This is a genomic window from Nodosilinea sp. FACHB-131, assembly GCF_014695395.1.
Lineage (GTDB): Bacteria > Cyanobacteriota > Cyanobacteriia > Phormidesmidales > Phormidesmidaceae > Nodosilinea.
Window position 1 is genome coordinate 57,672 of sequence record NZ_JACJOF010000024.1, and the last position, 55,745, is coordinate 113,416.

The window sequence follows — 55,745 nt, forward strand, 5'->3', positions numbered from 1 at the left end:
CCTGGCCGAGGTCGTTGCCCTGATCAAGGGCTGGATTGTCGACGAACTGCTGGCCAGCCGCTAGGACCAGCCCCCACCCACTCCCCAGGAGGAACCATGGAACTGATCACCATTATTCTCTCGGCCCTGCTGGGGGTGGCGGGTAGCGGCGGCGTGGTGGTCGACACCCTGGCCGAGGCCGCCCTGCGCAACCAGCTTGCCGAGGCCGAGACGTTGCAGGTGCGCATCGACAATGTGCCTAACTATCAGCTGGCCAGCGGCCGCATTGAGCACACTTGGATTGCCGCCCGGGGAGTCGAAACCCGTCAGCTACCTGGCCTCCGCATCGACTCTATAGATATCGAAACCGATGCTGTAGATGTGGATCTTGGCCGTTTGCAGCAGGGGACGCTGGTGCTCGATGAACCCGCCCAGACCGCCCTGCGCCTGCGGCTCAACGACGACGATCTCAATGCGTTTTTGCAGTCGCCCCTGGTGCAGGGCTGGCTCGACACCCTAGAATTTACCCTGCCTGGGGCAGCAGGCCAGCGGGAGAGAAATCGCTACGGCCTGGCCAACCCGTCGCTGGAGTTTCTAGAGGGCGATCGCTTTCGCGTTGTGGTCGACCTGCAAGACCGGGTGACCCAGGAGAATATTGCGATCGTGGTCGAGCTCGGACTGGCCATCCTCAACGGCCATCGGTTTGCCCTGGTTGACCCCACCATTACTGTTGACGGTGAAGACACCCCACCCCAGCTGCTCGAATCGTTTGTGCAGGGCGCTCAGGAGCGCCTTACCCTGCGGCGACTGGAGGCACTGGGCGTAGTAGCCCGCGTCATTGACTTTAAAGTCCGAGACAATGAGCTAGACGTTGCCATCTTTGCCAAAATAGAGCCCACCTCCCCGCTCTTAATTCGGCAGCCAGCTCAAGAAGCTGTCCTCCCCCCACCCTAGAGAAAGTTGGACTACCCTAGGCTAAGGTTGTGACCCCATTTGGACCCCCACCATGGATCTCAAAAGCAAGCTAAGGCGTATTCCCCTCGGCGTTTTGGCCGGATTAACTACTCTGGTAGTGGCCTCGGGTGGGTCTGTGGCGTGGTTTACCTGGCGTGCCATCAACCCCACGCCTCCGGTGGCAGAGTTTCCCAGCCTCGACATTGACCCCGACCCGATCATGACCGTGCCGGAGGTCACCACCCCTGCCGCACCGCCCAAGGTCGAGGACACCCCCTCCAAAGACCCAGTTAGCCAGCCTGCCCCGGCGGCAGAAGTTACTGGCCAGGTCTACTGGCTAAAGGACGAGGGTACAGGCTTTGCGCTGGTACCCCAGCCGATTACCATCGCGGCTGATGCCTCCCCCTCGGAGAAAGTCACCGCCGCATTCAGCGACCTACTCTCTAAGTCGGGCGACCCGAGCCAGCAGGCGTTTACCACAATTCCCGAAGAGACTCAGCTGATCGAGGCTTCAGTGGAGGCAGACGGGGTCCATGTTGACCTGTCGAGCAACTTTGAGGCTGGCGGCGGCAGCGCAGCAATGGTGGGTCGCCTAGGCCAGGTGATCTACACCGCCACCGCCTTTGACCCCGCCGCCCCGGTGTGGATATCGGTGGATGGCAAGCCCTTGACCGTGCTGGGGGGCGAGGGCTTGGAGGTCAGCCAGCCCATGACCCGCAGTGATTTTGATGAGGGGTTTGGGCTATAGAAGAGTTCTAGAGCTTTTGCCTCGGCCTAGCTGCTGGAATCGTGGCGCTGGCAGAGCGTAACTAAAGCCAAAGTGCTCACCTATGGCGGAACGGTCTACAATAAGTACCCATGTTCCACCCTAGAGCGCTCTATGGATCTGTTCTCTACGGCCCTGCCCCCCTGCCGTCTCGGCAAAGTGGTGAAGTCTAACTCCCACTGCGACTATGTAGTGCAGGTTGATGACGCCCAGGATGTCTGTTCGCCACCAACGCCGGAAGACTGCGGCTTTGGTCAGTTTGTCAGCTTTGACAACGACAGCCGCCATTGGGCAGTGGGGCTGGTATACAACTCGCAGTTGTTCAACCCGCTATTTTTTAACAGCGGGCCACGGCTTTCTAGTGAGCCTGATCCTTTATTTACCCCCGATCTGGTGCAAGAGACTCGCACCCTGCTTGGGGTGGTGCTGGTAGGCACCTTAGAGGGCGAGGGCAATCAGCGCTATGGGAAACATGGTATTCCTCGTGTGGTGGTGCCTGCCAATACGCCGGTCTATGGCCTGACGCCAGAGCAGGTGCACTGCTTTCACTGCAACGAAGATGGGCAGACGCAGTTTAGCTACTACAGCCATTTGCTCAGGTCGGGGGGCATGTTTGCCGCTCAACTTGCCCAGCAGGTGCTGGCCGAATTAGTAGAGAGTGGCTTGTTTACCGGAGCTGATCAAAAAGCGCTGATGGTGCTGGGTAAAGAGCTGAGCTGGAAAAACACTCTAGGGGCAATTCGATAATCAGGGCATTTGGAGTCTCCTGTAGGGGCAAACGGTCGTTTGCCCTGCTCAAATTCATGCTTCGATTCAGCAAACTCCGATAATTATGGGGCCGAAGTCAGTCGCTCTAACAATCTCCTAAGTTGGCAGGGGAGGCTCTACGCCAGGGTGGCTAGGCATAGCAGCAGGGTTTCGGTCCATTCCACCGTAGCTCCGTAGGTGTCGCCTGTGTGGCCCCCCAGACGACGATTTAGCCAGGCTCCTATGAGAAGGGAGAAGATCAGTCCCCCCGCCAGGCTGATACCGATGAGCAAAATTTGATCGGGCTGCTTCCAGAACCAGAAACCGTGTATCCCTAGGGCTAGCGCTAGCCCTAGCAGCCAGTCTTGGGGCGATCGCAAATGCTCCCGATGCAGTGCCCCTTTGCCCTCGGCACGCAGGTAGGGGTAGCGGGCGATCGCCACTACCTGACCCCAGCGACCCCACACCATCGCTGCCACCAGCACCCAGCCGCGCCCGGTAGCTAACTCAGCCAAGGCCAGGGTTTTGAGGCCGAGAATGGCGATCGCTGCCATCACCCCAAAGGCGCCGCTGTGGCTGTCGGCCATCACCGCTAGACGCCGTTCAGGAGCCATCACTGCCAGACCGTCGGCGGTATCCATCGCGCCATCGAGGTGCAGGCCGCCAGTTAGCCACACCCCCAGCCCAATCACCAGCGCGCTGCGGGTTAGCGTCGGCATGCCTATCTGCGCCAGGGCCAAATCTATCGCCAATAAACCCAGGCCGAGGCCCAGACCCACTACTGGAGCCAGCGGGGCAATGCCCTCAAAGCGCGGCTCCCAGCCCGGCGGCAAAGGCAGCTTTGTGTAGAACAAGATGGATCCGCCCAGCCTGGCGAACCAGCCGGGGCGGGGGTAGGTTTCACCGGGTCGCGCGGGGGGCAATGGGGTCACGGATCCACCTCTGCGCTGTAGAAAAACATTTCGGCAAAATTACGGAGACTTCAGCATTCTGGCGGAATGCTTAGCAGTTGGACCTTTGGCAGAATTGTCTCAGGGTTTTCCACAGAGCTAAGCGATCGCTGGGCAGATCATTCCCAGCGATATCGAGTATCGTGGATATAGACCCACAGGAGCGATCGCCACGGGCCTTGCTCCACCCGCCAACGTAGCGTGGTTAAAAACCCATGAATCACGAGCGTGCTAGTAATTTAAGCATCCCCGCTCCTTGTTTAATCGATAGCGGGGTCGTTGTCAACAAAAACGACATGCTCAGGCTACTGCAAGACCTGGGACAGGTGCAGTACCGCCACTTTCAAGACGGCATCACGCTCTCCGAGGGCCAAGGACTGGTCATGGAGGTGTTCGCCGATGGGCAGCAGGCTACGCTCGTGGCCAATCATACACTCTATATCAACGTTTACAGCTTCGATTGCTTAGAAATTGGCAAAACCGACGCCGACGGCAACCATTTTGACCTGGTGCAAGACAACCGACGACTGCGCCTGATCCCGCTGTCAGACCCGATGCACGAGCACATTACGCGATCGGTTAACACCGCCGCCTTCGAGGCCATGGTCGCCGACGCTCTCTCCGCCAGCTGGGACGCCTGCCTCGACGACGATCGCAACTTCCTTGAGTAGAGTTAGCCTAGCTTTACTCAATCAACTAAGCTGCTTGTAGGATTTGAGGCTGGGGCAAGGCCCTATCTTCAGCCTGATAACTTTCGATCAATAGCTCTAATACTTCTTGAGCATTGCGAAGGGCTTCTTCGTAGGTATCTCCGTGGGTGAAGTAGCGCTGCGCTTCTGTAGCAAATTCTGGCAGCTCGACTAAGTAGGCATCGTCTTCCTCAGACCAGAGGATATTAACTCGATATTTGAGTGATGTCATTGGCCTTCTCCCTTTTCCTTTAGCTTACGCAAAGCTGCTTGAACCAATCTTTCCTGATAGACCTTGGCATCTCTGCTGTCTTTACCCGCAAGGGTAATAGGCAACTCTGGTAGCGTCGGATGTACCCAACGCTCATGACTTCCTTTAGTACGTTTACGCTCGAAGCCAGCTTGGCGCAGTAATGATTTTAATTCTCCAACTTTCTTAGGCATTCCTCAACCAACAACCAGCTACTTTCGTGGGATTACAGAGTACCCCAACCTGAATTTAAGGGGAATCTACGCTCTCACAGATCCCCCTTAAGGCTGTTAGGCTACAGCAGCGTTGGCATCGTGTCGTCGTGGGCGGAGTTGGGCTTGTTGGTAATCCACACCGACTGATAGGGAGCCAGTTCGTAGACTGCCCGATCATCAGTGAAACGGTGGCCGCTGATCAGGTCGTACCAGTCGTCGGTGCTGACTAGGTTGAGATCACTCAGCTGTAGGTCTTGGGGCTGGTCGCTTAAATTGTGCACCGAGAAGATGCTCTGGTCACGGGTCAGGCTTTGCCGCCAGAAGGCAAACAGTGCCGAATTCATCGGGTGCAGTGTGTACTGGGTGGCGTTGGGGTGAAACGAGGTCTGCTGGCGACGAATCTTGATTAGTCGCTTGAGCTCCGCCAGCACCTTAGCGTGGGAGGTGGTGGGGTCGGCTAGGGCGGTTTCCAGCGTCTTGAGATCCCACTTGTAGCGGTTGATGGTGCGGTTGTGCCCGGTCTCTTCAACGCCTTCGGTGTAGTTGTGGGTGCCTAGCAGGCTGTGAATGTAGAACGCAGGAATGCCCTCTAGCGCCATCATGATCGTCTGGGAGCAGAGAAACCGCTCTACCTGCCACTGGTCTTCGCCCTTGACGGTGCCTTTGAGGGCGTCAAATAACGAGATGTTGATCTCGTAGGGCGACTCGGTGCCATCGGGGCGAGAGCGCATGCTAATTTTGCCGCCGAAGTTGCGCATGGCCGAGATCAGCTGCTCGTACTCGTCACCGGTTAGCAGCCCTTCGGCGGGGCGCATGCCAATGCCGTCGTGGGAGGCGGTGAAGTTGAAGTAAGCGCAGCCGATGGGAGCCGGCGGCATGCTCATCATCCAAGTTTTGAGGTGGTCGGCGCGGCCCTGCATGAGCGCGTTCAGCAGCAGCGGCGGCAGGCTGAAGTTATAGATCATGTGGGCTTCGTTGCGGTTGCCGAAGTAGCTGAGGTTCTCGCGGTTGGGTACGTTGGTCTCGGTAATCAGCGAGATGCCGGGGTCAACCAGCTGCAAGATCTCGCGGAATAGGCGCACGATGGCGTGGGTCTCGGACAGGTGCATGCAGTTGGTGCTGTGCTTTTTCCACAAGAAGCCCACCGCATCGAGGCGAATGTAGCGCGCCCCGGCCTCGACGTAGGCCAGGATAATTTTGACGTACTCAATCAGCACGTCGGGGTTCTCGAAATTGACGTCGACCTGGTCAGCACTGAAGGTCGTCCAGACGTGCTTCTCACCTGCGGCGGTTTCTACGGGAGTCAGCAGTGGCGAACTGCGGGGCCGCACCACTTGAGATAGGTCTTCGCTGGGGTCGGCGGTGATGAAATAGTTGCGGCCGGGCAGTTCGTTTTGCTTAAACTGCTCAAACCACTGGTGCTGGCTGGAGATGTGGTTAATTACCAGGTCGGCCATCAGGTTGAAATTGGTGGCGATCCGCTTGATATCGTCCCAGCTCCCCAACTCGGGGTTGACCTTGAGGTAATCGATGACGGCAAAGCCATCGTCGGAGCTGTAGGGGAAGAAGGGCAGAATGTGGACGCCGGTAACGGTGTCGTAGAGATGAGTTTCGAGAAACTCGGCCAGCACCGATAGCGGCGGGCGATCGCCATCACAAATGGTGTCGCCATAGGTAATCAGCAGAACATTGTTGTGGTTCCACTTTTTAAGATCTTCGCGGCCTGAGGGGCACAGGGTGTCTTTAATCAGAGCAAAGATTTCGGTGGTCAACCGCTCGGCTGTTTCCGAGGGATAAACCTTCTCTAGCAAGGGTTTAATGTTATTGGTCACGCGACAATAGGGTGGGCTATCTACAGGAATATCTAGCTTGTTTATAGAGTGATTTTGAGGGGCAGTCTGGGCCGCAACGTTTTGGTAGGAGGCGGGCACAGATTGCTTAGTACGATTTTTAGCGACAGTCATATTTAACCTACAGTTTCCAGTAGTGGTTTACGGTAGTCTTAGTATCAAAAAGCAGTTACCGCCGGGGGGAATATTTCCTCCGAACGCGCCTGCCGGTAAGCATTGATGGCCTACCCATTAGAGCTAACGAGCTAGTCTATTGGGCGGGCCACTTAGAGCCCAAAGCATGACGGGTAAACAGCCGCACCATCCCTTCGCCCCGTCGTATCGGCCTGGGAAAATGAATGGTACAAGCGTTTGCGTTGTTGCTAGAGCTACTGTGGTTTAATGCCACACAATTACCATCGATAAGTTCCGAGAATTCCCACCGCTGGGGTCGAAGAAAACACGGGGTAGCGATAGTAATGGCTAAATAACAGAGTTTTAGTGACGAATTTCAGATAGATGTTGTTTCGATCGCTGCGTAATGGCAAGTGGCGACCGTCACACTTTTCTCCCTGGGATAGTTCTGATGGTGGCATAGGTCACTTCAAAACGTTGGCGCTAGGCCACGAAATTCATAGCTTTTTAGGTATAACTTCGGAGTCTTTACAAAGCCTTGAGCACAGAGTCTTGAGGTGAACTGCGTACAACACACCGCTGGAGTGTTGGTGCTGTGAGTGCCCATGGCTATGGCTGAAATTTTGGAAGGTTATTGAAGGGGCGATCGCGCGATCCTCAAGCCAACTGGGTCTACGGCCAAAACTATCAAGGATCTGCGCGACGTCTACAAACCTGTGGATGCCATAGCTTGTTCTGGAGCGTGGTGCGGTGCTGAGTCCAAGGTGACATGCTGCGGTGACGGCGATCATGGAGCTGATGTGACAATTTGAGCTATCGAAGTCTGCCGTTGAAGAAAAGTTATCACCTCTGCTTTAGTCAAGGCTTTAACGATTACTTTACCCGCGAACAGCAAGAGCTAGAGGAGGGGGAAGCGGTGAAGGTTCCAGGTATAGGGTTTAGGGTCTAAGGCCTAACCGCGAACCTTGCACCTAAACCCTTTACCCCTCACTCATCCACCCCCTACCCATCTACCCCTATCGCCCAGTCACAACGCCCCACATGTAGTCTTCAAAGGAGCCTTCGCCTAGGTCTACGGAGAAAATCCTCCCCCAGCTGTAGCACTTAAAGCGAATGTGGCCGCTGTCATGCTTATACCAAACGCCGTTGTCAATGCTGAGGTCGCCTTGGTAGACAACCCAGTGATTAGGGTAAGCCACGGTGGGCGCACTGCCGCCGAGCATAGCGGCGTCGATCATGACAAAGGCCACACCCCCTTGGCGGCGGGCGGCGTCTGCGCTTTTCATGGCGTCAAACTCGCCGTAGACAAAGGTAGATTCAAAATCGACCTGGCTGTAGCCCAAAACTTCAGAAATCCAGCCCTTCATTTCCCAGGGGGTGGTGATGCCAGCGACGTTGTTTTCGAGGCTGCCGGAGTCTCCAGTGACCGGAAAGATCAGGTTCTCGGCATCGCGCAGGGTGGCAATCAGCATCCAGTCGGCGGCAGACATGCCGGAGCGGATTTTGCTCTGCCGGAGACCGTCGGAGGGGCGCACGGTTTTGGTGCGGCCGCGAAACTGGCCGGTTTCGTAGAGAGAGCGGCAGAACTCGACGTAGCGAGCGGGCTGTTTAGACACCAGCTCAAACACAATGGCGGTGGGGCCGCAGAAGGGGGTGTAGTTTTGGTTAATGTTGAGTGGGTTGGCCACCGTAGCGCGAATATCTTGAATCAGTTCAGCTTTATTAATTTGGGGCCACACTCCCGGTTCAGGGGATTGCTCAAAAGCGGCGATCGCAGCGGCGACCGGGTCAACATCGGGTATATCGATGACCTGATAGCGCAATTGGTAGTTGGCCCCATCGCGGGTAAACGCGGCGGTAGCGCCCGAGGTTAGCCCCGCGGTGATGTGAACAGATCCCAAGAAATCATCAGCATCGGGGGAGTCTTCATCCCAGAGCTTGATTTCCACACTGTTGTTAAAGGTGTAGGTCTGATTTAAAGACCAGGTATTGCCATTGTTGAGGCTGCGCTTGAGGTGGGGCTGCAATGCACCATCGACAAAAACTTCGAGACGGCACTCGTCTGCGCCCCAGTCTTCGGTTTTGTTGCACTTCAGCTGGCCCAAAATCAATTGACGCATGGGAGAAATTCCTTAGGGTGAATGAGTTGACTCTAAAAACTTCACCCCCGCCCCGTAAATTTACTGATTCAACCCACCATTTGAGACCAGAGAAAAATTTGGCATAGCGCTCTCTGGACAGTCGGTCCCAAACGGGCTAGACGGCTTTACACAAGACGCACTCAGCCTTTGAGAGGGCCATCATATCGATGCTCCTTGAGCCCCTCGATGCGTTTAAGTGAACACCACGAAGCCCTCGACTTGTCCACGCTGCTGCTCCGACTGTGTTGCCTGGGTTGAAGTGATGGACAGGCTCAAATTTGGCACAAAATCGCCATAGCCTCAGACAGACCAGCCAACCGCTTGAGCTTTATTTGTTGGTCACTGTATAAAAATAAAAAGATCTAGGGCTGGCTCGCTCCACCTCTGCCAGAGGCTTCAGTTGGTTCCAGCGAAGTAGGACAGCGGGCCTTAAGGCCATGTCGTTCTCGGAGTTTCCCTTAGGGAATTAAAGTCTGCTGAGAAGCCACTTAAGGCTCAGGCATTGCTCGACTAGCTGAATATTTAGGCGGATAGGCCCCTACGTTAAACCGTTGACCATCCACAACCCTATCTCGCCGGTATCATCCGCAACCAGCGAGTGTGGATGTTTAACCTCGCTCTACAAGACCGCACTCACTGGGCCAGCAACCCAGTTGAAGTCCGTATTTTTGAACGCAACCGATTGGTCACGGACCGCCACGGGCAGCCGAACAATTAGAATAGAGCCGAGCGCCTTTTGGGTCGCACTCAAGACACTCAGCTCCAGTAGGCTTTAAGCTATTTGGTCCCAGCACTGGCGGCGGCCAAAATTTGAGGCAGACCGATTTCGCTACACACTTCGTAGAACGAGGTTACAGGTGGTGTCTCAAATAGATGGGCAATTTTGCCCAGGGTCTTTTGATAGACCTCGCTTTGGTTGTCGTCCATATCCTCAATGCTGTCCCAGAGAATAATAGCGATGCCGCGATCGCTGCCTGGTTCCTGCAGCAGGTAAGCTCCCTGGAAGCCTTTCGTGTAGGTTGATACCGCCTTTTCGTAGAGCTGGCGGGCTTCGCTAAAACAGCCGGGTTTAAACTCCCCAATGGCTACGTAGGCGTACTTGTGGCGCAAAAAATCGTCGAAGTCAGTCATAAATGGAATCAATCCTAGGTCTCATCGTAGATCCAGTGTCGATCAGATGTTGACACCCAACTCTTTTTCTTACCTAGGCTTTAGATTCTGTTACCGATCTTCTAACAGCCGCTGCCCCCAAGCTTTGAGCGCCAACCCTAGCTCTACCCGAGCCCGCTGCCAGCCCTGCATGAGCCGCTGCCCCCAACCCTTGGCCTTGGGCAACGTCACCACGATCGCTCCGCCTTGATAAGCCACCTGCACCTGGCGATCGAGCACGCGCTCGGGCAGCGGCACCGTCTGCTGAAAATAGTTGATCCCCAGGCTCTGGATCAGCGGGCTGCGATAGCCCGACTGCCGCTGGCCGGAAAAGGTGAGCGACTTGCTGGTAGCCCGCACTTGTACCGCCTGGGGCTCTACCCCCGGCAAAAAGGCGGTTACCACCAAAGCGTTGGCGGTGTCTTCGATCTCAATGGAGGGCAGCTGTACTCGGCCCGTAGGGGAAAGCCCTACAGGCATCAGGGCTGCGGCGATCGCCTGCATTTGGGCCTGGGCCGCACCCAAGCTCCACATAGACTGAGCATTCGGGGGTTGAGACGAGGATTGCCAAGTGACCATAGCCCTAACTCTTTGTTTTCTATACTTAAATCATCGCGGCAAGCCCGCTATTCCGCAGGGAGGAAAGCCCCCTGTCCGAAGGTGGTATAACCGCCATGCCTCGTCAGTCAATGACCGCGATCGCAACCGCCTCAATGCGCAAAATTATCCATGTTGATATGGACGCCTTCTACGCCTCCGTAGAGCAGCGAGACTTTCCCCAGTACCGGGGCAAGCCTCTGGTGGTAGGCGGTCGTCCTGACCAGCGGGGGGCGGTTGCAGCGGCCAGCTACGAGGCCCGCCAGTACGGCATTCACTCCGCTATGCCCGCCCGCATCGCCCAGCAGCGCTGCCCCAACCTGATCTTTGCTCGACCGCGCTTTGAAGTTTACAAAGCGGTTTCGCAGCAGATTCGAGCCATCTTTCACCGCTACACCGACCTGGTCGAGCCGCTGTCCCTCGATGAGGCCTACCTGGATGTCACCACTAACGCCTTGGAGGAGCCCTCGGCTCTGGTGCTGGCCCGTGCCATTAAGGCCGATATCCACAGCACCACCCAGCTCACGGCCTCGGCAGGAGTGTCGGTGAATAAGTTTCTCGCTAAAATGGCCAGCGGCCAAAACAAACCCGATGGCCTCACCCTGATTTTGCCTGAGCAGGCCGAGACCTTTGTCGCCGCGCTACCCATTGAAAGGTTTCACGGCATTGGCTACGTCACTGCCCGCAAAATGCGCGCCTTGGGTATTGCCACCGGGGCTGACTTGCGCCAGCGGACCGAAGCTGACCTGGTGCAGCACTTCGGCAAGGTGGGGCATTTCTACTACCGCGTCGCCCAAGGCCAGGACGATCGCCCCGTCAACCCCAACCGAATTCGCAAATCACTGGGGGCCGAGCGATCGTTCTCGCCCGACCTCACTAATCTGGCGGAGATGACCGTAGCGCTAGAGGGCGTCGCCGCTGAAGTGATCAGCCGCCTGCAAGAACAGCGCTGCCGAGGCTACACCCTCACCCTCAAGGTCAAGTACGCTGACTATCGGCAGATCACCCGCAGCCGCACCTTTGTCGCCGCTATCGGCGCTGAGTCGCCTATTTTGCCCTGGGCTGAAGAAATGCTCTTGACCCACCTCGACTGTAGCCAGCCCGTCCGCCTGCTCGGCCTCACCCTCTCAAACCTAGAACTGGTAGGTGAACCCATCTGCGTACAGCTGTCGTTGGAGATTTAGAAAAGTAGACAGTTGTGCTACCGCGCTTTCTCACTCAATGTCTATGCGTGAGCGTTTGTGCAGGAAGTTTTGAGCATGGCATGGGCTGCTCTCTAAAACCTTTCTAGTGATAGCTATACGTTGCTTCTTAAAGTTGACGGTCGGTGTAAAAAATTACTCTTTCGTTGTAATTGACATTAGCCAAGCGATCACAAAACTTTTTGCGCGCCATAGTTTTGCTAAAACTGGGCAGAGCATTTCGAAATTGCCCCCAGGCCTTTATATTGAAGGTAACTAAACGATCGGGATGGGGCATGGGCACCACTGTTAGGCCAGTTAGTCCAGCTTGACGAGCTATCTCATCGATTTCTTCAAGCACGACGTCGCGCTCAATCCAGCTCGGGTCATGGGCTTTTTGCTGCTTGAGAAAGGCAATGGTATCGGCTGATTTACTGTGTTTGGCACCCGGCTCTACAAAGATAGCGCGTCCCCCTGGCGCAAGGATGCGGAAAAATTCCTCAAAAACTTTGGGATAACTGTGCATGTGGTGTAGCGTGTCGTAACACAGCAGGTTGCTAAAGCTGCGATCGTCAAACGGCATCTGATGGCCATCACCATGCTCAAAACCGATCTGGTGACTAGCTAGGCGTTGGTCAGCGGCAATGCGCATTCGCAGGCAGGATTCTAAATCGCCATGAATATCAAAAGCGACAACTTGCTTACCCATGCGCCCCAAAAACTCTGTGATCCATCCTGAGCCAGCCCCAAAATCTAGCACGGGCAAGTCAGGATGATTGGGGGTTATGCAAGCGGTGAGAATGGCAAAGTCAAACAGCATTCGAGGCAGAGAGCGCGGTGCTCCAAAGGGCTCGATGACCGCAGGGTTAGCCATAGCACTGCGGTCTGCTTCGGTGGCAAACTGTCGTGGTTCAAGCCACTGAATCATAGGATGACCTAGTTCCTAGTTCACTCTGTTCAAATCGGTGTTTGCCTAAGCCCAACTCTCCAATTTTTTCTATTTCAACCTAAAGTGCTGAGGTTGGCAGGGCTAGAGAACGCTAGACACAGGTTTTTGATGCCATAAAATGGCCCTTTTACTCTCTTTTAAGCTATTCCTTAGAGTTGACGCTCGGTATAGAAAACTACCCTATCGTTATAGTTTAAATGCGCTAAGTGGTCGCAGAACTTTTCACGTGCCATAGTTTTTTCAGAACTGGGCATAACCCCCCGAAATTGGCTCCACGCTTCTACATTAAAGGTGACCAGATTGTCAGGATGAGGAATGGGCACCACCGTCAGGCCGGCCAGGCCAGCATGGCGGGCTATTTCGTCGATTTCTTCGAGCACGACGTCGCGTTCAATCCAAGTGGGGTCGTGGGCTTTTTGCTGTTCGAGAAAGGCAATGGTATCGGGGGATTGGCTATGTCTGGCGCCTGGTTCTACAAAGATAGCGCGACCTCCCGGAGCAAGAACGCGGAAAAATTCCTCAAAAACTTTAGGATAACTGTGCATGTGGTGCAGGGTGTCGTAGCACAGCAGGTTGCTAAAGCTGCAATCGGCAAACGGCATCTGGTGACCATCTCCCTGTTCAAAGCCGATGTGCTGACTAACCAAGCGTCGATCGGCGGAGATCCGATTGTGCAGACAAATTTCTAGGTCGTTATGAATATCAAAAGCGACAACTCGCTTACCCATACGCCCCAACAGTTCGGTAATCCATCCTGTTCCGGCACCAAAATCTAGCAAGGGTAATTCAGGATTATTGGAAGTTATGCAAGCGGTGAGAATAGCGAAATCAAACAGCATTCGAGGTAGAGAGCGGGGCGCTCCAAATGGTTCTATGACAGAAGGGTCCGCCATGGCCTTACTTTCTGCTTCGGTGGCAAATGTTCGTTCTTCAAACCACTGGATCATAGGATGACCTTTCCTAAGCTATCTATGTTCAAATCTGAGTTCGACTTATCCACTTGAGTCTCAAGACTAAGCGGTGAGCAAAATCAGATATAAGGTCTGAAATCACTGCTGCGGTAGATGGTACAGCACTGATGGTACCGTTTATAGCTGTGTTTTTCTATGGAATGTACTCGGTGAGCTAGCAGTATCAATATGAGTCTAGCGCGACTCATCAGCCTGCCTGGTAATGTTCTAGACGTGTGGAACAGGCAAAATAGGTGGGAACGTCCATCCTTAGTTCTTCCATGGTCCTAGAACCCATCTGTTGCCCCCGTTGTCACACCACCGATGTGGTCAAAAATGGCAAAAGTGCTGAAGGCAAACAGCGCTATCGCTGCCGTAACGCCGAGTGTACGCGCGCCTCCTTTATCCTGAACTACAGCTACCGAGGATACTTGCCCGAGGTGAAACAACAGATTGCGGATATGGCTGTCAACGGTAGCGGCATTCGAGATACCGCTCGGGTCTTGAAGGTCAGCCCCACAACCGTGATTGAGGAACTCAAAAAAACATCGCCAGCTTGAGAGTGTCAATCGTCCGCTGTTGGAGTCGATGGCGACTCCGCCTACCGTGGCCATGGTCGTTCGCGTGGAGGAGGCCGAAATGGATGAGATGTGGAGCTTTGTCCAGTCCAAACGGCAACAGCGGTGGCTTTGGCATGCAATCGACCATCAAAGCGGGAATGTGTTGGCCTACGTCTTAGCTCCCCATGAGGATCAAGCCCTCAAGGCGCTGATGGTTCTGTTAACGCCCTTTGGCATTCAGCAGTTTTACACCGATAGCTGGGGCGCATACTTGCGGCTCCTTGACGCCAAGCAACATACGGTGGGTAAAGCCAATACCCAGCGGATTGAACGCAAGCACTTGACCTTGCGGACACGGATCAAACGCTTAGCTCGTAAAACCATTTGCTTCTCCAAATCAGTTCTGATGCATGATACAGTGATTGGCTTATTTATCAACCGCCATGAGTTTGGGCGAGCTATATGACAGGGCTTCAACAGGTCTAGAACACTACCGCCACATCTAACGTCAAAGTTAGGGGTTCTTTTAAGCAAAGGAATTAAGCCTTGCTTGCTTGTAGTCTATGGCTTCTACGGTGCCGAGCCTAGCTGAGAGCTAAATAAAAGTAGCCCAAAATACTATTTGGTGCTGCCTGACAAAAAAATGAGTAGCTTTCACCAGCTAATCTTTTTGCCCTAATCCCTGCCAAAGCACCGCTTCACTAGGGATTACCAAGCCTTGGGCTGACGTTTCGGCCTGCTCGATCGCAACCAGTGTTGTGGCAGTACCGACAAAGGTGGCGGCGGCTAAGACAGCGGCCACAGTGGCAAGCATTTCTAAGCGGTGAAGGGCGATCGCAACTTGAGGATCTTGAAATCTCATCAGACGACCCGGAAAGAGAATTATCTTGTCTCATTCTACTGTTTCTGTAGCTAAAGATACAGAAAATTTTGGCAACCCCTCTACTTGTGTTGCCCTGCGCTGTTGCAACAAATGCATCGTGGCGGCGCAAAAAAGCCATCAGCACAAATGTTTTGTAAGCACTTACACAAAGCACCGATGAGTTCGCTATTACTCTTTGCCTATGAAAAAGATTTATTTGTCGGCAACCCTTTCCTCAGCGATTTCAGCTCGCTGATTTCAGGCTTGTCCGCGTCTAAGTTTTTCCTAATGCTGACGAAAGCTCCCAAGTTTTCTAACCCATTAGCGCCTTTGCGAATAGATATCGGCTTCTAAAGCTGAGTCTGCGATCGCGTTTGTCTGCCGCAAATTCAATGTGGCTGAATTGGGTTTCTAGGGCAATCATCTATCTGGAGTTGAGTAGTTATGGCTGGATTGTGGTCATTTAGCGGCAGGCACAAAATCCTGCACATGACGTGGTTTGCATTCTTTCTAACGTTTGTGGTTTGGTTTAACTTTGCCCCCTTGACCACGGCTATCAAGGCCGATTTGGGGTTAAGCGACCCACAAATGCGCACCATCGCCATCTGCAATGTGGCTCTGACGGTGCCCGCCCGCATCATCATCGGTATGGTGCTCGATCGCTTTGGGCCACGCATTACCTACTCCTGCCTGCTGATTTACTCGGCAATTCCCTGTATCGCCTTTGCCCTGGCTCAGAATTTTGAGCAGATGGTCTACTCCCGTCTAGCGCTGAGCATTGTCGGCTGCGGCTTTGTAATCGGCATTCGCATGGTGGCCGAGTGGTTTGAAGACAATGAAATTGGTCTGGCCGAAGGTATCTACGGCGGTTGGGGCAACTTTGGCTCCGCTGGGGCGGCCTTTATGCTGCCGTCGATTGCCGCTGCGCTGGGCTTTTTAACTGCTGGTCAGGTGAACTGGCGACTGGCGATCGCCCTCACCGGCATTGCCGCTGCCTGTTACGGCGTGGTCTACTACTTCAACGTGACCGATACGCCTTCAGGCAAGGTTTACCAGCGCCCCCCTAGCAGTGCCGGGATGGAAGTCACTAGCCAGCGCGACTTTTGGCTTCTGCTGGCGACGAATATTCCCTTAGTTGGGGTACTGGGGTTGATTGCCTGGCGATTGACTAAGGTTGACTTTATCAGTAGCGAAGTCCTGGTCGTGATTGGGGTGTTACTCGTTGGGCTATACCTGTTTCAGTCCTACAACATTTGGCAGGCTAATAAGCCCCTGATGACTGGCGCCAAGCGCTACCCTCCCGAGGACCGCTACAAATTCTCCCAGGTGTTTAACCTGGAAATGGCCTATGTGGCCTGCTTTGGCTCTGAGCTAGCGGTGGTGTCGATGCTGCCTACCTACTTTGAGCGCGGTTTTGGGCTCACCGCCGCCGTCGCTGGGGCCGTGGCCGGCATGTACGCCTTTATGAACCTGGTGGCGAGACCAGGCGGCGGTTTACTCTCCGACAAACTGGGCAGCCGCAAGCTGACTCTGGTCGTGACTATCGCGGGCACAGGTGTGGGGTACCTGCTGTTCAGCATGTTTGGCCAGGGCGTGCCGATCCTGTTTGTGGTGCTGATGACCATGGTGGCGTCGTTCTTTGTGATGGCTGCCGAGGGGGCCACCTTTGCCATTGTGCCCTTGGTAAAGCCCCGTATTACCGGGCAGGTTGCAGGCAACGTAGGGGCTTACGGCAACGTTGGCGCCGTGGTCTATTTGACGGTGTACAGCCTCCTGCCCCAGGGTGTGGCCGGTGACAAGCTGTTCTTTCAAATGCTAGGCTGTGTGGCGCTCATCGTCGCCTTTTTGAATGCCTTCACCCTGAAAGAGGTGGTCGGATCCCACGCTGAGCACAGGGTGCCGGTGCCCGCAGGCGTGCCGGTAGAGCAGGGCGATTCCCCGTTGGGAACGTTACGCGATTCCCTAAGAGGGACGCTGCGCGATCGCCGGTAGTTTTTGTCCTAGCAACCGTAGGGTGGGCTGTTCTTGCTAAATGGTTGGTGGGCAATGCCCACCCTACTGCTGAGTCAAACCATGCAACTCGGTAGGGGCGTAGCATGCTATGTCCCTACCCAGCCTACACATCTAGATTTTGAGGCGATCGCGTAGCGTTCCCAGAGGGGAATTGCGCAGCGTCCCCAGACCCGGAGAGGAATCGACCCCCATCCCATACTCGTGAGGCCAGGTCATGACGGCATCTATGGACTTTGAGGGCGTGGCGCATGAGGAGGTTGCCCTTCGCGAACTTGACTATGCCCAAACCATGCTGGCTGCCGCCGCCATCGGTGTTGTAGGTGGCATCGTGGCCACCACCTATTACCTGGTGCTGGAAGGATTTATGCACCTGGTGTGGCACACCATCCCTGAGCAAATGGAGCCCTTCTTTACCGATAGCTTTCCCGCCACCAACTATGTGTGGATCGCCGCTAGCGTGGGCGGGCTTTTGGTGGGGCTGACGTTGTATCTGATGGGCTTGCCCGGCGAGGTTTCGTTTGTAGTAGAGAAGGTGCACGACCCCGGTCGCATCGATATCAAGCAAACCCCGGCGATGGTAGTGGCTTCGCTATTTTCGATTGTGGCGGGGGGCAGTGCTGGGCCAGAGGCTCCGTTGGTGCAGGTCAACGGCAGCGTCGGCGGCTGGATGGCTCAAAAGCTGGGCCTCACCCTACGCACCACGCGGATCTTCACCTTTTGCGGCATGGCGGCGGCGCTGGGAGCTTTTTTTGGTGCGCCCTTGGGTGGGGCGCTGTTCGCGCTAGAGATTCCCCATCGGCGGGGGCTGGAGTATTATGAGGCGCTGATTCCAGCGACTCTGGCGGCGATTTTGAGCTTTGTGGTGTTTCGCCTGACCACGGGCCTTTCCATTGGCGGCATGTATCATTTCACCTCGATACCGCAGCTGACGCTGATGAATTTGGCGGAGGGAGCGGTACTGGGGGCGATCGGGGCGGCGGTGGCGGCGCTGTTTGTGCTGGTGTTTCGCACGGTGGGTTGGCTGACGCGACCTTTAGAACATCGCACGATTTTGCTGGCTATCCTGGGGGGCCTCGCCATTGGCCTGATTGCCCTGGTGTTTCCTCAAACCCTGTTCTTTGGCGAGCGTGAAATTGAGACGATTATCGAAACCGGCTCGACCTTTGGCATCACCATGCTGCTGCTGATTGGCCTGGCCAAAATGCTGGCGATTAGCTGCACGTTGCACTCGGGCTTTCGCGGTGGCTTTATCTTTCCACTGTTTTACATTGGGGCAGCGGTGGGGCTGGCGATCGCCCTCGGCTTTCCCCAGGTGCACCCCACGATTGGCATGGTCTGCATGATGGTGGCAGTGAATGTGGCAATTACCAAAACCCCGATCAGCACTACGGTGATTCTCAGCGTGCTGTCAGACACGGCGATGGTGCCGGTGATTGTGATCGCTAGCCTGACCAGCTTTTTGCTGACGATCAATTTGAACATGATTAAAACCCAGCGGGCTCGCCCTTTGCCTGGCGTGGGCGATCGCGACCCAGAGACTGCCGCACCGCAGCTCCAACCTCAGGGGTAACCCGCTATTGCTCTAGGGGCTAGTTCAAAGAAGCAGTAAATAAGCTCTCCCCGGTGAATAGACTTTCTCGATCTGGCAGTTGTTGCTCAACGACTGGATAAACAGCGACAAATAAGCTCAAACTCAGCACCAAGATCTCTCAACTGTCCGCTTCATCGACTGGTTAGCTAGCTGGTGCTACCAACTGCCCACTAATTCTTGAATTTTAGATTGTGCTTCGTCTAGCCCCCGTTTTTGTGCCTCGTCTCCCATATCTAGACCATTGGCATGAATGAACTGAATGTCAGTCACCCCCATGAACTGAAAAGCATACCGGAGCGCAGGTTCCTGACAATCCCATCCTTTGTAAGGAGAACCTGCTCCATACTCAACGCCTCGTGATGTGATGAACAACACTTTTTTACCGTCCGCAAGTCCTTTGACTTGACCTTCCTCCTCCGTGAATGTGCGACCTGCACGAACTACTTGATCAATGTAGGCTTTGAAATTGGACGGAATGCTGAAGTTGTACATTGGCACGCTGAAAACACACCGATCAGCCGCCAAAAACTCGTCCACCAACTCATCGGAAAACTTCAGCAGTTCAGCCATTTCTGGAGTCAATGCTTCTAGAGGAGTAAAATCAGCTGCAATCCAATCTTCGGTGATGTGAGGAACTGGCGTTTGTCTTAAATCACGATAGGTGATCACATCATCTGGATGTTGGTCTTGCCAGGCAGTGACAAACTCTTTTGCCAACTTGCGAGATTTAGAGCGATCGCCACGCGGACTTGAATCGATGTGCAGAATGTTTGTCATAGCCTCAACCAGAACTTTGACTTGTTGTGTAGACAGTAAGTCAACAAATTACTAAAGTAAAGTAGAAACGAAAAAGTAACTAGTAACCTAAAAGAAACTGCTGAATTAATATGACTGAGTTTAAGTGCTGTCCATTGGAAATCTTGTTAAGACATATCTCAGGACAATGGACACTTTACATCATCTGGATTCTTGACACGAATGGCGCACTTCGCTTTGGTGAGCTGAGACGAAAAGTGGACGGCATCTCTACCAAAGTTCTCACTGAGAGGTTGAGGCTTTTGGAGTCGATTGAACTTATTTACCGTCACCAAGAACCCACTATTCCACCGCAGGTCACTTACACGCTCACTGAACGCGGCAAGGAATTATCGGGAACACTCGATCACCTTTATGAATTGGCTGTGCGTTGGTATGACACTGACCCAAAAGCTATTGTCTGATTAGAAATTAGATGTCAATAGATGATTTCCCAATAACGCTACCATCCGTAACTGAAGCTAGTCCTTGATGAAGACCAGCACAAGATCGGTGAGCATAGGGTTAAAACATCGCCATCTATCCGATTCGCTGGAACTTCTGGCGGCTCAAACGCATCACTTCATCTGGCCAATCCAGAAATTAACTGTGATGCGTCGCTCTACGCTATTCCTCTCCCGATTTTTACTTGGTTTATGGATTGTATTGGCCGCAACATTTTTATGGTTGCTCATTCCCAATGCCCCCGATGTACCAGATAACGGCCCCTTTGCCGGGGTATCTATCCAGACCGAACAGGGTGTGCTGCTTCATTTGCCCAATCGGGGCTTTCGCTGCACCGAGACGGAGCAGGAGTTTCAATGCCAGATTGACCTTCAGGACCAGTTATTGACGCTCAACTTCACCAAAGGGCAGGGATATCCATACGATTTAAGCAATTGTCGAGCATCCTACGGTGGACAAGCCGTTGGTTGTCGAGAGGCGGGGCAAAATTATGCGCCTACCCTGGCAAAACTGTACGAAATTACGAATCTCAACTTGAGTCCACAACAAATTCAGTCAGTTCGCCAAACCTATTGGGGCATCAATACCCTGATGCGATTGGGTGAAAGTCCTGTGCTGATCTGGATCAGCACAGGACTTTCAATAGCCGCAGGGATAAGTGCAGCTATTTTTGCTTGGCTTCACTTTGGGGTTTGGAGCAAGGGATTTGTTAGCTTTGCTTGTGGATTTGGAGTGTATCAGTTAGTTGAAAGATTTCTCGGTCGGGTGCCCTTTGACGTAGTTACTCCCTATGGGCTAACGCCAGATAACTGGATTCAGGCTGTTCGGGGAGGCGCGATCGCCGCTGGTATTGCCGCAATGCTGCTTACAGCCCTCTTGCTATGGCGTCGAGTAAATCGCTTCAGCCGGGTTTTAATTAGCCTAATTATAGGCGCTGGAATCTTTAATCTCGCCTGGTGGGCATTCAGTTGGAATGTTGGCTATGTGCTGCCTCTGTTTAGCTGGGCGAATCCGTTGATACAGCAAGGGCATCTATTGGCGTTGTTTTTTACAGTTATTTCGGTACTTGTGGCGATCGCGGCTGCAATTCTGATCTGGACATACACAAACTCATCCATCCGAAAGTTTCTCTGTCTTGGCAGCGGTTTTGGTGCGATCGCCTTGTCATCTCATCTGTTTATGTATCTTCTTCTTGACCTGGGATATACGGACTAGAAGGGAATTGGCGATAAACCGCGATCGCATCTACGCTTTCAGCCACACCCGTCCTTCGTTCTTTTACTACGTGCCACTGCATGCTGCCAGTCGTTTTACTCAATTAGGTAGCGGACTGTTGCCATCATCCGAATGCTGCTCGTCGAGTTGATAGAAGGGGTGTGCAATACTCTCATGTCCATTAAGTACAGGTCACCCGCTTGACCAGACATCTCTACAATTGATAAGTTACTACTGTGCAATGCTTCCTCTACATCGCCTTTCTCCCGTAATATCTCGCGGACTCTACTTGACTCGTTGCGACTTCTTAGGAGGTGCGAGCCGGCTATTGCCAAGGTGGCACCACCGTGGGGTTTAACATCATCTATCAAGATGAAAGCTTGAATTCCTGGCATACGATGTGGATTTGAAGAAGAGACGTCGGTGTGCCAGTTCAATCCATTGAGTGTCCAGTTGCCCTGATTTGGAAGAGAAATTAGCAGCTGGCTTTGTGCTGGAACTACTTTCGCTTCAGCCAGTGAAGCTATGGTAGAAGATGCAGTCTGAATGATTAGTTTGGCGTGAAGATCATTTTGCTTTATCATCCCAGACAGCTTTGCTATCTGCTGGAATGCGGGCATATTTTTGATAGAGGCTGATAAGGTTTTTCCAGAAGACCATACTTTTAGCCTCTTTAATTCGTCCAAAATGTGCTCTTTAATTGGTCTAACTTGGCTCTTCGGGAAAGCTCCTTTTAGGAAGAGATATCCTCTTTCTCGAAAAAAAGACTTCTGTTCAGGCGTCATGGTCTTACTCGAATGCACAAGGGGGCATAACGACTCAAGCTCAGCAACGGAGGCTGCGAGGCGGCTTTGTTGCAACCACGGCAGCTCTTTGTCATTTGCTACATCCCATGGTTTGGTCATTGCTCATACGACAACCTCAAACATAAAACCTAAATCTCGCCTCTCCTGTATGAAGCGGTGAGCTTCTGACCAAGTATCCTCAGGTAAACCACCGACTGACAAATCGAGAATGTGCTCCATCATTGGCTGTGTGGCGGTTTCGCTGACAATAAACGAATCGATACCGAAAATTGGTTTCTGCTGCTGCCGCGCTGTTTCAATGAAAGCAAGTGCATCGTTAGCATTGAGCATGGTACGACAAAGATGAATCCCTCTAAACGCAATTTAATGGCTCGGGTCATCCATAGACCCAAACTAAGCTTATTGCCTCCGCAACTTGGCACACTGGGCAGCCCGTTTAACAACTTCAGGTCGCAGTGAAGCTTATTGACTCAGCAGTGAAGCATATTGGACCCGCAGTAAAGCTTACTGGCACAGCAGTAAAGCAAAGTGGCACAGCAGTAAAACATATTGGCATTGCAGTAAAGCGAAGTGGCACAGCAATTTAATGCAATTAGAGATCGAATTGCCAATTCCACGTAGCACTATCTCAAGTTGAGACTGCAGCATAACCCTGCTCCACTGCAACACAGTCCTGCATTGAACCTATTGGGTAGTTGCAGCGGGTCACTCCTACAGCTTTATACCATTTGATAGATGAGCGATCCGTTTGAGAGCCTTTAAAAGCACGGAGCCAATTTCCAAATGCCCTTTGCTAACCGGAATAAGGCTTTTGAAGCAATGTCCACTGCTTTCTCATGCTTGCGATACAGGACCGGGGACGGAATCTCTGCCTAGAATGGGGCGTATTTGCTTAGGAGGAGCAGGTGATTCTCGATCAACTTCCAGTATCCCGCGTGAACGCTCGTAGCACCGACGCCTTCGATATTCATAACGGTCGGTTTTGTGAGGGCAGCAATCCTTACCTGAATACAGCGGCGTTCGTTTTCGACTTTGCCCTCTCTGGCAACAGTGAGCCGTTGCCCTTGGAGGCCTATGTCGAGGCGGTGGGCGATCGCTACCCTCACCTCAAAGAGCAGACCTACGACTCCTTTGCCCATCTCTTTGCCCAAGTGGCCGCCGAGGTCAACCGGCTCGATATTGGGCTATACCTGCACCGCTGGAGCGTGACCCATCGGGGCGACCGCTGCTGCATTGCCATCGAAGCACTGCACGGCCGCACGACGCGATCGGTCGTTTACGCCGTGTGGGACTGGTTTGAGGCTATCACCCAAGACCATCAGTTTTATATCGAAGACCAGGTTGAAGTCTTCCAAAGACTGTTTCGGCAGTCGGTCTACGGTGGCCCCACTGTGTACGCGCTCCTGCGCACCGCCCACGACAAGGGAATTCCCGCTTTTTATCTGTGGGATGAGGGCCTGATGCAGTATGGCTATGGCAAAAAGCTGGTGCGCGGCGTAGCGACCACCTTTGATACCGACAGCCATCTAGACTCAGACTTTACGACCCGCAAAGACGACTGCAAAGCTTTTCTCAGCACTCTGGGATTTCCGGTGCCCAACGGAGAAATTGTTGCGACCCGCAAGGAAGCCCTAGCCGCCGCCGACCGAGTGGGCTATCCAATTGCGGTGAAGCCGGTAACCGGGCACAAGGGGGAAGGGGTAACCGCAGACGTGCGCGATGATGAAGAGCTAGAAGTCGCCTTCGATCGCTCCGTCGCCGCCATTCCTGAGGATCAGCCAGTAGAAGTCATTGTCGAGAAGAGTATCACGGGCTCCGATTTTCGAATTTTGTGCGTCAACGGTCGATTTGTGGCCGCCATGGAGCGCCGGCCCGCTTCCGTCACCGGCGATGGCGAATCCACCGTCAGCGAACTGATTCGCGAGGCTAACCGAGCCGCTAGCCGCAGCGACACCCCCCTGTCTCCCCTGGGCAAAATCAAAACCGACAGTGCTATGGAGATGTACCTGGCTGAGCAGGGCTTTAGCCTGGAGAGCATTTTAGAGAAAGACCAGACCGTTTATCTGCGCAAGGTGGCTAACCTGTCGGCCGGGGGCGTCAGCATTGACGCCACGCCCACTATTCACCCCGACAATGTGGTTTTGGCCCAGGATATTGCCCAGCACTTTCGCCTGACCTGTCTGGGCATTGATGTGATTACCCGTGACCTGTCGCGATCGTGGAAAAACGGGAATTTTGGCATTCTTGAAATCAATTCCGCGCCGGGGATTTCGATGCACCTCAACCCATCGGTGGGCGATCGCGTCGATGTCACGTCCCCCATTCTCGAAACCTTCTTTCCTGAAGACACCAAAATCCGCATTCCCATCATCACGTTTAATCGGGTTTCAATGCGCGATTTGCAAGAGCTGATTGACCATCTTTTGTTGCAGTATCCCAACTGGGTGATTGGTGCGGTGTGTCGAGAAGGCGTACTCATCAACCGTTCTGAAAAGGCCTTGAACCCCAACTACAACGTCAACGTCCGCAACCTGCTACGCAATCCCAGACTTGATATGTTGATTGCCGAATATCGAGGCGAGATTTTTGAGCAGGACGGTATGTTCTACTCGGGCAGCGATATGGTTGTCCTGGATAATCCCACCGAAACCGAGACCTTGCTGACTCGCGATGTCTTGCCCCATTCAACCGTTGTAGTGCGCGAGGGCAACAATGTCTCGATTCGCCGCGAGGGGCTGATTGAGCAATACCGTTTGGGCGGCTCAGAGCCCTTCAGCCGCGTTTATCTAAAGGAGACAGGGACAATCTTGACCTAACATTTCTGCTCGCTCGACAGGGGCTTTGTTTTCTACTAAAAGGTAAGCCAAGCCGGTACAGCAGAATTTCTGCTGTACCGGCTTGGCTTATTTTTTTAATTTCAAGCAAGCAGTACTAAATGTCCGAACGACCTCTGAAAATTGTTGATTTCGCTCCATGAGCGCCATGTGCCCTCCTGGCGATAGTACGCTCAACTCTGCTTGGGGGACTTCCGCACTCATACGTTTGCTGGCAAACGGTCTGGTAGCAATATCGGATTTGCCAACCACAACAAGTGTGGGAACAGAAATTTTAGGTAGCGTTGCTGTCTCATCAAACCTAAACATCGCTAGAACCCCTCGCGCCAAAACTCCTGGTGATGACTTGATACCAGTCAAACCAGAAAAATTAAGTTGTCCCCGAGTCTCTGTGCCTCTAAAGCCAGATATTTCAGTGGTGATTAACACCGAACCATTCAAATAGCTTAACCAGCTAGTGAGCCATAGCAGCGGGGAGAATGCGATCGCCAGGTGAAGCAACGGTTCTAATAAGGGCTTTTGCAGTGCCATCAGCACCTTGCTAAAAGTAGTGGTTTCGAGCGGGTTAGTATAGGTTCCATCGACTAGAATTAAGCCAGCAACACGCTGCTTCAGTAGTTCTGGAAACAAGCGACTAAACGTCAATAGAATCATGGCTCCCATGCTGTGCCCCACTAGAATGGCCGGCTGATCTTCAACTAGCGTCAACACTGCCTCTAGGTCACGGGCATACTTTTCTAGGGAATAGTCTCGGTTCTTCGGCTTTTGGGATTTTCCTAAACCTGGTAGATCCCAAACAACCACGCGAAACTGATCGGTGAGCTGCTTTTTAGCGTAATACCAGGTTGTGCTGTCGGGTCCCCAGCCGTGGGTCAGAATTAGGGTTGGAGCGCGATCGGGTCCGTAAAACTCGACTTCGATTTCGCTACCATCTGGTCGAACTAAACGTTGCACCCGGCTGCTGCGAAGCGGTGAAGGTTCATCCTTTCCAGGACGATGGGCCAGCAAAATAGGCAGAAATCCTAAAAACGACCACAGTAATAGTCCTACACCCAAATAGAGCCAGCGATCGCTGACCAATCCACCCTCGTACCATTGATAAAGAATGTAAGATCCACCGCCAAGAAGAGCAACTACTCCCAGATTAGACAGCAAACGCAACAAAAAATCGAGGGGCATGAACATGACAGAGTTCAACCTTCTGAAGCAACGTGTATGACACTAAGGGCAAAATCTAAACAGGCACAAGCCTCTGAGGTTAGAAATGAAGCTTCTTAGGTTCGGCACCACTCAGTTTTCAGCCTCAACTAAAAAATTTGATGCTTATTATGTTCGCAATTTTATTCTGATTTATGTCGATTGCATGGTGTGCATGAATCAGGAAAGTCAATTCGAATTCAGATGAAATGATACTGCATACTCACCACTGTCACAGCACTCACTGAAAGGGGCTGATTGAGCAATACCGTTTGGGCGGAACAGAGCTTCTATCCACTCCCATTCAGAGACTGAAGAAATCTTGACTTGACGGTGAATTGCTCAGCAGCCGGAGCAGAGTCAGGCTCCATCATTAGAGAGATGTTGCCTCACCCTGAGTCTTTTAGGATGCGGTTGTAAAGGGCTTGGGCAGATATCAGGTTGGTTTGTCAGGGCTGCTCAGCAGCGCCCAACTAGCGCCAACGCTTCGTCCTTGTCCACCTGCGCCTTCGCTATCTAGCTCAACCCGCTAAATCTTCAAAATTATGAGTGATACAACCGTCATCAAAGTCACCTCTGAAGCGGCACCAATTGGTGCCATGGGGCAAAAGCATCTGGCTCTCAGCAAAAAACTGGCGATGCGACTGTGGGAGAATGAGCAGCCCGGTGAGGCCAAACCCGAGACCCAGCGCCCCTATGAGGCGATCGGCTACGTGATCAGCGGGCGGGCCGAGCTACATCTCGAAGGTCAGACGGTAGTGCTAGAACCCGGCAACTCCTGGGTCGTCCCCGAAGGTGCATCCCACACCTACAAAATTTTGGAACCCTTCACCGCCGTTGAGGTGACAACGCCCCCTGCTGTGGTGCACGGCCGCGATCAGGCCTAACGCTGGTTATCTACGGTGTTGCCATTGAAGCCGACGGATAGTTGCCCCTGCCCTATTTGGGGTTGGGGCACACTTTGTTGCGCTCAACCTACTCATTTTCTTTTAACTAAAAGCAGCCACTGAGGCGATTTAATAGTCTCTAGCAAGCTAAAAATGTCCCCAAAAAATGTGTATGAATAGATTTCGCCTTAAAGGCTGGCTTAGCGCTTGGCTAGTTGGGTTGCTGGCTCTGGTCGTTGTCGTGGCCTGTGCGCCTCAATCCGGCAACCAAACGGCGGATTCCGCCTCTGCACCTGAGGCGACGCTGACAGAGCTTAAGTTTGGCGTCGGGCCTTACTTCCCCACCCCCAACGAGAACCGCAAGCAGTTTGAGCCGCTGTTTCAGGAAGTGGCCAAGCAGCTTGATTTACCGGCTGATGTGACCGTGGCCGACGACTGGATTGGCATTTCTGAAGCGCTGCGATCGGGCACCCTAGACGTTGCCTGGTTGGGGCCTTGGGGCTATGTGCTGGCCCACCACAACGAGCCGGCGCTAGAGGCGATCGCCACCGTCAAATACAAAGACAAACCAACCTACTATTCAGTGCTGATGGCCAAAGCTGACGCACCCTTTGACACGCTGGATGAGGCCATTGCCCTAAGTCAGCAGGGGCAAAAGCTCAAACTCAGCCTGGCAGACGTGGGTTCAACCTCGGGTTGGTTGATTCCCCAGGCGGAGTTTAAGCGGCGGGGACTCGATCCCGAAGCGGTGTTTGACTACAACGAAGGGGCTAGCCATGCCGCTCAGGCAATTTCGGTGTTGAGCGACCAGACCGATATTGCCTCGGACTACGATCGCAATCTGGACGTGCTGACCGAGCAGGGCAAGATCGACAAAAGCCAGCTCAAGATTATCTGGCAATCAGAGCCGCTGCCCAATGACCCGATTGTGGTGCGAGGCGACTTCCCCACCGAGTTGAAAACCAGGCTGCAAGATGCGCTGGTCAACCTCACCCCAGAGCAGACCCAAGCCCTGTTGCCCAAAAACTACACCGGCTTTGACGTCTCCGACGGCAGCAATTACAGCCCAATTGAGGCGGCTGGAAAATCCGTAGGCAAGCTGGAGTAATGGAGCCACCCTCCAATAACGGCAGCAGTCCTGTCACCGATTTCGACGCGCTCTTAGAGCGCGAGCGGCAGCGCCAGGGCGGACTTTGGCGAATTCTCCAGCAGGGCTTTTGGGGAGTGCTGGCGGTAGCTGTGGTCATCGCCAGTGCCCACGGGGCCGAGGTCGATCCGCAGCAGTTCTGGGCGCGGCTGCCTCAGCTGGGCGACTGGCTGGTGCGGCTGTTTCCACCCGATTTCTCAGAGCTGCCCAGCTTCTTAGGGGCGATTTGGGAGACGCTGGCGATCGCCATCATCGGGACAGGCGCTGCCATAGTTGCGGCGTTACCCCTAGCGGTGATCGTGGCCCGCAATGTCACCCCGTTTAAGCTGCTATCGCTGCCCTTGCGGAGCCTGCTCAACCTGCTGCGCGGCATCGATACGGCCATTTTTGCCCTGTTCTTTGTCTCGATTGTGGGCCTGGGGCCATTTGCTGGAGCGTTGGGGGTGGCCCTGCACACGACCGGGTCGATGGCGAAGCTCTACGCCGAGGTGCTAGAGACCCTGCCGCCCGAGCCGATCGAAGCGGTAGAGGCAACGGGGTGCGATCGCATTCGCACCTTTACCTTTGCTGTGCTGCCCGAAGCTCTGCCAGGGCTAATCGGCATCAGCCTCTATCTGTGGGAGTTTAACGTGCGATCGTCGGTGATTTTAGGCATCGTTGGCGCGGGCGGCATTGGCTACGAGCTGCTGGTCAGCCTGAAGCTGCTGGATTTTCCTCGGCTCTGCACCATTTTGCTGCTGATTTTGGCCATGGTCACGCTGATTGATGCCTTGAGTGCCCGACTGCGGCAGCGGTTAGGATGAGACTATGCTGAGCATTGAACACCTTTCTAAAGTTTACGACCGCAACCGCACTGCCCTTGACGACGTTAGCTTTCAGATCGAGCCGCACACCTTCACCGCTATTTTGGGACCAAGTGGGGCGGGCAAAACGACGCTGATGCGCTGCATTCTTCAGCTGATCAAGCCGACGCAGGGCCAGGTTTGCTTTCAGGGCCAGAACTTGACCACTTGCTCAGCCCGTGAACTACGGCAGGCCCGCACCCAGATTGCCACCATTGCCCAGCAGTTTAACCTGGTGCGTCGCCGCACAGCCCTAGAAAACTGCCTGGGCGGACGCTTGCAGGAGCTCTCTCTTTGGCGCTGCTGGCTCAACCAGTTTCCGCCAGGCTTGCTGAAGGAGGGCATGGCCGCCTTAGATCGGGTGCAGCTCTTGGATGTGGCCTTTCAGCGCGCAGATCGGCTCTCGGGTGGACAGCAGCAGCGAGTAGCGATCGCCCGCGCCCTCACCCAGCGAGCCAGCTTGATTTTGGCCGATGAACCGGTGGCTAGCCTGGACCCCGAAACGGCCCACACCGTTCTGGGGCTGCTGCGATCGCTCTGTCGCAACGAAGGGCTAACCGTGGTGTGCAACCTGCATCAGGTCGATCTGGCGCTGAAATACGGCGATCGCATCCTCGGCATCCAGGCTGGGAAATTGGTGCTCGATCGCCCCACCAGTCAGGTCAGTGCGACCAGCCTAGATTTGATCTACAAACCTTAAGCGGGCGTTCTTTGACAGAACAGCGCAAAATCACTCTTTAGACGTAGTGAACGGCTGAGAACTGCCCTGTAGCCTTGATAGGCAGCAAGCCAATAAGGATCACTGTAGGAATGGCGCTGGAAACGGTAGAGCAAGCCCAGGTTTTGACCCTAGAAAATGCTGACATTAGGCTAACGATTCGCCCCGACCTAGGAGGGCGGATCGACCAGCTAGAAGATTTGCAAACAGGGCATGCCTGGCTCTGGCACCCAGCTGACTACGCGCCTGGAGCAACGCGATCGCTGCCCGTCGGAGCCTGCTTTGACGACCAGTGGACGGGCGGTTGGGATGAGGTGTTTCCTAACGATGCCGCTGGAGCGTTTCAGGGGAGAAATCTGGCCGACCACGGCGAGCTGTGGTCGCAGCAATGGCAGGTTTTGGACAGCTCACCCCTCAGCCTAAAATTGGGGTACCAGTGCCAAACCGTGCCCATATGGGTCGAAAAAACGATTCAGATCGATGCCCAGCAACCCGAGGCCAGCCTGGTTTACTCGTTTCAAAATCAGTCTGAGACCGAGATTCCGTTTTTGTTTAAGCACCACGCCGCGATCGCGATCGAAGCTGGTGATGAGATTTTACTGCCCGACTGTTGGGTAGAACCGGCGTTTTCGGAGTTCAGCAAAATCATCGGCCAGCCGGGCAAAACGCGCTTTCCTCAGGCGATCGGCACCAGCGGCGAAGCGGTCGATTTGCGGATTGTGCCGCCGCCCTCGTCTCAGCTGCAAGAGTTTTACTATACGTCTGAGCTATCGCAGGGGTTTTGCGGTATTCGTCATCGGCGCAGCCAATCGTCTTTGCTGATGACGTTTGATCAAACCGATTTTCCCTACGTGTGGATGTTTCAAAGCTATGGCGGGTGGCAAGGCCACTATGTGGTGGTGGTAGAACCCTGCACCACCCTGCCCTCCGATCTAGAAGAGGCCTGTCGCAATGGCACAGCGGCTGTGCTAAAACCCCAGGAGCAGCAGCGCCGCCGGCTCACCGTGCAGCTACAGCGCGAGAATGGGCATGAACCCTAGCGGCATGAACTGAGATAATGCCCGTGCTGCGATTTGCGGCCATTTTATTACAGGCTACAATCGCCCAGAGGTTTCAAAATGCCCCTACCTGTCATCATCAACGGCCTGGTATGCGTGGCGGGAACCATCCTTGGTGCTCTATTGGCTGTCGCGAGCGTTATTAGCATTGCGAACATGAAGGTGCCTTGGGTCGACTTACTCTTGGTCGCGGCGCTGCTGGTTCCCGTCATGTTCACCGTATCGGGGATCGGTGTGGGGATAGCGTATGGCCGGACGCCGCCAGGGGTTGTCTACGGACTGATCGCATTACCGTGGCTCTACGGCACAGGCTTTGTGCTGCTGATGCTCAGATCTTTTGAGGGGTAACGCCCTTGCTAGCGTTCGGTTGCTAACTCAAAGACCGGTCCCTGCTGCCAGCCAGCCGTTTTTTTTGCCCCGTAGACAAGACCACGGTTCTAGGCTTCGATAGATTTGCTTACCCCAAATAGTTCACAGCTTTAAAGATTGAGTGAAGTAGCCCGTTCCGAGCCGATCGCTTGAAACTTCTGAATTGTGGGGAACATCTATCTAGGCAGACCTAATTATTCGTAGGGTGCGTCACCGCCACGGATGACACACCGAGGGTGACCCTAGCAGTGCGTGGGCATTGGCTTCGGGCCGGCATTGCTCATTGCCACAACACCTGCATCGTTTAATGAAGGCTTTTTACTCATACAAGTAGCCAAACTTCTGGGAATTAAGCGCAATGCGTAGAGCGGTGTTATTTCTATCGAGATTTCTGGCCAGTTTATGGATAGCGCTGGCCAGTGCTTTTCTATTTCTGCTTCTGGCTAATGCTCCAAGTGTACCTAGCACCACACCTTTTGCCAGTGCATCAATCAAAGGCGAAGACAGCGCTGTTGTTCACTTGCCCAATAAGAGTTTTACCTGCACAGAAACAGAACAGCAATTTCAGTGCCAAACAAAAATTCAAAATCGTTCGCTAGATCTTAGCTTAACTAAAGGAAGCGATGGTCAATATTACTTCAGTGATTGTCGTGCTTTGTACGATGGGCGATCGGTTAACTGTCAAAGGACAGGGCAAACCTATGCCCCTGTATTGTCAGATATCTATGAGATTACCGGTCTAGGGTTAAACTCTCAGCAACTACAGGCTGTCAAGCAAGACTATTGGGGCATTAATGCCCTCATGCAGTTGGGTGAGCTGCGTTTAATGTGGATTAGCGCGGCACTGTCTATTGGAGCAGGCATTATTGCTGCTTTTTCAACCTGGGTGAAACCAGGGAAATTGAGCAAAGCTTTTACAAGCCTTGCCTGCGGATTTGGCGTGTATCACTTAGTTTGGGGTTTACTCGGTGGTGTTCAGTACGACTTAGTAATACCGTACGGGTTTACGCCTGACACTTGGGGTTGGGTTGTCAATGGAGGAGCGATCCTTTTAGGTGCCGGAACGGCTCTCGCTACCGCTTTTCTGCTCTGGAAAAGACTGAATCAATTCACCAGAATACTAATTAGCATTAGTATCAGTGCCGGAATTTTTAGCCTCTGCTGGCGGTCTTTGATGTGGAATTCAAACCACGTGCTCTCTTTCCTAGGTTTATCAGACAATGCCTTGGTGCAGCAGGGGTATCCACTGATGTGGCTGGCTACAGCCATTTCGATTGTTCTAGCAGTTACCGCTGCTATTTTACTTAAGCTATACACCAATCAATCCATTAGAAAATTTCTCTCCCTGGGCAGCGGCATTGGTTCAGTAGCTCTGACCACAAGCCTTTTCCTGTTCGTTATGTTGAATCTGGGTTACGCAGATTAAGATGCCCGCTCAAACACCTTATTGGAGTAGATGAACGATTTGTGGGGTTGCTGATACAGGTATAAGTTTAAAAAAATAATCGCGCGTGCAGGGGCGAACACCCGTTCGCCCCTACTCAAATTCGCGCCTCAATTCAGCAACGTCATTGACGCAGTTGCAAGGGTTTGCACGTCGGGTCAGCTAACCAGGAAATAGTTGGGCTTAGCTGAGAGGTGCAGTCTGCAGCGATGGCTCTACTGCGCTGGCCAGTTTCCGCAGCATGGCGGCAGTAGTGTCAAAGTCAACGCAGGCATCGGTGATGCTCTGGCCGTAGGTGAGCTGCCGCAAATTGTCGGGAATAGATTGACTGCCTGCCTTCAGGTGACTTTCAATCATCACTCCGAGAATGTGGCGTGAGCCGTCGCGCACCTGAGCGGCAATGTCATCCAGCACATTGGTTTGGCGATTGTGGTCTTTGTTGGCGTTGGCGTGGCTGCAATCGACCATCATGCGATGGTTGAGCTTGAGCTTGGCCATTTCTTCGGCGGCTTTGACCACATGGTCGGCGCTAAAGTTGGGGCCATCTTTGCCGCCTCGCAGCACCAGATGCCCGTCAGGATTGCCAGTCGTGGTGACAATGCTGGCCAAACCGCTCTGATTAATGCCCAAAAAGTGGTGGGGACGGCTGGCGGCAACCATGGCATTCATCGCGGCTTGCAGGCTGCCGTCGGTGCTGTTCTTAAAGCCAATGGGCATCGAAAGGCCCGAGGCCATCTCGCGGTGGGTCTGGCTCTCCGTGGTGCGAGCGCCGATCGCCGTCCAAGCAATCAGGTCGGCAATATACTGCGGCGTCACCGGGTCGAGCAGCTCGGTGGCGGCGGGCAACCCCAGGTGAGCTAGGTCGAGCAGCAACTTGCGGGCCAGGCGCAGGCCGGTGTTGATGTCGTAGCTGCCGTCAAGGTGGGGATCGTTGATTAGACCCTTCCAGCCGACGTTGGTGCGGGGCTTCTCAAAGTAGACCCGCATGATGATTTCGAGCTGACCCGACAGCTCGTGGCGCAGGTTGACCAGCTTTTGGCCATACTCATAGGCGGCGTCAATGTCGTGCACTGAGCAGGGGCCGACGATGACGAGCAGGCGACGGTCTTCGTTGTAGAGAATGTGGCGAATGCGATCGCGCGCCTCAGCCACTAGCGTTGCCGCCTCTGCCGACATCGGAAACTCGTGGTGCAGCAGCGCTGGGCTGACTAGAGGGCGAGTCTCAACAACGTGAAGATCCTGGGTTTGGTGCATTGAATTTTTGGCCTAATAAATATCGGCTCCACCCCGGAGCCGCCAATAAAATGGTAGCTTACCTTACCTCCAGAGGAGTTATGACCCGCACATGAGTTCTTAACCGACCGTGATTTCAGCCGGTGCTTCAGCGGGAGAGCCTAGGGGCGGCAGCATCTCGATTTCGGCACTGTTATAGAGCACCATCGTAGTGGAGGCGTTTTCTTCAAAGCCAATGCGCTTGTAGAACCCCTGCTGGTGGGTTGTCATCAGGTACACTCGCTCGACCCGGCTCATGTGGGGGTGAGCCACCAAGGTTTCCACTAGCCTGCGGCCCAGCCCGCCGCCCTGGTAGTCGGGCGAGATCACCACATCCCAGATGGTGGCCCGAAACACCCCATCGGAGGTAGCGCGGGCAAAGCCAATTAGCGCAGCGCCATCCCAGGCGGTAACAACGGGGTAGCTATGGGCGATCGCCGTTTCCATATCCTCCCGCGTGCGATCTTTGGCCCAAAACGCCGCTGTCTGAAACAGCTTCACTAACTGGTCTAAATCAGCGGTAGAAAACTGCTCAGCGTACTTAAACTGAATAGCGCTGCAATCCATCGACAACCTGCTCACATCCCAACTAGGGCTAAGGTTCAGTGGGTTAGCTTAATCGCAAAAAATATGCCGGTTCTATCGCTTAGCTAGCGAAGAACCCCTCTGCCAGGGTAGACAACTCACAGCAGAATCAAGATCTACCGGCTTATATATTTGCGGGAGCAAAGTCGAGGGTGCGCCCAGCGCTATGCTCTTCAGACAGAATAAACAGAATTTTTGAATAACGGTATACCAAAACTCGAATTCTGTTGACATTGCCAAGAAGCTCTGACAACGGTATGCAGAAGGGGTTTCGGGAACGGTTCAAGGTTTAGGGTTCAAGGTATAGGGGTACTCCTTAAACCCTGAACCTTAGACCCTAGACCTTACACCCCGTAACCTAAATCCCTCAATCACGCCGTTGTGCTTTGCTGACGCAGCTTCCACACGATGCTAGAGACCAGATTCGTCACCGTATGGGCCACGATCGGCACGAGCAGGTTACCTGTCAGCACCGCTCCGATCGCCAGCACCAGACCAATGGCCGTGGCCCACACTACGTAGGTCCACTGCTGCAAACTGCTCAGGTGCAGCACCCCAAAGCTGGCCGCTGATACGACGATGCCCAGGGTGTTCATGCCGATAGCAGGTAGCATCACTCCTCGAAACAGTAGTTCTTCGCTTAGCCCTGGCAGTAACCCCAGCCAGATTAGGTCGGGCCACTGCAAGGGCTGAAGCACCAGAGTCAGGTAGGTATCCGCGCTTTGGCGGTAGGCGGGCCACAGGCGATAGACCACGCCGCTGGCCAGGGTGATTGCTAACCCCAATCCCACTCCCAGCAGACCATCTGTCCAAGACAGCTGCACCGGCATTAGTTCTGCTGGGTCAAAGTATAGCCAGGCTTTAGAAATCAGCAGCAGCACCACCGCTGTTACGCCCATCGCCACCAGCACCTGCACTCGGGTTAGGGGCTCAAGCTGGGGATCGGGCTGCGGGTCTGAGTTTGGGGGCGGCTGGGTCACAGAGATCTCAATGCTGAGGGCATTGTTATCTTAACGAAGCGATCGCAGAAACTCGTTTTAATTGATCGGCCACAGGACAGGTAGCTCGCCCAAAAGGACGCAGGAAGCAAGACGGAGCAAAGAATGGAATGTGCTCCATAGCTTACGGGTTTCATTCTGCTGTATACGGGCGATCGCGGAATGGCTTTCTTTCACTGTTGCGGATGCGAGGCGCTTCACAGCTATGAGTTAGGGTCTGTAAGATCTTCACTATCCTGGGCGGACGGCGTTTTGATGAAGGGCCAGGTGAAGTAAAAGGTCGCCCCTTCGCCCACCGACGAGGTGAGCCACACACGGCCATTTTCGGCTTCGACGATTTTTTTGACCACCGCCAGGCCGACGCCAGTGCTTTCAAAGTCGTCGCGGGCCTTAAGAGTTTGAAAGATGGTAAAAATTTTGTCGTGATATTGAGGGGCGATGCCGGGGCCGTCGTCAGCGATGGCAAACTCGAGCCATTGGCCCTGGTCTTGCCAGGTGATGCGCACGGTGCCGCGATTGCCCTCTGGACAGACTTCGCCAGCGCAGTGATGGTGCTTGATGGCGTTGTTGATCAAGTTGGCAAACACTTGCCCTAGAGCTGTTTTGTGGCTGTAGAGGGTGGGCAGATCGGTTGGCACCTCCACCCGAAACTGCTCCGGCGGGTCGAGGGAATCGATCACGTTGTCTAGCAGAAGGTTGAGGTCTACGGCTACCATGCTGCGCTGACGACGGCCCACCCGCGAGTATTCCAGCAGACCGTTAATCAGGGCCTCCATCCGCTGGACGCGACTGCGCAGCAGGTCGAGCTGACGACGGTTTTCGGCCGGGATTTGCCCCTCTAAGTCTTCGCCGATCCAGTCGGCCAGGTTAGAGATCGCCCGCAGCGGTGCCTTCAAGTCGTGGGAAGCCACGTAGGCAAACTGATCCAGCTCAGCGTTGCGCTGTTCTAGCATAGCGGTGGTGTGGGCCAGCACTAGATTAGTGTTGGCCATCTCGTCAGCCCGACGCAGCAGCTCTTCTTGGGCCGCTTTGCGGTCTTCAATGTCTTCGATAATGGCAATGAACGCTAGAGGGCGGTCGGCCTCGTCGCTTTCGACCGATGCGGTAACCAGCGTCCAGAGGGGAGTACCATCCTTGCGCAGGTAGCGTTTCTCAAACTGGCAGGGGGTGTGCTCGGTGAGCAGCTGGTGGTAATAATACTCATCTTGCTGGCGATCGCCCTCATAGGTGATCGATTGAAAGGAGCGATTGATCAACTCCTCGGGCCGATAGCCCAAGATATCGCAGAACTTTTGGTTCACCTGAATCCAGTGTCCTTGCCAATCAAGGCGAGCCATGCCCACTGCCGCCTGCTCAAAGACAGCCCGAAACCGTCGTTCACTGGCTCGCAAATTGAGCTCGGCCTGCTTAGCGACCGTAATATCTTGCACGACGCCTACCAGGCGCTGGGCGCGCCCATCTTTAACCGACACCACGCGACCATAGACGCTGACCCAGTGCCAGGTATCATCGGGCCAGTGCATGCGGTACTGCCCTACAAACTCGGTCTGGGTGGCGATCGCATCATCCACCAACGCCTGGATTCTCGGCAAATCTTCCGGGTGCACCCGTTCAGCCCAAACCTCAGCGGTGTGGGAAACCGTGCCGGGCTCAAAGCCCATAATGCGCTCAGTCTGCGGCGACCAGACTTGAGTGTTGGTGTCGAGCTGCCAGTCCCAGGAGCCCATCTGGGCGGCGCTTAGGGCCAGATTGAGGCGCTCCGCCGTCTCCTGCAAGTTGGTAGTGGTGCTCTGTAGGGTGACGCGGGCCTGGCGCTCCTGCTCTAGCAGTGTTTCGATCTGCTGCTTCGCCTCTTCGAGCTGGGCGGTGCGACGCTGCACCCGGTCTTCTAGGGTCTGGTTAAGCTGGCGCACCTCCTGCTCGGCGGTGCGCAGGCTGGCTTCGGCCTGCTTGCGATCGCCAATCTCATCCTGTAGCGCTTGGTTTAGATCCATTAACTGCGTGGCATTGGGCAGGGCCAGCGCCAGCGGCAGCCGAGGCACCAGCTCTAACGCCGTGGCCAGCGATACCAGCGCCGTCAGAGCCTTCACCGTCCCTGACACCCAGTAGGTGGGAAACCACAGCGTCCACACCGAGAGCAGGTGGGTGGCACCGCAGGCCGCAATAAAGGTTGCAAACAGCCAAAACAAAGGTCTAAAGGGAACGTCGGGCCGCCGCTGCACAAAGTAGATTAGGGCTGCCGCAATCGTCCAGTACGACAGCGCAATCAGCGCGTCTGATAACAGGTGCAGCCACACCAGGCCAGGCTGCCACAGATAGCAGTGCCCATGGGGAATATATGGCCCCAATCGCAAAGACTGCCAGTACTCAACCATGGCTTATCCCTATCGTGAGAAGTATTGATTTCGCAGGCGATTTTGACGCATGGCCCACTGGCCGAGCAAAGTCTGTCTGGGGATATAGCCTTTGCCCAATCTAGGTCTGTCCAAGGGTATGTGCTGATACCCTATAGTTAGTCCATAATCATGGCACTCTGGGCGAAGACGAGCCGCCCACAACCGTTTCTAATGCCTCGTTTAGGAGGCCATCTAATGACAGACATTCGCATTGTACTCATTGAAGACCACGACCTTACTCGACTAGGCCTCAAGGCAGCCCTACAGAGGGTGCCCGATATGACGGTTGTGGGCGAAGCCGCCAACGGTGCTCGCGGGTTGAGCCTGCTCGAGACCGAGCGACCCGACATCGCCATTGTCGATATTGGCTTGCCCGACATTGACGGCATTGAGCTAGTAGAGCGTCTGCGTCAGAGTCAGAGCGGCCTTGAGGGCACCCCGACCCGGGTGCTGATGCTCACCATGCACGACAGCGAAGCCGCAGTTATGGCTGCTTTTGCCGCCGGTGCTGACTCCTACTGCATGAAGCAGACCGAGCTTGACGACCTGATTGTGGCGGTGCGTGAGACCAACGAAGGCAACTCCTGGATTGATCCTGCCGTGGCCAGTGTGGTGCTGCGCCAGGTGCGTAAAACCCCCGCGGGGGCGATGGCCATTGGCAACCGCACTGTCTCTATCGAGGCGATCGAGCCTGAGTTTGAGCAAATTTTAGAATCCTACCCGCTGACCGAGCGTGAGCTAGAAATTCTAGAACTGATTGTGGGTGGGTGTAGCAATGCTGAGATTGCTGAGCGCTCCTACATCACCGTTGGCACGGTTAAAACCCACGTGCGCAGCATTCTCAATAAGCTAGGGGTAGACGATCGCACCAAGGCGGCTGTCCGCGCCCTGCGATCGGGGCTTGTGACCTAGGGACGCTCTCGGGCATGGCCGGTGCCTTTGGCAAACAGAGACCTGCTTCAATAGTTTCACAGTTGGCTATACCCTTGAATTAGGGCCTATAGCCAACTGTCAACCTAAAGCACTCTATGGACACTACCCCTTCTGCTCTGCTCCCCACAGCCGGTCAGATTCAGCGGAACTTAACTCAGCAATTCCAGCGGCTTTACCGCGAACAGCTCAACCATGCTATTGGCAAAATCACCTGCCAGCTATTCGATGAAAAGTTGCTGCTGGTGATCGAAGATTCGGTGACCAAGCCCGAACAGCTGCTGGTTGAAACCGGAGATACAGCTCTCGCCGAACAGGTGCGGGCCGATCTAGTGACGGCTCTGCGCCCGCAGATCATTGAAATCACTGAGCAGGCTCTCGATCGCAAAGTGGTCGATATTATGACCGATGCAACCCTAGAGACAGGGCGCACTGGCATCGTGATCATTTTGTCTGACCCACCAGAGGTTCGCCCTGCCGCCAAGGCGTCTTAGCCTTGCTCAGCCAACGGGCTGTCCCACACCGATAAAGCGACCGACGAGCTGTTCGACAGACTGTACCAAAAAGGGCTTACTGATGTAGTCGTCGAACCCAGCCGCTAAAATCTTGCGTTGGTTGTCGCTACCTGCCAAGGCCGTCACGGCCACCACCGGAATATTTTTGGTACTGCCGTCAGCTCGCAGCTGCCGCAACAGGCTGTAGCCATCGACCTCAGGCAAGTGAATATCGGACAGGATTAAGCTTGGGTGATGTTGCTGAGCCGCCACTAGAGCGGCGAAGCCATCGGCGACAAAGCAGACTTGGCAAGCTAGCTGCTCCAGGATATAAGCCATTAGCGTCAGGCTATCGTCGTCGTCGTCAACAACTAGCACCAGGGGTACTTGAGACTGTACAGGGCTTGACTTGGGAGCTGTTGTTTGTACAACCACAGGACTATCTCCTTGTTGGGGCCTAAAGGTGCAGACTAGTCGACACTAGAAGCTGCTAGAGAGGCATTCCGTTCGTGGTCAACATGAGCACGTAAAGGGATTGGCTTTATGAGTAGCTTGAGGTCTGCTCAAAACCTAGCCTACAGGGGTTGAAGGCAAGGTGTAGCAGAGCTGGAAAAATCGAAAAACTTTTGTTTTTCTTAATCTTTGAGCTATCTTAACACAGCCGTTTTATGGATACAGCTTTCAACAACAATTAATTTTTTGGCAACAGAGGTTAACAGTTGCACAGGCCGTTGAGTTGACATCGCCTTGCTCTGCCTATCTACAAGCAGTGCTACCCGGCTTCAATTCGGTAGGTTTGTTAGACTGTGAAGGTTCCAATGGGACGATCCCTCACCCCACCAAGGATTCACTGGCATGACGGTTGCACCCTTCCCAACCCCGCTGCTCAAGACCAATGACCTGCTCCAGCGGGACTATGCTGCCCCTCGCGATCGCTTCGACAGCGCCTGGGAGGCCACCCTATCGACCCTGCTCGGGCTAGGCCGCGCCGCCGGGGCCGACTTTGTTGAATTTTTTCTAGAGCGCAACAACTACATTAGCTGTCAGGCCGAAGACGACGCCATCACCAGCCTGTCGCCCCGCCTGGTGACAGGGGCCGGGGTGCGCGTGTTTCGCGGCCAGGCCGACTGCTACGTCAGCACCAACGACCTCACCTTTAATGGCCTCAAGGCTGCCCTCGACAAAGCCCTTGCCATTATGGGGCTCACCCTGCCCGGCCCCCACACCAATCTGGCCGAAATTAATCTGGAGCTGCTGCGCGACTACGCCACCGCCAAAGGCAAAGACGGCTGGCTGAGTCAGTGCAGCTCAATGCAGGAAATGGGCGACGTGCTGCTGGCCGCCAACGGTGCTCTGGGTCAGAAGGCCAGCCACGTGCAGTCGCGCCGCGCCGTCTACTTCCGCGACTGGCAGGAGGTGCTGGTGGCCGCCAGCGACGGCACCTTTGCCCGCGACATTCGCCTCACCCAATCGGTGGGCTACAACCTGCTGTGCGCCGACGGCGAGCACCGCTCCTCCATTGGCCAGCGGGCGGGCGACACCAGCGACCCGGCCTTTTTGCGCCAGTGGGATTATGCCACCGCTGCCGCTGATGTAGCTGAGTCAGCGGGCAAGATGCTCTACGCCGACTACGTCGAGTCGGGCAGCTATCCAGTTATCATGGCCAACAAGTTTGGCGGCGTGATCTTCCACGAAGCCTGTGGCCACCTGCTAGAGACCACCCAAATTGAGCGGGGTACTACCCCCTTCATCGACAAGAAAGGCCAGAAGATTGCCCACGAAAACCTCACTGCCTGGGATGAGGGAATTTCTCCCGATGCCTTTGGCACTATCGACATGGACGACGAGGGCATGCCCGCCCAGCGCACCCTGCTGATCGAGAACGGCGTGCTGAAGAACTTTTTGAGCGATCGTGCGGGCTCTATGCGCACTGGCCACCCCCGCACCGGCAGCGGTCGTCGTCAGGGCTTTACCTACGCTGCCGCCAGCCGCATGCGCAACACCTACATTGCCCCCGGCGACTATTCGGTAGAGGAGCTGTTTGCTTCGGTGGAAAAAGGTATCTACTGCAAGCAGATGGGCGGCGGCAGCGTCGGCCCCACCGGCCAGTTCAACTTTGCAGTGTCGGAAGCCTACCTGATCGAAAACGGTCAAATCACCAAACCCCTCAAGGGCGCGACCCTGATCGGCGAAGCCACCGAGATTATGGACAAGATCTCCATGTGCTCCAACGATCTAGATCTTGCGGCGGGCTTCTGCGGCTCGATCAGCGGCAGCATCTACGTCACCGTGGGGCAGCCGCACTTGAAAGTTGACTCGATTACCGTCGGCGGACGTTAGGAGAGTGGATGAGTGAAGGGGGTGGATGGGTGGATGGGTTGGGCAAGTTGCCAAAGCCATTACCACTCCTCCTAGTTAAACAGTTTCCTCCTTCACCCACCCGCCCTTTACCCTCCCACCCTTCACCCATCCACCCATCCACTCTTTTCCCCTATGCCCACCATCCAAGACATCGCCGCCTACGCCGAGTCGAGCGCGAAGAAGCTCGGCATCGTTAAATATGATGTGTACGGGTCTTCCGTAGACGAAACCAGCGTGCAGGTCGACAAGGGCGACCCCAAGCAGGTTAAGGCTTCGAACCGCTCCAGCGTGATTGTGCGGGTGTGGAACCCGGACGGCAAGGTGGGGGTGACCTCCACCAGTGACGTCGACCCGCTGGGCATGGATTTGGCGCTGCAAACGGCCCAGGAGGCGAGCGCTTTTGGGGTCGATGACCACATTCCCGACTTTAGCCCTGAAGCCGTGGCTCCTACTGCCGATGTGCAGGTGGAAACAGTACCGCCTGCCCCCGTGGGAGACCTGATTTCGACCCTGGTAGAGGCAGAGAAGCAGTTGTTGGCGGCGCATCCGGCGATCGCCAGCGTGCCCTATAACGGTCTGGCTCAGCGGGCGATCGATCGCTTCTATCTCAACAGCGCCGGGGCACTGCGCCAGGAGGCACGCTCCTATGCTTCGCTGTATCTCTATAGCAAAACCGAGCAGGAGGGGCGCAAACCCCGTTCGGCTGGGGCGATGCGGGTCAACCGAGGTCTGCCTCTGCTAGATATTGAGGGCTGCCTGAAGGAAGCTACGGAAAAAACCATCAGCCACCTTGACTATGACAAAGTGGCCTCGGGTAAGTACCGGGTAGTGTTTTCCGGGGAGGCATTTTTGAGTCTGCTGGGGGCGTTCTCGAACATGTACAACGCTCAAAGCGTGCTGGATAACCGCAGCCTGTCTACGGCGGATTCGCTAGGGACGGTGGTGGCCTCGCCGCTGCTGTCGGTGTACGACGACGCCCTGCACCCCGAGAATGTCAGTGCTGAAACCTTTGACGGTGAAGGCACCCCCACTCGCCGGGTGCCAATTATTGAGCAGGGCGTGCTGACTCAGTTTTTGCACAGTGCAGGTACGGCTAAGCGTATGGGGACCAGCCCCACGGGCCACGCCAGCATTGGGGCGAAGGTCTCCGTCGGCCCCAGTTATTACCAGGTGCTGCCGGGGGCCGAAGCCTCGACCGAGTTCAGCCTGGAGCATGCCAAGAACGTAATTTTTATCGATGACTTGCAGGCGCTCCATGCCGGGGTAAATGCGCTTCAGGGGTCATTCTCGCTGCCCTTTGACGGCTGGCTGGTGAATGACGGCGATCGCACCAGCATTGAGTCGGCCACCGTAGCGGGTGACTTCCGCGAGCTACTCAAGGCGATCGTCCATATCGAGCCCGAAGCCGAAATTACCCCCGGCGGTCTGTGCCCCCGGATCTGGGTCGATGCTCTATCCATTACTGGAGAGGGGTAAATCAGGGTTGAAGGGGTAAGGTATCGGGTTCAAGGGATGACCTTAAACCTTGAACCCGATACCTTGCACCTGTTGACCGTTTCCTTTATCAGGCCACCCAGTTCTGCACGCCCGCCTGCACCAGGCCAATGCCCACCTGCACCAGAGTAAAGCCCGTGCCCGCCAGCAAGGCCGCTTTGACCAGGCCAATGTTGAGCCCGGCGCGGACAGCGGCGATCGCCCCCAGCAGCGTCCACCCCGCCAGAGCCAGCGTGATCGGTCGCCCCAGCAGCGGAATTACTGTCAGCAGGTTCAGCACCTGGGGGGTGTAGGCAAACCCTACCGGGATCAGCAATTCCCGGTAGGGGGGCGTGGGCGGTGCCATGTAGGTGTTGACCTTCCAGAGCGCGTAGGTCCAAAAGTAGTACCCAATTAGCACAGTCAGGGTGTTGATCAACACCCCGGCCACTAGCTGCAGCAGGGAAGGGTGGTAAAGCAGTAAAATGAGGCCGCTGCCCAGCCCGTGGGAGAGGGCGGCGAGCCCGACAATACCCTGGGCAACCCGTTCTGCCCTTGGGTAGCGGTGGCTGTGCTCATAAAAATCTTGGTTTAGCGTTAGGGCATCGGCTAGCACCCGCCGTAACCCCTTGCTTGACTGCCGCTGACCCATACAATGTGTCCGTTATCGCCTGGCCCAGTCTACCCCTGGGGCTGCTGCCAATGAAATCTCTGCTGAAAACTCTGATCGCGCGATCGTTGGGCGACACCAGCAAACTGTTGACCGCCCTGGGAATATTCTTTTTGGCTTGGGGAACGGTCTCGCCGATTAGTACCCTGTCGTGGTGGCTGCGGGATGGCAACGGCCTGGCTGAGCAGCGCCCTAATCTGCCTGCCGGGACAACGACGACCGAGGTGGGGCCACAGTGCTATCTAGTATTTTTAGCTGGGGTAGGTAATGTCGCTGACGTTGACCTTGACCCAGGGGAAGAGGCCTTTTTGAACCAAATGGCGGCAGCGGTACCGGGCTGTGTTGTGGTGCGTGGGGTGTTTCCCTATTCGGCGGTGAGCGACAATGTCGGTAGTCAGCCCTTCTTTCGCTGGCTGTGGCGGCTCAGCGATCGCCCCGGCCAGGAAGACAGCTTAGCTCGCCTGATAATCAAGATTCGCAACCTGTGGCGGCTGGCCCTCTCCGCCGATAACCGCTACGGGCAGGCCTATAACCGGGGGGCGGCCGCCACCATTCTAGAGCGCATGGCAAAAACAGAGGCCATTTCCCTGGAGGCTGAGCAACCCATTCAGCTGGTGCTAGCGGGCACTAGTGGTGGAGCTCAGGTCGCCCTAGGAGCGGCCCCCTACCTAAAAGAATGGCTGTCGGTTGAGATCACGGTGCTCTCCTTTGGCGGTGTTTTTGACGGTGAGGAGGGCTTTGATACGGTTGAGCAGGTCTATCACTTCCATGGTCAGGGCGATCGGATTGATAACCTAGGGCTAATTTTGTTTCCCTCGCGCTGGGGCTGGACCGTGGGGTCGCCCTATAACCGAGCGCTGCGGGACGGCAAGTATGAGGCGATCGCCAGCGGCCCCCATGCCCACGACGGCGATCGCGGTTACTTCGGCCAAGACCCTGTGGAGGGTAGCGTTACCCAAGGCACTACCTATCTCGATCTCACCCTGGAGCAGGTGCAGGCTCTACCCCTCTGGCCCGACTCGACGACCGACGGTGCTCCATGAATTCTGCTTCGTCCTCCCCCCGCCCTGGCCATACGCTGCCAGTATTTGCTTGTGCCGGAGCAGTGGCCGCCCTACGGCAACTGGTGGATAGCCACGATCGCCCCCAGACCATCACCCTCGATCTGCTCAATCCGCCCCAACTCGCCGACATTCCCATTGCTCAGCTGGCCCCTCTACCCGATGGCTCGGTGCTGGCCGTTACCCACAGCGATCCCGGCGATAATTTAGATCTCACCCGCTACACCCCGCTTTGGTCTGTGGTGGCTTGGGGGGATGACGCTCAGACTGACCCCATCCAGCTGGAGGGGGGCGAGGGCATCGGCCGGCAGCTCGATCGGGACGGGGCACCAGCCATCTATCGCTATGCCCAAGCGTTAATTACCCACCACCTGACTCCTCTGCTGCCACTTGGAAAGACCCTCCGCGTCACGATTATCTTGCCCGAGGGTCGCGCCCTGGCAGAGCGCACCTCTAACGCTGCTTTTGGTGTAGTCGAAGGGCTTTCGCTGCTGGGCACCAGCGGTATTTCTCAACCCCTGAGCGCACCGGGGCAGCTTGAGCAGTCGAGAGAAATCTTGCGAGACAAAGCTGCGCAGCACTCTTACCTGGTCTTTTGCCTGGGCGAAAACGGGCTGGATCTGGCGGTGAAATTGGGGATTAACCCCGACTGCCGGGTGAAAACCGCCAACTGGTTGGGGCCAATGCTGGTGGAGGCGGGGCAGCTAGGGGTGGCCGGAGTGCTGCTGCTGGGGTACCACGGCAAGCTGATCAAGCTGGCTGGGGGGATCTTTCACACCCACCACCATGTCGCCGACGGTCGCCAGGAGATTCTTGCCGCCTGTTGCGCTGGGCAGGATGTGCCGCTGCCCATTATTCAAGCCGTTCTCAACGCCAAAACAGTAGAGGCCGGACTGGGGATATTGAGAGGGCAGGATGGTGAGCTGGCTCAGCGCGTCTATCAGCACGTGGTGGAGCGCATTGACGAGCGGGCTGCCGCCTACGTTCATGCCCATACGGGTAGCTCTCTAACGGTGGGGTCGATGGTGTTTGACCGCCAGCGGCAAATCGTGGCTAGAAGCGATCGCGGTCAGACTCTGTTCGATCAAGTTTTGATAGACTGAAAGGAATATTTTTTTACAAAAATCCTATAGCCGTCTTTTACTTATCTATTCCTCCTGCCGTGCTAGGGCAAGGCGCGGCTGCCACTTCTAGACGTTTTTAGCCAAAAAGCATTCAGGGTTGTTCATTTTAGTAGTCTAAGAGCCAAGCCAGCTTTGGCTTGGAAATCTGTCTCACCCAGCAGCATTTGTAGAATGCCTATCCTATGGCATCCTTAGGTACCCTCAACTTTTTAGGCCAGTAGCTATACCCCGATCGCACCGCACTCGAATTCACTATCACCTGCAGGATTAACCCATCGTGACCCTTCAAACCGAACCCACTGCCAACCTTGGGGAAGCCTCGCTCCCAGACCTCAACCGCCAAATGCTGGTGATTCTAGACTTTGGCTCTCAATACTCTGAGCTAATTGCTCGCCGCATTCGCGAAACCGAGGTGTACTCAGAGGTGCTCTCCTACCGCACCACTGCCGAGCAACTTAAGCAGCTCAACCCCAAGGGAATTATTTTCTCCGGCGGACCTAGCTCGGTCTACGACAACGGTGCCCCCCACTGCGACCCCGCCATCTGGGAACTGGGCATTCCAGTGTTGGGGGTGTGCTACGGCATGCAGCTCATGGTGCAGCAGCTTGGCGGCCAGGTCGAGCGCGCCGATCGGGGCGAGTACGGCAAGGCCGATCTCTTCATCGACGACCCCACCGACCTGCTGACCAACGTCGAAGACGCCACCACCATGTGGATGAGCCACGGCGACTCGGTGACCCGCCTTCCCGACGGCTTTGAAGTGCTGGCCCACACCCACAACACCCCCTGCGCCGCCGTGGCCGACCATGCCCGCAAGCTCTACGGGGTGCAGTTTCACCCCGAGGTGGTGCACTCGAAAGGGGGGATCGCCCTGATTCGAAACTTTGTGTACCACATTTGCGAGTGTCAGCCCACCTGGACCACTGAAGCTTTTGTGGAAGACGCTATTCGCGAGGTGCGGGCGCGGGTGGGCGACAAGCGAGTACTGCTGGCCCTCTCAGGTGGAGTAGACTCGTCCACCCTGGCCTTTTTGCTGCACCAGGCGATCGGCGACCAGCTCACCTGCATGTTTATCGACCAGGGCTTTATGCGCAAAGATGAGCCCGAGCGCCTGGTGAAGCTGTTTGCCGAACAGTTTCATATTCCAGTGATTCACGTTAAAGCGCGCGATCGCTTCCTCGCTCAGGTCGAAGGTGTCACTGACCCCGAAGTCAAACGCAAGCGCATCGGCCACGAGTTCATCCGCGTGTTTGAAGAAGAGTCGAAGCGCCTTGGCCCCTTCGACTACCTCGCCCAGGGCACGCTATACCCAGACGTGATTGAGTCCGCCGATACCAATGTGGACCCCAAGACCGGGGAGCGAGTGGCGGTGAAGATCAAGAGCCACCACAACGTCGGCGGTCTGCCCAAAGACCTCCAATTCAAGCTGGTGGAACCCCTGCGCAAGCTGTTCAAAGACGAAGTCCGCAAGGTGGGCCGCTCCATCGGTCTGCCCGAAGAGATCGTGCGTCGTCAGCCCTTCCCCGGTCCTGGCTTGGCGATTCGCATCATTGGCGAAATCACCAAAGAGCGGCTGGAGATTCTCCGCAACGCCGACTTTGTGGTGCGCGATGAGATCGCCAAGCAGGGCATGTACCACGACTTCTGGCAGGCTTTTGCGGTGCTGCTGCCGGTGCGCAGCGTGGGTGTGATGGGTGACCAGCGCACCTACGCCTACCCGATTGTGCTGCGCCTCGTTAGCAGCGAAGACGGCATGACCGCCGACTGGTCGCGGGTGCCCTACGACCTGCTAGAGACAATCTCGAACCGCATTGTCAACGAGGTGGAAGGGGTTAACCGGGTCGTTTACGACATCACCTCGAAGCCGCCTGGCACCATTGAGTGGGAGTAGCTCGAAATTTACATTCGATGTGAGCCGGGCAGTGTATGGACTCGGCTCACACCGAATGTTGCTCACAGGAGAGCAGCCATTTTTCGGCTGCTTTGGGCGATCGCAGCTGCACGGTAGCTAGATGGGCATACTCCGGTTGCCGAAACAGGGCCGGATACTGCTTACGCTTTTTCCAGTAGGTGCGCAACAGCCAAACCAGAATCGAATCGCGGCTGAAAAATGATTGTCGAAACGTCTCTCGATTGCCGTTCCAAAGCTCTTCTTGGTGAAGCGATCGCCGCCAAGTGCGCCGCAAAAGCCGCCTCAGCACCAGCCCAAACGGGTAATCCAGAAATACGACCGTGTCGGCTCTACTCCAAACAATGTCGCGCACGGCGCTGTAGTTGCCGTCTACGACCCAGCGATCGCCGCTCAACGCCAACCTCACGCGATCGCGAAAGACTTGAGGCTCCGTAGGGGTCCAATTTGGCTCCCACTGTAGGGCATCTAGCTCAACATGGGAGAGCAGACAGCGCTGAGCGACCTGCCGCGCTAGAGTTGTCTTACCTGATCCGGTAGTTCCAACGATGGCTATTCGTCTCATACCACTATCCATCGTGATGTAGTGCTCATACCTTTAACCTGCCATGGCGCAAATCACCATTGAAATCCCTGATGATCTAGCCCATCGGCTTGAGCAGTTTCAATCTCAACTGCCAGAGGTGCTAGAGCTTGGCTTACAAGAGTTTCAGTCTCAACAGCGTCTCTCTAATTTTCTTGACGAGCAAGACATTATTGCCCTCCTAGCTAGTCAGCCGACTCCAGACCAAATTTTAGCCTTACGCCCTTCCCCAGAGTTTCAAGAGCGGGTCAGCGAGCTGTTGGCCGAGAGCAAAGCTGGGACACTTTCTGCTAAGGGTGAAGTCGAATTAGAGCGCTATTTGACCCTAGAGCACCTGGTGCGCCTTGCTAAGACCCACGCCCTGGCACAGCTACAGTAGCCATGGGGACTTACATATCCGCCGCCCTGAGAAAACAGGTAACTGACCGGGCGGGCGATCGCTGTGAATACTGCCGCTTTCCCCAAAGCGTCACCCTACTTGCCTTCGAGATGGAGCACATCATCGCTGAAAAGCACGGTGGCACAACTTCTTTAGACAACCTTGCCCTAGCCTGCCCCTACTGCAACCGGGCTAAAGGCACCGATCTGGGCTCTATCGATCCAGAGACAAATCAACTCACTCCTTTTTTCAACCCCAGAACTCAGAACTGGCGAGAGCACTTTAAGTTGGATGGAGCCACGATTGTTCCGCAAACAGCAGCAGGCAGAGTCACGGTTTTTATCCTCCAATTGAATCACCCCGATCGCCTACAAGAGCGTAAAGGGTTGATTGCGGCTGGTCATTATCCTTAAACCACTACTCCCCTTAAACGACAGTCAGTTTAGCGATCTTGAGAACGTTAGCTCAGCTTGCAGGTGAGCTTGCCGTCAGATTCCCCACCGATTTCGCCGTAGTCTACCAGGCCGACGGGGAAGGGGTTGACTTTCCAGATTTCGCTGCAATATTCGGCGATGGAGCGATCGCTCGAAAAGCTTCCCATCCGCACCGAGTTGAGAATCGCCATGCGTGTCCAGCTGTCGGCATCGCTGTAGGCGCGACCCACTATCTCTTGGCAGTCAATGTAGGCCTGATAGTCAGCCAGCAGCATGAACGGATCGTGGTACAGCAGTTTGTCGAGCAGGGGCTTAAATAGATCACCATCGCCGTGGGAGAAGTGGCCAGAGGCAATCAGGTCGATCGCATCCTTGAGCATGGGATGACGCTGGTAATAGCTGTAGGGATCGTAGCCGTCGGCTTTGAGAGTCACTACTTCGGGGGCGGTGAGGCCAAAGAGAAAGAAGTTCTCAGTGCCGACGGCATCGCGAATTTCTACGTTGGCGCCGTCTAGGGTGCCGATGGTCAGCGCTCCGTTCATGGCAAATTTCATGTTGCCGGTGCCCGAGGCCTCAAAGCCTGCGGTGGAAATTTGCTCGGAGAGGTCGGACGCCGGATAGATGCGCTGGCTGTTGGTGACGTTGTAGTTGGGCAGAAAGATCACCTTGAGCTGATTGCGCAGGTCGGGGTCTCGGTTGACCATGTCGCCTACGGCAGTGACCAGCTTAATCATCAGCTTGGCCATGTGGTAGCCGGGGGCCGCTTTACCGCTAAAGATAAAGGTGCGTGGCGTGATATCTAAACTGGGATTTTGCTTTAGCTGGCTGTAGAGGGTGACAATGTGCAGCACGTTGAGGTGCTGGCGCTTGTACTCGTGAATGCGCTTCACCTGCACGTCAAACAGTGAGGCAGGGTCGACTAAGATGCCGTGCTAACGGTGGATGCGGCCAGCCAGCTCGCGCTTGACGGCCTGCTTGATCGCCCGCCACTCGGCTCGAAAACCGGCGTCGTCGGCCAAGGGTTCGATCGCCTTGAGTTCATCGAGGTGCTTGATCCAGCGATCGCCAATCCGGCTTGTGATCAAGGTACTCAGCCGCGGGTTGCTGAGCACCATCCAACGGCGGGGGGTAACGCCGTTGGTTTTATTGCAAAACCTTTCGGGGAAGAGTTCGTAGAAGTCGCGCAGCACGGTCTCTTTGAGTAGCTCGCTGTGCAGGGCGGCGACGCCGTTGATGGTGTGGCTGCTGACGCAGGCCAGATTGGCCATGCGCACGTAGCGATCGCCGCTTTCGTCAATTAGCGACATGCGAGCCAGGCGGGCCGCATCCTTGGGAAACTTCATCCGCACCAGGTCGAGGAAGCGGTTGTTGATTTCGTAAATGATCTGCAAATGGCGGGGCAATAGCTGACCAAACAGGCTGACGGGCCATTTCTCCAAGGCCTCGGGCAACAGGGTGTGGTTGGTGTAGGCCAAGGTCTTTTGGGTAATTTCCCAAGCCAGGCTCCAGTCGAGGCCGTGCTCGTCGAGCAGCAGGCGCATCAGTTCGGGAGCGGCGATCGCCGGGTGAGTGTCATTTAGCTGAATGGCAAACTTTTCGTGGAACTGCTCCACGGCCATGCCCTGCCCTTTCAAAATGCGAAACATGTCTTGCAGGGAGCAGGAGACAAAGAAAAACTGTTGCTCTAGGCGTAGCTGCTTGCCGGCGGTTTTTTCGTCGTTGGGGTAGAGCACCTTGGAGATGTTTTCTGAGGCGACTTTTTGCTCGACGGCGCCGTAGTAGTTGCCCTGGTTAAACACCGCAAAGTCAAAGGATTCGATCGCCTCGGCCTTCCACAGGCGCAGGGTGTTGGCGGTGTTGACCTGGTAGCCCAAGATCGGTGTGTCGTAGGGCACGCCCAGCACCTCGCGATCGGGCACCCAGCGCACTCGGTAGCGGTCCTGGTCGTCGGTGTAGGTTTCGGTGTAGCCGCCCAATTTGACCTCCACCGACCACTCGGGCCGCACGACCTCCCAGGGGTTGCCGTAGCGCAGCCACTTGTCGGTGCGCTCTACCTGCCAGCCATCGCGCAGGTCTTGCTCAAAAATGCCGAACTCGTAGCGAATGCCGTAGCCCACGGAGGGCACCTCTAGCGACGCTAGAGAATCGAGGTAGCAGGCCGCCAGTCGCCCCAGGCCGCCATTTCCCAGACCCGGCTCCTCTTCCTGGGCCAGCAGCTCGTTGAAGTCGAGGCCCAGCTCTTCCATCGCCTGCCTGGCCGGCTCATAGAGCCCCATGTTGAGCAGGTTGTTGCCCAGGTGTGGCCCCATCAAAAACTCCGCCGACAGGTAGCAGACCGTGCGGGCGCGGTGCTGGGTATAGCTCTCGGCGGTGCCATTCCAGCGGTGCAGCATGCGATCGCGCACCAGATAGGCCAGGGCCATGTAGTAGTCGTGCTGGGTGGCCAGCGACACCGGCTTGCCCTGCACATAAAACAGATTGTTGAGAAACGCCCGCTTAATGCTCTCAATGTCGGTGGCGGTGCGCTCTTTGGCTAAGGCGGTGGATACAGCAACATCTACAGGGGAGGGAGTATCCATGGGTGATCGATCCTGGGTCAGGGTGCAGTGAGTGACTCTATTGATCAAATGAAACTAGGCGATCGCACGGTGTGGTCTAGAGCACGATTTAAGATTAGTTTAAAGATGGCGAGATAGCGAACCTAGCAAGCGTCAGCCTATTTAGCAAGCTTGCCCATCACATACTGGTCGAACCACCGGAACTGCTCCCAGAGCACGTGCTCTACACTCTCCCTGGCTCGATAGCCGTGATCCTCAAAGGGCAGCAGCACTAGCCGGGTCGTGCCCCCCGCACCGCGCACCGCTTCGTAGAAGACCTGGGACTGAAACGGGGGGGTGCCAGGGTTGGAGTCGTCGTCACCGTGAATGATGAGAACCGGATCGTTGATCTGGTCAGCGAAGAAGGTCGGCGAGAGCTGAACATAAACATCCCTCGCTTCAAAGAGAGAACGCCGCTCGGCCTGGAAGCCAAAAGGCTGATTTGTTTTGTTGTAGGAGCCGCTGCGAGCGATGCCGGCTCGAAATAGATCGGTGTGTGCCAATAGGTTGGCCACCATCAGCCCGCCGTGGCTGTGGCCAATGATGCCGATGCGCTCAGGATCGGCCACGCCGATCTCGACGGCCTTGGCTACGGCCGCTTCTGCGTCGGCCACCAGCTGAGGGATGAAGGTGTCGTAGGCGGTCTCCGGATCGCCGAGGATCGGCATGGCGGTCTGGTCGAGCACCGCGTATCCCTGGAGCAAGAAATAGAGGTGGGAGGGGCCGTACAGGCGCATGAAGCGCTGGGCTGAGCCGCTCACCTGTCCAGCCGTAGCTGCACCCGAGTATTCCAGGGGATAGGCATAGAGCACCGTGGGCAGCGGTGTGCCCTCCTGATAGCCAGGGGGCAGATATAGGTGAAAGCTGAGCGGAACGCCGTCGTTGCGCTCGTAGCGCACAATCCGTTTCTCGATCGCGCGCAATTGAGGGGTAGGGTCTTCGAACTGTGTGATCGGCTGGCGCGTTAGGGCGCGGGTGGCTTCGCCCTCAGCCGCCTCGATCGGCTGACCAAAGGTGGCCAAATAGTAGTTGGGTACCTCTACCGCCGACTCGGAGCGCAACACGACGCGGTTGTCGTCACCGGCAAAGGCCACTACATACTCATAGCGATGGGGTGCGCAGCGGAACAGCCGCTCAGTCTCCCCAGTGATTAGATGGCGCAGGTCGAGGAACGGGCGATCGCCCTGGTCGGTCGCGCCACTGCCGCTGAAGTAAACCGCTTCTCCCTGCTGGCGCAGCACCTGGCGACCGTTGGGCAAGGTGTGAAATAGGGGGTGGCCCGGACTGCCGTAGCGATCGCCCTCGTCTAGATCAAACCACAAGCGCGAGGTGCCGTTATCCACATCCAGTAGCCAGACGTAGCGCCAGCGGCGGATGCGCTCGCGCTGGGTGAGCATCAGCGTGCTGCCTTCCGCCGTCCAACCACTTCGTTGGGGCTGAATGCGGTGCTCGGCCTGAAAAACCAGCTGCGGTGCCGTGAAGGAAGCCTCTAGACGCATGAGGCGATCGCGATGGGGCACCTTGGCCACAGGATCGCCACCGTCCAGCGCCTCAACCCAAAAGAGCGTATGCGGCGCAGTAGAACGCCAGGCCACCGAGCGGGGGCCGATGGGCACACCGTGGGCTGGGACTGCGTCGGCTACGGGCAAAGATGCGATCGTTGCAACAAACTGGCCCTGGTCATTCCATACCTCAGTCTCGTTGGCGAAGCGCCACCAGGCCACCTCGTGAGACCAGGGGCCAACCAAACGCTTGACAAGCAGATACTCCCCGGAGGGTGAGAACTTAGCCTTGGTGTAAAGCGCAGGGGCACCGATGACATTGACCTGGCCAGTGGCCGGGTCAACGATCGCCAGCTCAGAGGTAGCGTAATACTCGAAGAGGGCATCGTCGTGGGCTGTCTCTAGCAGGTTGCGGGCCTCGTAGGTCGATCGCGACGATGCCCCCGCTCCTTCCATGATCTCTGGCCCCGCTGGAGTGGCGGGCGGCTCAGGCGCTGGCCCCCGCAGCGGGATGCGGCGAACCAGCAGTCGATTTTGATCGGGGAGCCAGCTCACGGCGTTGCCCAGCAGCGGGTTGAGCGCTAGCCCCTCTATCTCGACCACGTCGCTCGCCACCGAGCCGACCCATAGCCCAATGCGATCGCGATGCCTGACGGTGAGCGCGAATCGCTGTCCATCCGCCGTCCATTTCACACTGAGAATCTCGGCATCCTCGGGTAGGTCGAGTTGGGCTGTGGCTCCGTTCTCGACTTGAACGAGGCGAGGGTAGGTTCCTCCATGGCGGCCATGGTGGTCGTTGAGCAGGGGGTTGAGCCGGATGCCGGCTAGCTTGTGCATCGGTGCAGCCAGTTCGGCGAGGGGAGGGTAGAGCACCGGATCAGCAAGGAGCAGATGCGCTCCCCCTGGTGCCGTCCACACGTAGGGGAGTTGCGGAGCGTGGAGCACCTCTAGCACGTCTTTGGGGGGAGCCTGCCACCCGGTTGCCGACTGCAGGCGATCGTCGGCTGCCCCTAGGCTTGTTGCTGTCATAAATGCTGCCACTGGTAATTCAGGACTGTAACCCAACCGAGTTGGGATAAGCCAAGCATTGTACACGCCGTGCCTCTGTCTTGACCCTCTCCCTAAATCCCTCACTCTGCCCTCTCCCTAAATCCCTCTCCCTCAGGGAGAGGGACTTTGAGCGTTTCTGGCTCCCCTCTTCCCAAGGGAGAAGGGCTGGGGGTGAGGGAGGCTGATGATGGCTCATCCACAAAAAAAGCCCGTGGGGAAAACCACGGGCTGGACATCAGGGGGAAACACGTTGTAGGAACGCTAACGAACTAGGCGCTGCGGCGGCGGGGGCGCTTGCGCTCTGACTTTTTCTTGTAGCCGATGGCTTGGGCGGCGTTGCTGTCAGGGCCAAACTGAGCCCGCACGGCTTCTTTCATGCCCAGAATGGAGTTGTGAAACTCCCATTCGGCCTGGCGGGCGGCATCGGCGGCGGCTTTGACCATCGCTTGCAGCTTGGTTTCTTTTTGCTGCCTGGCCAACATGGTGTTGAAGCTGGTTTTGAGGGCGTCGGGCGACGCATCGGTGCGAACGGGGGTGTAGCCTTCGACGGTGCCGAGGCCGTTGAGGGAGTCGATGTCGTTGCTAATGGTTTTGCCGGGCAGACGACGGGTGATGTTGATAATGGGCATGGTGATACACCTTGGGTGATGGCTTATATACGGGCGCGATCAAATAGCCTGCCTGAAGAAAGTTCAGGACTGGTGACGGAGGTTTTGGGGGAGCGACGAAAGGCTTCAGGGCAGGCGGTGAGAGACGACGGTTGGGGCGCAGCGTCTAGTTGTCTCGTCTATTGCCAAGATTGCCCGGTGCAAGAAGCAGATCACAGCCTCAATTTGAAAGATTGTGACCAGACACTAGAGGTTTCAATGAAGCTTGAATGAATGCTGCATCCCGTCGTAGCAGGTATAGGAACAGCAACTTTGAAGCAGAGCTTGAATGGTCGATTTACACCAATGACAGCAGCATTGTGAATAGAACAGGTAAGAGTGTGGCGGCTGACTATTCGAAGTTGCTCTATGACAGAAGCATTGTGTATTGACAACTTAAAGAATTGCGCGATCGCAGCAGCATTGTCGCGCCGCAACTTAAGATGTTGCCGCCTGACAATTGAATGTTGTGCGATCGCATTAACGCATTGCGGTCTCACACTAAAGAATGCAGCGGTGACACTAAAGCATTGCCGTGCTGCATTAAAGATGTTGGCGATAGACAATGGCACTGTCGGTGGCTCACTTAACAATGAGGCGTTGCACAACGACAACGTGAGCGGCAACAGCAAAGAATTGAGCGCTGATACGAAGCGATTGACCTCCTGCATCCTTAAGGTCTGCGGCTACAGAAGCCCGGTTTCTGGGAGCTTCAATGTTTAGCTTCAAGCTGAAAGCAGATCAGAAACCCGATTTCTCAGGAGGTAGCAATTGTGACTTGATTCTGGGATCTAAATAGGGTAAATTACTGCGCTAAGGCTGTGTGCGTGCAGTCTGAGCTTCCCAAAAATTTGGTCTAACGCCACTGGAAGGTGTTGGCGCACCAACCAGCGGCTAACCCCGTCGACAGGAGTCGCTGTCTCGGAGGCTAAGGTGATTTTACCTGGCCGTCCTGAACTGCACATGTCTGGGGCGGCCAAGTTTTTGGGTTTCTTC

General features: G+C 55.5%; 53 protein-coding genes and 1 pseudogene (1 of these 54 only partly in view). 30 read left to right on the plus strand and 24 right to left on the minus strand.

What is annotated here, in order from left to right:
• From proS to H6F75_RS15000, 4 genes are all read left to right on the plus strand, one after another.
• On the plus strand, positions 1-64 hold the final stretch of the coding sequence (proS, locus tag H6F75_RS14985; RefSeq protein WP_190753276.1) for a proline--tRNA ligase. Its footprint begins 1,751 nt before the window's first position; the window shows 64 of its 1,815 coding nt (coding positions 1,752-1,815); its start codon lies beyond the left edge, outside the window; its stop codon occupies positions 62-64.
• Between the two features lie 32 nt (positions 65-96).
• Entirely contained in the window at positions 97-933 is an 837-nt protein-coding gene (locus tag H6F75_RS14990; RefSeq protein ID WP_190753277.1) for a DUF2993 domain-containing protein, read from the plus strand.
• A gap of 52 nt (positions 934-985) precedes the next feature.
• Complete coding sequence (locus H6F75_RS14995) at positions 986-1,681, plus strand: GerMN domain-containing protein (protein WP_190753278.1); 696 nt, start codon at positions 986-988, stop codon at positions 1,679-1,681.
• Positions 1,682-1,813: 132 nt separating this feature from the next.
• A complete protein-coding gene (locus H6F75_RS15000) occupies positions 1,814-2,446 on the plus strand; it encodes a hypothetical protein (protein ID WP_190753279.1) in 633 nt (210 codons plus the stop codon).
• Positions 2,447-2,583: 137 nt separating this feature from the next.
• On the opposite strand, the gene cobS is transcribed toward H6F75_RS15000, so the two are convergent.
• Complete coding sequence (gene cobS, locus H6F75_RS15005; protein WP_347710655.1) at positions 2,584-3,378, minus strand: adenosylcobinamide-GDP ribazoletransferase; 795 nt, start codon at positions 3,376-3,378, stop codon at positions 2,584-2,586.
• 233 nt (positions 3,379-3,611) lie between these two features.
• On the opposite strand from cobS, the gene H6F75_RS15010 reads away from it, so the two are divergent.
• The gene (locus H6F75_RS15010; RefSeq protein ID WP_073611197.1) at positions 3,612-4,067 is read left to right on the plus strand and encodes a hypothetical protein; all 456 of its coding nucleotides are present in this window, start codon (positions 3,612-3,614) and stop codon (positions 4,065-4,067) included.
• A 25-nt stretch (positions 4,068-4,092) separates the two neighbouring features.
• Here H6F75_RS15010 and H6F75_RS15015 read toward each other — a convergent pair whose 3' ends face one another.
• From H6F75_RS15015 to H6F75_RS15040, 6 genes are all read right to left on the minus strand, one after another.
• Positions 4,093-4,317, minus strand: coding sequence for a type II toxin-antitoxin system HicB family antitoxin (locus tag H6F75_RS15015; RefSeq protein ID WP_190753280.1), 225 nt, complete (start codon positions 4,315-4,317; stop codon positions 4,093-4,095).
• A complete protein-coding gene (locus tag H6F75_RS15020) occupies positions 4,314-4,529 on the minus strand; it encodes a type II toxin-antitoxin system HicA family toxin (RefSeq protein ID WP_190753281.1) in 216 nt (71 codons plus the stop codon). Before H6F75_RS15020 ends, H6F75_RS15015 begins: the two co-directional genes overlap by 4 nt.
• A 101-nt stretch (positions 4,530-4,630) precedes the next feature.
• Positions 4,631-6,382, minus strand: coding sequence for an alpha-amylase family glycosyl hydrolase (locus tag H6F75_RS15025; RefSeq protein ID WP_190753282.1), 1,752 nt, complete (start codon positions 6,380-6,382; stop codon positions 4,631-4,633).
• 1,148 nt (positions 6,383-7,530) lie between these two features.
• Entirely contained in the window at positions 7,531-8,634 is a 1,104-nt protein-coding gene (locus H6F75_RS15030) for a hypothetical protein (RefSeq protein ID WP_190753283.1), read from the minus strand.
• 798 nt (positions 8,635-9,432) lie between these two features.
• Positions 9,433-9,786 carry an antibiotic biosynthesis monooxygenase gene (locus tag H6F75_RS15035; RefSeq protein ID WP_190753284.1) on the minus strand — a complete coding sequence of 118 codons (354 nt, stop codon included), beginning with the start codon at positions 9,784-9,786 and terminating at the stop codon, positions 9,433-9,435.
• A gap of 90 nt (positions 9,787-9,876) precedes the next feature.
• Positions 9,877-10,383, minus strand: coding sequence for an Hsp20 family protein (locus H6F75_RS15040; RefSeq protein ID WP_190753285.1), 507 nt, complete (start codon positions 10,381-10,383; stop codon positions 9,877-9,879).
• 134 nt (positions 10,384-10,517) lie between these two features.
• On the opposite strand from H6F75_RS15040, the gene dinB reads away from it, so the two are divergent.
• Complete coding sequence (dinB, locus tag H6F75_RS15045) at positions 10,518-11,585, plus strand: DNA polymerase IV (protein ID WP_190753326.1); 1,068 nt, start codon at positions 10,518-10,520, stop codon at positions 11,583-11,585.
• Positions 11,586-11,712: 127 nt separating this feature from the next.
• Here dinB and H6F75_RS15050 read toward each other — a convergent pair whose 3' ends face one another.
• Positions 11,713-12,510, minus strand: a complete 798-nt coding sequence (locus tag H6F75_RS15050; RefSeq protein WP_190753286.1) for a class I SAM-dependent methyltransferase — start codon at positions 12,508-12,510, stop codon at positions 11,713-11,715.
• A 170-nt stretch (positions 12,511-12,680) separates the two neighbouring features.
• Entirely contained in the window at positions 12,681-13,478 is a 798-nt protein-coding gene (locus H6F75_RS15055) for a class I SAM-dependent methyltransferase (protein WP_190753287.1), read from the minus strand.
• Positions 13,479-13,762: 284 nt separating this feature from the next.
• Here H6F75_RS15055 and H6F75_RS28150 point away from each other — a divergent pair, with 284 nt between their 5' ends.
• Complete coding sequence (locus H6F75_RS28150) at positions 13,763-14,041, plus strand: IS1 family transposase (protein ID WP_199303949.1); 279 nt, start codon at positions 13,763-13,765, stop codon at positions 14,039-14,041.
• A gap of 28 nt (positions 14,042-14,069) precedes the next feature.
• Entirely contained in the window at positions 14,070-14,507 is a 438-nt protein-coding gene (locus tag H6F75_RS28155; protein ID WP_199303950.1) for an IS1 family transposase, read from the plus strand.
• Between the two features lie 195 nt (positions 14,508-14,702).
• Here the strand turns inward: H6F75_RS28155 and H6F75_RS15065 are convergent, their stop codons facing one another.
• Positions 14,703-14,903 (minus strand): hypothetical protein, encoded by a 201-nt coding sequence (locus H6F75_RS15065; protein WP_190753288.1) that lies wholly within the window; start codon positions 14,901-14,903, stop codon positions 14,703-14,705.
• Between the two features lie 444 nt (positions 14,904-15,347).
• On the opposite strand from H6F75_RS15065, the gene H6F75_RS15070 reads away from it, so the two are divergent.
• Positions 15,348-16,895, plus strand: a complete 1,548-nt coding sequence (locus H6F75_RS15070) for a NarK family nitrate/nitrite MFS transporter (protein WP_190753289.1) — start codon at positions 15,348-15,350, stop codon at positions 16,893-16,895.
• 235 nt (positions 16,896-17,130) lie between these two features.
• Entirely contained in the window at positions 17,131-18,486 is a 1,356-nt protein-coding gene (locus H6F75_RS15075) for a chloride channel protein (RefSeq protein WP_190753290.1), read from the plus strand.
• Between the two features lie 177 nt (positions 18,487-18,663).
• On the opposite strand, the gene H6F75_RS15080 is transcribed toward H6F75_RS15075, so the two are convergent.
• The gene (locus H6F75_RS15080) at positions 18,664-19,284 is read right to left on the minus strand and encodes an FMN-dependent NADH-azoreductase (protein WP_190753291.1); all 621 of its coding nucleotides are present in this window, start codon (positions 19,282-19,284) and stop codon (positions 18,664-18,666) included.
• Between the two features lie 110 nt (positions 19,285-19,394).
• Here H6F75_RS15080 and H6F75_RS15085 point away from each other — a divergent pair, with 110 nt between their 5' ends.
• Complete coding sequence (locus H6F75_RS15085; RefSeq protein WP_190753292.1) at positions 19,395-19,727, plus strand: helix-turn-helix domain-containing protein; 333 nt, start codon at positions 19,395-19,397, stop codon at positions 19,725-19,727.
• Positions 19,728-19,794: 67 nt separating this feature from the next.
• Positions 19,795-20,982, plus strand: a complete 1,188-nt coding sequence (locus H6F75_RS15090) for a hypothetical protein (protein WP_190753293.1) — start codon at positions 19,795-19,797, stop codon at positions 20,980-20,982.
• Between the two features lie 95 nt (positions 20,983-21,077).
• Here the strand turns inward: H6F75_RS15090 and H6F75_RS15095 are convergent, their stop codons facing one another.
• Positions 21,078-21,887 carry a phytanoyl-CoA dioxygenase family protein gene (locus H6F75_RS15095; protein ID WP_199303951.1) on the minus strand — a complete coding sequence of 270 codons (810 nt, stop codon included), beginning with the start codon at positions 21,885-21,887 and terminating at the stop codon, positions 21,078-21,080.
• Between the two features lie 3 nt (positions 21,888-21,890).
• On the minus strand, positions 21,891-22,118 hold the full coding sequence (locus H6F75_RS15100; protein WP_190753294.1) for a hypothetical protein: 228 nt from the start codon (positions 22,116-22,118) through the stop codon (positions 21,891-21,893).
• A 605-nt stretch (positions 22,119-22,723) separates the two neighbouring features.
• On the opposite strand from H6F75_RS15100, the gene H6F75_RS15105 reads away from it, so the two are divergent.
• Positions 22,724-24,604, plus strand: coding sequence for an acetate--CoA ligase family protein (locus H6F75_RS15105; protein ID WP_347710656.1), 1,881 nt, complete (start codon positions 22,724-22,726; stop codon positions 24,602-24,604).
• 87 nt (positions 24,605-24,691) lie between these two features.
• Here H6F75_RS15105 and H6F75_RS15110 read toward each other — a convergent pair whose 3' ends face one another.
• On the minus strand, positions 24,692-25,801 hold the full coding sequence (locus H6F75_RS15110) for an alpha/beta hydrolase (protein WP_190753328.1): 1,110 nt from the start codon (positions 25,799-25,801) through the stop codon (positions 24,692-24,694).
• A 563-nt stretch (positions 25,802-26,364) separates the two neighbouring features.
• Here H6F75_RS15110 and H6F75_RS15115 point away from each other — a divergent pair.
• The 7 genes from H6F75_RS15115 to H6F75_RS15145 all read left to right on the plus strand — a co-directional run bounded on the left by H6F75_RS15115 (position 26,365) and on the right by H6F75_RS15145 (position 32,266).
• Positions 26,365-26,706, plus strand: coding sequence for a cupin domain-containing protein (locus tag H6F75_RS15115; protein WP_190753296.1), 342 nt, complete (start codon positions 26,365-26,367; stop codon positions 26,704-26,706).
• 172 nt (positions 26,707-26,878) lie between these two features.
• The gene (locus tag H6F75_RS15120) at positions 26,879-27,814 is read left to right on the plus strand and encodes a phosphate/phosphite/phosphonate ABC transporter substrate-binding protein (protein WP_199303952.1); all 936 of its coding nucleotides are present in this window, start codon (positions 26,879-26,881) and stop codon (positions 27,812-27,814) included.
• The gene (gene phnE, locus H6F75_RS15125; protein WP_190753298.1) at positions 27,814-28,656 is read left to right on the plus strand and encodes a phosphonate ABC transporter, permease protein PhnE; all 843 of its coding nucleotides are present in this window, start codon (positions 27,814-27,816) and stop codon (positions 28,654-28,656) included. The genes H6F75_RS15120 and phnE overlap by 1 nt, the downstream gene beginning before the upstream one ends.
• A 4-nt stretch (positions 28,657-28,660) precedes the next feature.
• Positions 28,661-29,395 (plus strand): phosphonate ABC transporter ATP-binding protein, encoded by a 735-nt coding sequence (gene phnC / locus H6F75_RS15130; RefSeq protein ID WP_190753299.1) that lies wholly within the window; start codon positions 28,661-28,663, stop codon positions 29,393-29,395.
• Between the two features lie 110 nt (positions 29,396-29,505).
• Positions 29,506-30,453, plus strand: a complete 948-nt coding sequence (locus H6F75_RS15135) for a DUF4432 family protein (RefSeq protein ID WP_190753300.1) — start codon at positions 29,506-29,508, stop codon at positions 30,451-30,453.
• 78 nt (positions 30,454-30,531) lie between these two features.
• Positions 30,532-30,819: a hypothetical protein gene (locus H6F75_RS15140; protein ID WP_190753301.1), complete on the plus strand. Its 288-nt coding sequence runs from the start codon at positions 30,532-30,534 to the stop codon at positions 30,817-30,819.
• A 379-nt stretch (positions 30,820-31,198) separates the two neighbouring features.
• Positions 31,199-32,266 (plus strand): hypothetical protein, encoded by a 1,068-nt coding sequence (locus H6F75_RS15145; protein ID WP_190753302.1) that lies wholly within the window; start codon positions 31,199-31,201, stop codon positions 32,264-32,266.
• A gap of 201 nt (positions 32,267-32,467) precedes the next feature.
• Here H6F75_RS15145 and H6F75_RS15150 read toward each other — a convergent pair whose 3' ends face one another.
• The 4 genes from H6F75_RS15150 to H6F75_RS15165 form a co-directional block, all read right to left on the minus strand.
• Positions 32,468-33,538, minus strand: a complete 1,071-nt coding sequence (locus H6F75_RS15150; protein WP_190703510.1) for a 3-deoxy-7-phosphoheptulonate synthase — start codon at positions 33,536-33,538, stop codon at positions 32,468-32,470.
• A 99-nt stretch (positions 33,539-33,637) separates the two neighbouring features.
• Positions 33,638-34,123: a GNAT family N-acetyltransferase gene (locus H6F75_RS15155; protein ID WP_190753303.1), complete on the minus strand. Its 486-nt coding sequence runs from the start codon at positions 34,121-34,123 to the stop codon at positions 33,638-33,640.
• Positions 34,124-34,512: 389 nt separating this feature from the next.
• On the minus strand, positions 34,513-35,121 hold the full coding sequence (locus tag H6F75_RS15160) for a CPBP family glutamic-type intramembrane protease (protein WP_190753304.1): 609 nt from the start codon (positions 35,119-35,121) through the stop codon (positions 34,513-34,515).
• 221 nt (positions 35,122-35,342) lie between these two features.
• A complete protein-coding gene (locus H6F75_RS15165; RefSeq protein WP_190753305.1) occupies positions 35,343-37,514 on the minus strand; it encodes a PAS domain-containing sensor histidine kinase in 2,172 nt (723 codons plus the stop codon).
• A 216-nt stretch (positions 37,515-37,730) separates the two neighbouring features.
• On the opposite strand from H6F75_RS15165, the gene H6F75_RS15170 reads away from it, so the two are divergent.
• The gene (locus H6F75_RS15170) at positions 37,731-38,447 is read left to right on the plus strand and encodes a response regulator transcription factor (RefSeq protein WP_190753306.1); all 717 of its coding nucleotides are present in this window, start codon (positions 37,731-37,733) and stop codon (positions 38,445-38,447) included.
• Between the two features lie 116 nt (positions 38,448-38,563).
• On the plus strand, positions 38,564-38,959 hold the full coding sequence (locus H6F75_RS15175; RefSeq protein WP_190753307.1) for a DUF2294 domain-containing protein: 396 nt from the start codon (positions 38,564-38,566) through the stop codon (positions 38,957-38,959).
• Positions 38,960-38,965: 6 nt separating this feature from the next.
• Here the strand turns inward: H6F75_RS15175 and H6F75_RS15180 are convergent, their stop codons facing one another.
• Positions 38,966-39,394 (minus strand): response regulator, encoded by a 429-nt coding sequence (locus H6F75_RS15180; RefSeq protein WP_347710657.1) that lies wholly within the window; start codon positions 39,392-39,394, stop codon positions 38,966-38,968.
• Between the two features lie 420 nt (positions 39,395-39,814).
• Here H6F75_RS15180 and H6F75_RS15185 point away from each other — a divergent pair, with 420 nt between their 5' ends.
• Positions 39,815-41,299, plus strand: a complete 1,485-nt coding sequence (locus H6F75_RS15185) for a TldD/PmbA family protein (RefSeq protein WP_190753308.1) — start codon at positions 39,815-39,817, stop codon at positions 41,297-41,299.
• A 153-nt stretch (positions 41,300-41,452) separates the two neighbouring features.
• Complete coding sequence (locus H6F75_RS15190; protein ID WP_190753309.1) at positions 41,453-42,796, plus strand: TldD/PmbA family protein; 1,344 nt, start codon at positions 41,453-41,455, stop codon at positions 42,794-42,796.
• An 88-nt stretch (positions 42,797-42,884) separates the two neighbouring features.
• Here the strand turns inward: H6F75_RS15190 and H6F75_RS15195 are convergent, their stop codons facing one another.
• A complete protein-coding gene (locus H6F75_RS15195) occupies positions 42,885-43,445 on the minus strand; it encodes a hypothetical protein (RefSeq protein ID WP_190753310.1) in 561 nt (186 codons plus the stop codon).
• Positions 43,446-43,495: 50 nt separating this feature from the next.
• Between H6F75_RS15195 and H6F75_RS15200 the strand changes: the two genes are divergently transcribed.
• From H6F75_RS15200 to guaA, 3 genes are all read left to right on the plus strand, one after another.
• A complete protein-coding gene (locus tag H6F75_RS15200) occupies positions 43,496-44,506 on the plus strand; it encodes a hypothetical protein (protein ID WP_190753311.1) in 1,011 nt (336 codons plus the stop codon).
• Positions 44,503-45,627 carry a cobalt-precorrin-5B (C(1))-methyltransferase CbiD gene (cbiD, locus tag H6F75_RS15205; protein ID WP_190753312.1) on the plus strand — a complete coding sequence of 375 codons (1,125 nt, stop codon included), beginning with the start codon at positions 44,503-44,505 and terminating at the stop codon, positions 45,625-45,627. The genes H6F75_RS15200 and cbiD overlap by 4 nt, the downstream gene beginning before the upstream one ends.
• 364 nt (positions 45,628-45,991) lie before the next feature.
• Positions 45,992-47,539: a glutamine-hydrolyzing GMP synthase gene (gene guaA / locus H6F75_RS15210; protein WP_190753330.1), complete on the plus strand. Its 1,548-nt coding sequence runs from the start codon at positions 45,992-45,994 to the stop codon at positions 47,537-47,539.
• 46 nt (positions 47,540-47,585) lie between these two features.
• On the opposite strand, the gene H6F75_RS15215 is transcribed toward guaA, so the two are convergent.
• Positions 47,586-48,122 (minus strand): adenylate kinase, encoded by a 537-nt coding sequence (locus tag H6F75_RS15215; protein WP_190753313.1) that lies wholly within the window; start codon positions 48,120-48,122, stop codon positions 47,586-47,588.
• Positions 48,123-48,165: 43 nt separating this feature from the next.
• Between H6F75_RS15215 and H6F75_RS15220 the strand changes: the two genes are divergently transcribed.
• Positions 48,166-48,519 (plus strand): hypothetical protein, encoded by a 354-nt coding sequence (locus tag H6F75_RS15220; RefSeq protein ID WP_190753314.1) that lies wholly within the window; start codon positions 48,166-48,168, stop codon positions 48,517-48,519.
• A 2-nt stretch (positions 48,520-48,521) separates the two neighbouring features.
• The gene (locus H6F75_RS15225; RefSeq protein ID WP_190753315.1) at positions 48,522-48,932 is read left to right on the plus strand and encodes an HNH endonuclease signature motif containing protein; all 411 of its coding nucleotides are present in this window, start codon (positions 48,522-48,524) and stop codon (positions 48,930-48,932) included.
• Between the two features lie 47 nt (positions 48,933-48,979).
• On the opposite strand, the pseudogene H6F75_RS15230 reads toward H6F75_RS15225, so the two are convergent.
• From H6F75_RS15230 to H6F75_RS15240, 3 genes and pseudogenes are all read right to left on the minus strand, one after another.
• A pseudogene (locus tag H6F75_RS15230) lies at positions 48,980-51,532 on the minus strand (glycogen/starch/alpha-glucan phosphorylase).
• A 137-nt stretch (positions 51,533-51,669) separates the two neighbouring features.
• Positions 51,670-54,081: a prolyl oligopeptidase family serine peptidase gene (locus H6F75_RS15235; protein ID WP_190753316.1), complete on the minus strand. Its 2,412-nt coding sequence runs from the start codon at positions 54,079-54,081 to the stop codon at positions 51,670-51,672.
• A gap of 290 nt (positions 54,082-54,371) precedes the next feature.
• Positions 54,372-54,731, minus strand: coding sequence for a hypothetical protein (locus H6F75_RS15240; protein WP_190753317.1), 360 nt, complete (start codon positions 54,729-54,731; stop codon positions 54,372-54,374).
• 387 nt (positions 54,732-55,118) lie between these two features.
• Here H6F75_RS15240 and H6F75_RS15245 point away from each other — a divergent pair, with 387 nt between their 5' ends.
• Complete coding sequence (locus H6F75_RS15245) at positions 55,119-55,472, plus strand: hypothetical protein (RefSeq protein ID WP_190753318.1); 354 nt, start codon at positions 55,119-55,121, stop codon at positions 55,470-55,472.
• The last annotated feature ends 273 nt before the right edge of the window (positions 55,473-55,745 follow it).

What these genes read in the sequence shown, in the direction of transcription:
- guaA (WP_190753330.1), top strand. Translation starts at nt 45,992, where the DNA reads ATGCTGGTGATTCTAGACTTTGGCTCTCAATACTCTGAGCTAATTGCT.
- H6F75_RS15135 (WP_190753300.1), top strand. Translation starts at nt 29,506, where the DNA reads ATGGCGCTGGAAACGGTAGAGCAAGCCCAGGTTTTGACCCTAGAAAAT.
- H6F75_RS15165 (WP_190753305.1), bottom strand. Translation starts at nt 37,514, where the DNA reads ATGGTTGAGTACTGGCAGTCTTTGCGATTGGGGCCATATATTCCCCAT.
- H6F75_RS15175 (WP_190753307.1), top strand. Translation starts at nt 38,564, where the DNA reads ATGGACACTACCCCTTCTGCTCTGCTCCCCACAGCCGGTCAGATTCAG.
- H6F75_RS15030 (WP_190753283.1), bottom strand. Translation starts at nt 8,634, where the DNA reads ATGCGTCAATTGATTTTGGGCCAGCTGAAGTGCAACAAAACCGAAGAC.
- H6F75_RS15220 (WP_190753314.1), top strand. Translation starts at nt 48,166, where the DNA reads ATGGCGCAAATCACCATTGAAATCCCTGATGATCTAGCCCATCGGCTT.
- H6F75_RS15010 (WP_073611197.1), top strand. Translation starts at nt 3,612, where the DNA reads ATGAATCACGAGCGTGCTAGTAATTTAAGCATCCCCGCTCCTTGTTTA.
- H6F75_RS15035 (WP_190753284.1), bottom strand. Translation starts at nt 9,786, where the DNA reads ATGACTGACTTCGACGATTTTTTGCGCCACAAGTACGCCTACGTAGCC.
- H6F75_RS15085 (WP_190753292.1), top strand. Translation starts at nt 19,395, where the DNA reads ATGACTGAGTTTAAGTGCTGTCCATTGGAAATCTTGTTAAGACATATC.
- H6F75_RS15150 (WP_190703510.1), bottom strand. Translation starts at nt 33,538, where the DNA reads ATGCACCAAACCCAGGATCTTCACGTTGTTGAGACTCGCCCTCTAGTC.
- H6F75_RS15050 (WP_190753286.1), bottom strand. Translation starts at nt 12,510, where the DNA reads ATGATTCAGTGGCTTGAACCACGACAGTTTGCCACCGAAGCAGACCGC.
- H6F75_RS15190 (WP_190753309.1), top strand. Translation starts at nt 41,453, where the DNA reads ATGCCCACCATCCAAGACATCGCCGCCTACGCCGAGTCGAGCGCGAAG.
- H6F75_RS14990 (WP_190753277.1), top strand. Translation starts at nt 97, where the DNA reads ATGGAACTGATCACCATTATTCTCTCGGCCCTGCTGGGGGTGGCGGGT.
- H6F75_RS15000 (WP_190753279.1), top strand. Translation starts at nt 1,814, where the DNA reads ATGGATCTGTTCTCTACGGCCCTGCCCCCCTGCCGTCTCGGCAAAGTG.
- H6F75_RS15155 (WP_190753303.1), bottom strand. Translation starts at nt 34,123, where the DNA reads ATGGATTGCAGCGCTATTCAGTTTAAGTACGCTGAGCAGTTTTCTACC.
- H6F75_RS28155 (WP_199303950.1), top strand. Translation starts at nt 14,070, where the DNA reads ATGGCGACTCCGCCTACCGTGGCCATGGTCGTTCGCGTGGAGGAGGCC.
- H6F75_RS15020 (WP_190753281.1), bottom strand. Translation starts at nt 4,529, where the DNA reads ATGCCTAAGAAAGTTGGAGAATTAAAATCATTACTGCGCCAAGCTGGC.
- H6F75_RS15120 (WP_199303952.1), top strand. Translation starts at nt 26,879, where the DNA reads ATGAATAGATTTCGCCTTAAAGGCTGGCTTAGCGCTTGGCTAGTTGGG.
- H6F75_RS15110 (WP_190753328.1), bottom strand. Translation starts at nt 25,801, where the DNA reads ATGCCCCTCGATTTTTTGTTGCGTTTGCTGTCTAATCTGGGAGTAGTT.
- H6F75_RS15115 (WP_190753296.1), top strand. Translation starts at nt 26,365, where the DNA reads ATGAGTGATACAACCGTCATCAAAGTCACCTCTGAAGCGGCACCAATT.
- H6F75_RS15055 (WP_190753287.1), bottom strand. Translation starts at nt 13,478, where the DNA reads ATGATCCAGTGGTTTGAAGAACGAACATTTGCCACCGAAGCAGAAAGT.
- H6F75_RS15185 (WP_190753308.1), top strand. Translation starts at nt 39,815, where the DNA reads ATGACGGTTGCACCCTTCCCAACCCCGCTGCTCAAGACCAATGACCTG.
- H6F75_RS15140 (WP_190753301.1), top strand. Translation starts at nt 30,532, where the DNA reads ATGCCCCTACCTGTCATCATCAACGGCCTGGTATGCGTGGCGGGAACC.
- H6F75_RS15145 (WP_190753302.1), top strand. Translation starts at nt 31,199, where the DNA reads ATGCGTAGAGCGGTGTTATTTCTATCGAGATTTCTGGCCAGTTTATGG.
- H6F75_RS15090 (WP_190753293.1), top strand. Translation starts at nt 19,795, where the DNA reads ATGAAGACCAGCACAAGATCGGTGAGCATAGGGTTAAAACATCGCCAT.
- cbiD (WP_190753312.1), top strand. Translation starts at nt 44,503, where the DNA reads ATGAATTCTGCTTCGTCCTCCCCCCGCCCTGGCCATACGCTGCCAGTA.
- H6F75_RS15215 (WP_190753313.1), bottom strand. Translation starts at nt 48,122, where the DNA reads ATGAGACGAATAGCCATCGTTGGAACTACCGGATCAGGTAAGACAACT.
- H6F75_RS15240 (WP_190753317.1), bottom strand. Translation starts at nt 54,731, where the DNA reads ATGCCCATTATCAACATCACCCGTCGTCTGCCCGGCAAAACCATTAGC.
- H6F75_RS15200 (WP_190753311.1), top strand. Translation starts at nt 43,496, where the DNA reads ATGAAATCTCTGCTGAAAACTCTGATCGCGCGATCGTTGGGCGACACC.
- H6F75_RS15015 (WP_190753280.1), bottom strand. Translation starts at nt 4,317, where the DNA reads ATGACATCACTCAAATATCGAGTTAATATCCTCTGGTCTGAGGAAGAC.
- H6F75_RS15095 (WP_199303951.1), bottom strand. Translation starts at nt 21,887, where the DNA reads ATGACCAAACCATGGGATGTAGCAAATGACAAAGAGCTGCCGTGGTTG.
- dinB (WP_190753326.1), top strand. Translation starts at nt 10,518, where the DNA reads ATGCGCAAAATTATCCATGTTGATATGGACGCCTTCTACGCCTCCGTA.
- H6F75_RS15065 (WP_190753288.1), bottom strand. Translation starts at nt 14,903, where the DNA reads ATGAGATTTCAAGATCCTCAAGTTGCGATCGCCCTTCACCGCTTAGAA.
- H6F75_RS15075 (WP_190753290.1), top strand. Translation starts at nt 17,131, where the DNA reads ATGACGGCATCTATGGACTTTGAGGGCGTGGCGCATGAGGAGGTTGCC.
- H6F75_RS15195 (WP_190753310.1), bottom strand. Translation starts at nt 43,445, where the DNA reads ATGGGTCAGCGGCAGTCAAGCAAGGGGTTACGGCGGGTGCTAGCCGAT.
- H6F75_RS15225 (WP_190753315.1), top strand. Translation starts at nt 48,522, where the DNA reads ATGGGGACTTACATATCCGCCGCCCTGAGAAAACAGGTAACTGACCGG.
- H6F75_RS15080 (WP_190753291.1), bottom strand. Translation starts at nt 19,284, where the DNA reads ATGACAAACATTCTGCACATCGATTCAAGTCCGCGTGGCGATCGCTCT.
- H6F75_RS15100 (WP_190753294.1), bottom strand. Translation starts at nt 22,118, where the DNA reads ATGCTCAATGCTAACGATGCACTTGCTTTCATTGAAACAGCGCGGCAG.
- H6F75_RS15245 (WP_190753318.1), top strand. Translation starts at nt 55,119, where the DNA reads ATGACAGAAGCATTGTGTATTGACAACTTAAAGAATTGCGCGATCGCA.
- phnC (WP_190753299.1), top strand. Translation starts at nt 28,661, where the DNA reads ATGCTGAGCATTGAACACCTTTCTAAAGTTTACGACCGCAACCGCACT.
- H6F75_RS15070 (WP_190753289.1), top strand. Translation starts at nt 15,348, where the DNA reads ATGGCTGGATTGTGGTCATTTAGCGGCAGGCACAAAATCCTGCACATG.
- H6F75_RS15170 (WP_190753306.1), top strand. Translation starts at nt 37,731, where the DNA reads ATGACAGACATTCGCATTGTACTCATTGAAGACCACGACCTTACTCGA.
- phnE (WP_190753298.1), top strand. Translation starts at nt 27,814, where the DNA reads ATGGAGCCACCCTCCAATAACGGCAGCAGTCCTGTCACCGATTTCGAC.
- H6F75_RS14995 (WP_190753278.1), top strand. Translation starts at nt 986, where the DNA reads ATGGATCTCAAAAGCAAGCTAAGGCGTATTCCCCTCGGCGTTTTGGCC.
- H6F75_RS15040 (WP_190753285.1), bottom strand. Translation starts at nt 10,383, where the DNA reads ATGGTCACTTGGCAATCCTCGTCTCAACCCCCGAATGCTCAGTCTATG.
- H6F75_RS15235 (WP_190753316.1), bottom strand. Translation starts at nt 54,081, where the DNA reads ATGACAGCAACAAGCCTAGGGGCAGCCGACGATCGCCTGCAGTCGGCA.
- H6F75_RS28150 (WP_199303949.1), top strand. Translation starts at nt 13,763, where the DNA reads ATGGTCCTAGAACCCATCTGTTGCCCCCGTTGTCACACCACCGATGTG.